The 57,036-nt window shown below is 68.3% G+C and carries 55 protein-coding genes, 3 pseudogenes and 1 riboswitch (2 of these 59 running past the window's edge); of the genes and pseudogenes, 27 read left to right on the top strand and 31 right to left on the bottom strand.

The genetic code is table 11. From position 1 onward, the window contains the following. A pseudogene (locus ON30_RS27175) lies at positions 1-777 on the top strand (cation:proton antiporter) (it extends 370 nt beyond the left edge of the window). On the opposite strand, the pseudogene ON30_RS27180 reads toward ON30_RS27175, so the two are convergent. The 3 genes and pseudogenes from ON30_RS27180 to ON30_RS27190 form a co-directional block, all read right to left on the bottom strand. After that, positions 774-1,177 (bottom strand): annotated as a pseudogene (locus tag ON30_RS27180) (RNA-binding S4 domain-containing protein). The pseudogenes ON30_RS27175 and ON30_RS27180 overlap by 4 nt on opposite strands. Positions 1,178-1,180: 3 nt before the next feature. Then, complete coding sequence (locus ON30_RS27185) at positions 1,181-1,843, bottom strand: C40 family peptidase (protein WP_245554241.1); 663 nt, start codon at positions 1,841-1,843, stop codon at positions 1,181-1,183. A 16-nt stretch (positions 1,844-1,859) separates the two neighbouring features. Beyond that, positions 1,860-2,029: riboswitch (cyclic di-AMP (ydaO/yuaA leader) on the bottom strand. A gap of 190 nt (positions 2,030-2,219) precedes the next feature. After that, positions 2,220-2,495, bottom strand: a complete 276-nt coding sequence (locus ON30_RS27190; RefSeq protein WP_040711551.1) for a hypothetical protein — start codon at positions 2,493-2,495, stop codon at positions 2,220-2,222. Positions 2,496-2,634: 139 nt separating this feature from the next. On the opposite strand from ON30_RS27190, the gene ON30_RS27195 reads away from it, so the two are divergent. Continuing rightward, the gene (locus ON30_RS27195; RefSeq protein ID WP_040711552.1) at positions 2,635-3,816 is read left to right on the top strand and encodes a DUF8462 domain-containing protein; all 1,182 of its coding nucleotides are present in this window, start codon (positions 2,635-2,637) and stop codon (positions 3,814-3,816) included. Positions 3,817-3,931: 115 nt separating this feature from the next. Here the strand turns inward: ON30_RS27195 and ON30_RS27200 are convergent, their stop codons facing one another. Continuing rightward, complete coding sequence (locus ON30_RS27200) at positions 3,932-4,351, bottom strand: hypothetical protein (RefSeq protein ID WP_040711554.1); 420 nt, start codon at positions 4,349-4,351, stop codon at positions 3,932-3,934. 352 nt (positions 4,352-4,703) lie between these two features. Between ON30_RS27200 and ON30_RS27205 the strand changes: the two genes are divergently transcribed. Beyond that, complete coding sequence (locus tag ON30_RS27205; RefSeq protein WP_040711556.1) at positions 4,704-5,654, top strand: alpha/beta fold hydrolase; 951 nt, start codon at positions 4,704-4,706, stop codon at positions 5,652-5,654. Positions 5,655-5,917: 263 nt separating this feature from the next. After that, positions 5,918-6,205 carry an Rv0250c family protein gene (locus tag ON30_RS27210; protein ID WP_040711559.1) on the top strand — a complete coding sequence of 96 codons (288 nt, stop codon included), beginning with the start codon at positions 5,918-5,920 and terminating at the stop codon, positions 6,203-6,205. Between the two features lie 37 nt (positions 6,206-6,242). Here ON30_RS27210 and ON30_RS27215 read toward each other — a convergent pair whose 3' ends face one another. Continuing rightward, positions 6,243-7,460, bottom strand: coding sequence for a thiolase family protein (locus ON30_RS27215; RefSeq protein ID WP_051030037.1), 1,218 nt, complete (start codon positions 7,458-7,460; stop codon positions 6,243-6,245). A 464-nt stretch (positions 7,461-7,924) separates the two neighbouring features. Here ON30_RS27215 and sdhC point away from each other — a divergent pair, with 464 nt between their 5' ends. The 3 genes from sdhC (at position 7,925) to ON30_RS27230 (ending at position 11,553) form a co-directional block, all read left to right on the top strand. Next, a complete protein-coding gene (gene sdhC, locus ON30_RS27220) occupies positions 7,925-8,755 on the top strand; it encodes a succinate dehydrogenase subunit SdhC (protein ID WP_040711561.1) in 831 nt (276 codons plus the stop codon). A gap of 108 nt (positions 8,756-8,863) precedes the next feature. Continuing rightward, positions 8,864-10,804 (top strand): fumarate reductase/succinate dehydrogenase flavoprotein subunit, encoded by a 1,941-nt coding sequence (locus ON30_RS27225; RefSeq protein ID WP_040711564.1) that lies wholly within the window; start codon positions 8,864-8,866, stop codon positions 10,802-10,804. Positions 10,805-10,806: 2 nt separating this feature from the next. Beyond that, positions 10,807-11,553, top strand: a complete 747-nt coding sequence (locus ON30_RS27230) for a succinate dehydrogenase/fumarate reductase iron-sulfur subunit (RefSeq protein WP_040711566.1) — start codon at positions 10,807-10,809, stop codon at positions 11,551-11,553. 54 nt (positions 11,554-11,607) lie between these two features. Here the strand turns inward: ON30_RS27230 and ON30_RS27235 are convergent, their stop codons facing one another. The 3 genes from ON30_RS27235 to ON30_RS27245 all read right to left on the bottom strand — a co-directional run bounded on the left by ON30_RS27235 (position 11,608) and on the right by ON30_RS27245 (position 13,102). Further along, positions 11,608-11,793, bottom strand: coding sequence for a hypothetical protein (locus ON30_RS27235; protein ID WP_245554242.1), 186 nt, complete (start codon positions 11,791-11,793; stop codon positions 11,608-11,610). A 77-nt stretch (positions 11,794-11,870) separates the two neighbouring features. After that, on the bottom strand, positions 11,871-12,098 hold the full coding sequence (locus ON30_RS27240) for a DUF397 domain-containing protein (protein ID WP_051030038.1): 228 nt from the start codon (positions 12,096-12,098) through the stop codon (positions 11,871-11,873). Between the two features lie 80 nt (positions 12,099-12,178). Further along, a complete protein-coding gene (locus ON30_RS27245) occupies positions 12,179-13,102 on the bottom strand; it encodes a helix-turn-helix domain-containing protein (protein ID WP_245554243.1) in 924 nt (307 codons plus the stop codon). Positions 13,103-13,573: 471 nt separating this feature from the next. Here ON30_RS27245 and ON30_RS27250 point away from each other — a divergent pair, with 471 nt between their 5' ends. Then, complete coding sequence (locus ON30_RS27250) at positions 13,574-13,885, top strand: hypothetical protein (RefSeq protein ID WP_306307397.1); 312 nt, start codon at positions 13,574-13,576, stop codon at positions 13,883-13,885. Beyond that, positions 13,885-14,091 (top strand): hypothetical protein, encoded by a 207-nt coding sequence (locus ON30_RS27255; protein WP_040711571.1) that lies wholly within the window; start codon positions 13,885-13,887, stop codon positions 14,089-14,091. Before ON30_RS27250 ends, ON30_RS27255 begins: the two co-directional genes overlap by 1 nt. A gap of 298 nt (positions 14,092-14,389) precedes the next feature. Here the strand turns inward: ON30_RS27255 and ON30_RS27260 are convergent, their stop codons facing one another. Together ON30_RS27260 and ON30_RS27265 are read right to left on the bottom strand one after the other, a co-directional pair. After that, positions 14,390-15,328 (bottom strand): DNA-3-methyladenine glycosylase family protein, encoded by a 939-nt coding sequence (locus ON30_RS27260; RefSeq protein WP_040711574.1) that lies wholly within the window; start codon positions 15,326-15,328, stop codon positions 14,390-14,392. Between the two features lie 361 nt (positions 15,329-15,689). Then, positions 15,690-18,446, bottom strand: a complete 2,757-nt coding sequence (locus tag ON30_RS27265) for an FAD-binding and (Fe-S)-binding domain-containing protein (protein ID WP_040711707.1) — start codon at positions 18,444-18,446, stop codon at positions 15,690-15,692. Positions 18,447-18,596: 150 nt separating this feature from the next. On the opposite strand from ON30_RS27265, the gene ON30_RS27270 reads away from it, so the two are divergent. Beyond that, positions 18,597-20,495, top strand: coding sequence for an ABC transporter ATP-binding protein (locus ON30_RS27270; RefSeq protein ID WP_040711577.1), 1,899 nt, complete (start codon positions 18,597-18,599; stop codon positions 20,493-20,495). On the opposite strand, the gene ON30_RS27275 is transcribed toward ON30_RS27270, so the two are convergent. The 4 genes from ON30_RS27275 to ON30_RS27290 form a co-directional block, all read right to left on the bottom strand. Further along, positions 20,483-20,752, bottom strand: a complete 270-nt coding sequence (locus tag ON30_RS27275; protein ID WP_040711579.1) for a Txe/YoeB family addiction module toxin — start codon at positions 20,750-20,752, stop codon at positions 20,483-20,485. The genes ON30_RS27270 and ON30_RS27275 overlap by 13 nt on opposite strands. A 3-nt stretch (positions 20,753-20,755) precedes the next feature. Then, positions 20,756-21,295: a type II toxin-antitoxin system Phd/YefM family antitoxin gene (locus ON30_RS36420; RefSeq protein WP_051030040.1), complete on the bottom strand. Its 540-nt coding sequence runs from the start codon at positions 21,293-21,295 to the stop codon at positions 20,756-20,758. An 84-nt stretch (positions 21,296-21,379) separates the two neighbouring features. Next, positions 21,380-22,375: an acrylyl-CoA reductase family protein gene (locus ON30_RS27285; protein ID WP_051030041.1), complete on the bottom strand. Its 996-nt coding sequence runs from the start codon at positions 22,373-22,375 to the stop codon at positions 21,380-21,382. Between the two features lie 87 nt (positions 22,376-22,462). After that, positions 22,463-23,560, bottom strand: a complete 1,098-nt coding sequence (locus ON30_RS27290) for a DNA polymerase IV (protein WP_040711583.1) — start codon at positions 23,558-23,560, stop codon at positions 22,463-22,465. A gap of 114 nt (positions 23,561-23,674) precedes the next feature. Between ON30_RS27290 and ON30_RS36425 the strand changes: the two genes are divergently transcribed. Genes ON30_RS36425 through ON30_RS27305 form a run of 3 tightly spaced genes read left to right on the top strand, consistent with a single transcriptional unit; the run spans position 23,675 to position 25,346 of the window. Then, on the top strand, positions 23,675-24,259 hold the full coding sequence (locus ON30_RS36425) for a DUF1707 SHOCT-like domain-containing protein (protein WP_051030042.1): 585 nt from the start codon (positions 23,675-23,677) through the stop codon (positions 24,257-24,259). 38 nt (positions 24,260-24,297) lie between these two features. After that, on the top strand, positions 24,298-24,918 hold the full coding sequence (locus tag ON30_RS27300; protein ID WP_083911703.1) for a TetR/AcrR family transcriptional regulator: 621 nt from the start codon (positions 24,298-24,300) through the stop codon (positions 24,916-24,918). Beyond that, positions 24,915-25,346 carry a PaaI family thioesterase gene (locus tag ON30_RS27305; RefSeq protein WP_040711585.1) on the top strand — a complete coding sequence of 144 codons (432 nt, stop codon included), beginning with the start codon at positions 24,915-24,917 and terminating at the stop codon, positions 25,344-25,346. The genes ON30_RS27300 and ON30_RS27305 overlap by 4 nt, the downstream gene beginning before the upstream one ends. Here ON30_RS27305 and ON30_RS27310 read toward each other — a convergent pair. Next, a complete protein-coding gene (locus tag ON30_RS27310) occupies positions 25,343-25,729 on the bottom strand; it encodes a winged helix-turn-helix transcriptional regulator (protein ID WP_063719952.1) in 387 nt (128 codons plus the stop codon). The genes ON30_RS27305 and ON30_RS27310 overlap by 4 nt on opposite strands. A 58-nt stretch (positions 25,730-25,787) precedes the next feature. On the opposite strand from ON30_RS27310, the gene ON30_RS27315 reads away from it, so the two are divergent. After that, positions 25,788-26,162, top strand: coding sequence for a VOC family protein (locus ON30_RS27315; RefSeq protein WP_040711587.1), 375 nt, complete (start codon positions 25,788-25,790; stop codon positions 26,160-26,162). Positions 26,163-26,204: 42 nt separating this feature from the next. Here ON30_RS27315 and lon read toward each other — a convergent pair whose 3' ends face one another. The 3 genes and pseudogenes from lon to ON30_RS37835 form a co-directional block, all read right to left on the bottom strand. Then, positions 26,205-28,514 carry an endopeptidase La gene (gene lon / locus ON30_RS27320; RefSeq protein ID WP_051030055.1) on the bottom strand — a complete coding sequence of 770 codons (2,310 nt, stop codon included), beginning with the start codon at positions 28,512-28,514 and terminating at the stop codon, positions 26,205-26,207. A 457-nt stretch (positions 28,515-28,971) separates the two neighbouring features. After that, the gene (locus tag ON30_RS27325; RefSeq protein ID WP_051030043.1) at positions 28,972-29,283 is read right to left on the bottom strand and encodes a helix-turn-helix domain-containing protein; all 312 of its coding nucleotides are present in this window, start codon (positions 29,281-29,283) and stop codon (positions 28,972-28,974) included. Next, positions 29,283-29,507, bottom strand: a pseudogene (locus ON30_RS37835) (type II toxin-antitoxin system RelE/ParE family toxin); the annotation flags it as partial. The pseudogene ON30_RS37835 and the gene ON30_RS27325, both read right to left, overlap by 1 nt. 118 nt (positions 29,508-29,625) lie before the next feature. On the opposite strand from ON30_RS37835, the gene ON30_RS40215 reads away from it, so the two are divergent. The 7 genes from ON30_RS40215 (at position 29,626) to ON30_RS27360 (ending at position 35,655) form a co-directional block, all read left to right on the top strand. Continuing rightward, positions 29,626-29,802, top strand: a complete 177-nt coding sequence (locus ON30_RS40215; protein WP_169334953.1) for a hypothetical protein — start codon at positions 29,626-29,628, stop codon at positions 29,800-29,802. Between the two features lie 164 nt (positions 29,803-29,966). Next, entirely contained in the window at positions 29,967-31,322 is a 1,356-nt protein-coding gene (locus ON30_RS27335) for a DUF445 domain-containing protein (protein ID WP_040711591.1), read from the top strand. 112 nt (positions 31,323-31,434) lie between these two features. Beyond that, a complete protein-coding gene (locus tag ON30_RS27340; protein ID WP_040711593.1) occupies positions 31,435-32,226 on the top strand; it encodes a TIGR03084 family metal-binding protein in 792 nt (263 codons plus the stop codon). Between the two features lie 317 nt (positions 32,227-32,543). Further along, positions 32,544-33,230, top strand: a complete 687-nt coding sequence (locus ON30_RS27345) for a hypothetical protein (RefSeq protein WP_157183849.1) — start codon at positions 32,544-32,546, stop codon at positions 33,228-33,230. 29 nt (positions 33,231-33,259) lie between these two features. Then, a complete protein-coding gene (gene lhgD / locus ON30_RS27350) occupies positions 33,260-34,438 on the top strand; it encodes an L-2-hydroxyglutarate dehydrogenase (protein WP_040711596.1) in 1,179 nt (392 codons plus the stop codon). A gap of 130 nt (positions 34,439-34,568) precedes the next feature. Next, positions 34,569-35,039: an SRPBCC family protein gene (locus tag ON30_RS27355; protein WP_040711600.1), complete on the top strand. Its 471-nt coding sequence runs from the start codon at positions 34,569-34,571 to the stop codon at positions 35,037-35,039. Between the two features lie 10 nt (positions 35,040-35,049). Next, on the top strand, positions 35,050-35,655 hold the full coding sequence (locus ON30_RS27360; protein ID WP_040711602.1) for a ribonuclease H family protein: 606 nt from the start codon (positions 35,050-35,052) through the stop codon (positions 35,653-35,655). 84 nt (positions 35,656-35,739) lie between these two features. On the opposite strand, the gene ON30_RS27365 is transcribed toward ON30_RS27360, so the two are convergent. The 9 genes from ON30_RS27365 to ON30_RS27405 all read right to left on the bottom strand — a co-directional run bounded on the left by ON30_RS27365 (position 35,740) and on the right by ON30_RS27405 (position 45,241). Further along, positions 35,740-36,510, bottom strand: coding sequence for a hypothetical protein (locus ON30_RS27365; protein WP_051030044.1), 771 nt, complete (start codon positions 36,508-36,510; stop codon positions 35,740-35,742). 129 nt (positions 36,511-36,639) lie between these two features. Further along, the gene (locus ON30_RS27370) at positions 36,640-37,818 is read right to left on the bottom strand and encodes an MlaD family protein (RefSeq protein ID WP_040711604.1); all 1,179 of its coding nucleotides are present in this window, start codon (positions 37,816-37,818) and stop codon (positions 36,640-36,642) included. Further along, the gene (locus ON30_RS27375; protein WP_051030045.1) at positions 37,815-38,915 is read right to left on the bottom strand and encodes an MCE family protein; all 1,101 of its coding nucleotides are present in this window, start codon (positions 38,913-38,915) and stop codon (positions 37,815-37,817) included. Before ON30_RS27375 ends, ON30_RS27370 begins: the two co-directional genes overlap by 4 nt. Next, positions 38,912-40,015 (bottom strand): MCE family protein, encoded by a 1,104-nt coding sequence (locus ON30_RS27380; protein WP_373282638.1) that lies wholly within the window; start codon positions 40,013-40,015, stop codon positions 38,912-38,914. Before ON30_RS27380 ends, ON30_RS27375 begins: the two co-directional genes overlap by 4 nt. Positions 40,016-40,017: 2 nt before the next feature. Continuing rightward, positions 40,018-41,013 carry an MCE family protein gene (locus tag ON30_RS27385; protein WP_040711730.1) on the bottom strand — a complete coding sequence of 332 codons (996 nt, stop codon included), beginning with the start codon at positions 41,011-41,013 and terminating at the stop codon, positions 40,018-40,020. Further along, the gene (locus ON30_RS27390) at positions 41,013-42,038 is read right to left on the bottom strand and encodes an MCE family protein (RefSeq protein WP_040711609.1); all 1,026 of its coding nucleotides are present in this window, start codon (positions 42,036-42,038) and stop codon (positions 41,013-41,015) included. The genes ON30_RS27385 and ON30_RS27390 overlap by 1 nt, the downstream gene beginning before the upstream one ends. Further along, entirely contained in the window at positions 42,035-43,516 is a 1,482-nt protein-coding gene (locus ON30_RS27395) for an MCE family protein (RefSeq protein WP_040711611.1), read from the bottom strand. Before ON30_RS27395 ends, ON30_RS27390 begins: the two co-directional genes overlap by 4 nt. 3 nt (positions 43,517-43,519) lie before the next feature. Continuing rightward, positions 43,520-44,383: an ABC transporter permease gene (locus ON30_RS27400; protein ID WP_040711613.1), complete on the bottom strand. Its 864-nt coding sequence runs from the start codon at positions 44,381-44,383 to the stop codon at positions 43,520-43,522. Positions 44,384-44,386: 3 nt separating this feature from the next. Further along, entirely contained in the window at positions 44,387-45,241 is an 855-nt protein-coding gene (locus tag ON30_RS27405; RefSeq protein WP_040711615.1) for an MlaE family ABC transporter permease, read from the bottom strand. Between the two features lie 512 nt (positions 45,242-45,753). Between ON30_RS27405 and ON30_RS27410 the strand changes: the two genes are divergently transcribed. Continuing rightward, entirely contained in the window at positions 45,754-46,419 is a 666-nt protein-coding gene (locus tag ON30_RS27410) for a chymotrypsin family serine protease (RefSeq protein WP_051030046.1), read from the top strand. 89 nt (positions 46,420-46,508) lie between these two features. Here the strand turns inward: ON30_RS27410 and ON30_RS27415 are convergent, their stop codons facing one another. Next, positions 46,509-47,996 (bottom strand): MFS transporter, encoded by a 1,488-nt coding sequence (locus tag ON30_RS27415; RefSeq protein ID WP_040711617.1) that lies wholly within the window; start codon positions 47,994-47,996, stop codon positions 46,509-46,511. Positions 47,997-48,139: 143 nt separating this feature from the next. Then, positions 48,140-48,769 (bottom strand): LppU family putative lipoprotein, encoded by a 630-nt coding sequence (lppU, locus tag ON30_RS27420; RefSeq protein WP_040711619.1) that lies wholly within the window; start codon positions 48,767-48,769, stop codon positions 48,140-48,142. Positions 48,770-49,311: 542 nt separating this feature from the next. On the opposite strand from lppU, the gene ON30_RS27425 reads away from it, so the two are divergent. From ON30_RS27425 to ON30_RS27445, 5 genes are all read left to right on the top strand, one after another. Further along, positions 49,312-50,232 (top strand): L,D-transpeptidase, encoded by a 921-nt coding sequence (locus ON30_RS27425; protein ID WP_040711622.1) that lies wholly within the window; start codon positions 49,312-49,314, stop codon positions 50,230-50,232. A 157-nt stretch (positions 50,233-50,389) separates the two neighbouring features. Next, positions 50,390-51,319, top strand: coding sequence for a carbohydrate ABC transporter permease (locus ON30_RS27430; RefSeq protein WP_040711625.1), 930 nt, complete (start codon positions 50,390-50,392; stop codon positions 51,317-51,319). Next, on the top strand, positions 51,316-52,179 hold the full coding sequence (locus ON30_RS27435) for a carbohydrate ABC transporter permease (protein WP_040711628.1): 864 nt from the start codon (positions 51,316-51,318) through the stop codon (positions 52,177-52,179). The genes ON30_RS27430 and ON30_RS27435 overlap by 4 nt, the downstream gene beginning before the upstream one ends. Positions 52,180-52,198: 19 nt before the next feature. After that, positions 52,199-53,536 carry an ABC transporter substrate-binding protein gene (locus tag ON30_RS27440; RefSeq protein WP_245554244.1) on the top strand — a complete coding sequence of 446 codons (1,338 nt, stop codon included), beginning with the start codon at positions 52,199-52,201 and terminating at the stop codon, positions 53,534-53,536. A 1-nt stretch (position 53,537) separates the two neighbouring features. After that, on the top strand, positions 53,538-54,716 hold the full coding sequence (locus ON30_RS27445; RefSeq protein ID WP_040711630.1) for an ABC transporter ATP-binding protein: 1,179 nt from the start codon (positions 53,538-53,540) through the stop codon (positions 54,714-54,716). 25 nt (positions 54,717-54,741) lie between these two features. Here ON30_RS27445 and ON30_RS27450 read toward each other — a convergent pair whose 3' ends face one another. Together ON30_RS27450 and ON30_RS27455 are read right to left on the bottom strand one after the other, a co-directional pair. Continuing rightward, positions 54,742-56,769 carry a M13 family metallopeptidase gene (locus ON30_RS27450; protein ID WP_373282639.1) on the bottom strand — a complete coding sequence of 676 codons (2,028 nt, stop codon included), beginning with the start codon at positions 56,767-56,769 and terminating at the stop codon, positions 54,742-54,744. 82 nt (positions 56,770-56,851) lie between these two features. Next, a protein-coding gene (locus ON30_RS27455; RefSeq protein WP_040711635.1) for a DUF397 domain-containing protein crosses the window boundary here: on the bottom strand, positions 56,852-57,036 show its 3' portion. Its footprint extends 193 nt past the window's final position; only the last 185 of its 378 coding nucleotides appear in the window; its start codon lies off the right edge, out of view — the gene reads right to left on this strand; the stop codon is at positions 56,852-56,854.

Consider the following 57,036-nt stretch of genomic DNA (forward strand, 5'->3'; position numbering starts at 1 on the left):
CGTCTTCGGCGGCGCTGGTGTTGCCGATCATCGATTCGGCGGATCTGTCCGGTCGCCGGGTGCTCGCGCTGACCGCGCAGGTGGCGATCGCGGACACGGCGTGCGTCGTGGCTCTGCCGCTGGTCATCGATCCCGGCAACGCGGCGCGGGCGGCATTCGGCGCGGCGGCGGTGGCGGCGTGCGCGGGCGTGATGTTCCTGGTGCTGCGGTACCTGGAGAATTCGGGGTTGCGCCGCCGGGTGCACCGTCTCTCGGAGCGGCGCGGGTTCGCGCTGGAACTGCGGGTGAGCCTGGCGCTGCTGTTCGTGCTGTGCGCGGTCGCCACCCCGCACGCATGTCTCGATCATGTTGGCGGGCTTCGCCTGCGGACTGGCGGTCGCGGGCATCGGGGAACCTCGTCGGGTGGCCAAGCAACTGTTCGCCATCAACGACGGATTCCTCGCGCCGCTGTTCTTCGTCTGGCTGGGCGCACGACTCAACCTGCGGGAATTCGGCGAGCATCCGCGGTTGATCGCGCTCGGCGTCGCACTGGGGGTGGGGGCGGTCGCGGCGCATCTGGTCACGCGGGTCGCGGGACAGCCACTCGCCTACGGCGCCTTGGCCGCGGCACAGATCGGGGTGCCGGTGGCGGCGGTGACGGTGGGCACGCAACTGCACGTGCTGGTTCCGGGGGAATCCTCGGCGATCATGCTCGGCGCGTTGATCACCATCGGGACGGCCGCGCTCGCGTCGAGCCGGATCGCCGCTCGGCAGCGCGATCCGGTCCGACGGAGTTAGGGCAGGTCGTCCGGCGACCCGTCGCGCCCGAGGAGACGGTCGGTTTCGCGACGTTCGCGTTTGGTGGGACGCCCGGTGCCGCGATCACGTCGCGGCATGGAAGCCAGCAGTTCCCGCGACGGCGGCGGCGGACTGCGGTCGATCAGACATTGCGCCGCGAGCGGCGCGCTGACCCGCTTGGTGACGATCCGTTCCACGACGACGATGCGTTCGACGCCCGCGGCGCGGATGCGCACCTCGTCACCGATCTTGACCTGCTGGGCCGGTTTGGCCGCGACGCCGTTGACGCGGACGTGGCCGCCCGGCAGGCTTCGGCGGCAGCGGATCTCGTCTTGAACAGGCGTACCGACCACGTCCACGAATCGACGCGGGCCTGGGACGCCTGTTCCGGCGAGGGCACCGATCAGATGACGCGACGCGCGGTGACAACGTCATCGGCGTCGAGGTTGGTGTAGGAGACCGGGGTGCCGGACTGGACCGCGTTGAGCAGCTTGCCGTCGCCGGCGTAGATGCCGACGTGGCCGCCGCCGTTGGTGATGACGATGTCACCCGGCTGGAGGTTGTGGAAGGCCACCGGAGCGCCCACGTGGGACTGCTCGAAGCTGGTGCGCGGCAGTTCGACACCGGCCTGACGGTAGGCCCACTGCACGAGACCGGAGCAGTCGAAGCTGACCGGACCCGCCGCGCCCCAGGAGTACTGGGCGCCGACCTTGGTCTTGGCGGCGTCGAGCGCGATCGAGGCGGGCGACTGCATCTGCTGCGGCTGCATCATGTCGCCGAACAGACCGCCCTCGGGGATCTGGGGCAGCGTGCCCAGCGTCATCGGCGGGATGGCGGGCTGGGCGGCGAGGGCCTGCTCCAGCTGCTTGTTCAGTTCCTGGACCGGGGCGTCGAATTCCTGCGGAACCGGAACGTCGAAATCGCCTAGGCCGGGGATGTTGATGGTGGCAGCCATCGCGGGGATGGCGGGCATCGCGCCGGTCGTCGCGGCCACCGCACCCATCACGATCGCGCCTTTGACGGAATTCGGCAAGCGAGATTCCCGCTGCAAGCTGTGTTTACCCACCGAGCTGAGTCTCCGATCTTCCTGCTCGTCCCGCCGACCGAGTTAGCTGACGGGTTCGGGCCGGGAAGATCGGCCCTACCGCGCCGGCGACTATACCGTTGCGGATTCACCCCAGACGAACCTGTGGGTCCCCGGTACGACCATCGAAGCGTGCTGCTTCGAAGGCCGTTTAGGCGGTGACTCGGTGGCGCCGTTCTCTGACGAAGCGACAGACTCCACTAAGTCACGAGAAGATTACGATGCCGTCGCACTGTTGTCCAGCGCACAGACCAGCCTTTTCGTGAACTCTGTGAAAAGTCACCCTCCGCGCGGGAATACGGGTCGCGCCGCCGAAGGTCACGATCGGGTCTCGAAATCGTTCGACGGTCTCGGACGCTCAGCGCTCGAGCGCGGATAACCGCTGCTCGAGGTGGGTGATGTACCGCCGCGCCTCGGCCAGTTGGACCTCGAGTTGGCCGAGTGCGATCACCAGCGGACCCACCGCGAGATCGGCGACCAGTTCGGGATCGTCCAACCCGCCTTCGATGGCGCCCAGGATGTTGGTGCGGATCATCTCCGCCTGGCGCGCGCCGCGCGGGACGGGCCACGAGGCGACGGCCTCGGAGACCGTCGGCAGATCGTCGGGCACCTCGAACTCGAACTCCCCGGACATGACACCCCTTTCCCGCCTCGCGCTGACCTGTTCAGGCTAGAGACTCCGGCACCGATCACCAAGGCGGAAATAGCCGTGTCTACAACATGCCGTAGATTGCCCGAGAAACCTGTGTCGGAAGCGGCTACGGTGTTCGAGCATGGACCCCGTGCGGAATCCGTATGCTCCCGGAGCCGGACAGCGCCCACCCGAACTGGCCGGGCGCGGAAAGCAACTCACCGCTTTCGACATCGTGCTGGAACGGATCTCGCGCGGCAGGCCCGAACGCAGCGTCATGCTCACCGGTCTGCGCGGCGTGGGGAAGACCGTGCTGCTCAACCAACTCCGCTCGGCCGCGGTCTCGCGCGGGTGGGGCACCGGCAAGATCGAGGCGCGGCCCGACCAGGAATTGCGCCGACCGTTGTCCTCGGCGCTGCACATGGCCGCCCGCGCGATCGCGATGTCGCATCGCAATCCGGAGCGGGTCGACGATTTCCTCGGCATCCTCAAGGCATTCGCGCTGCGCGCCACCGCCGACAAGGGCATGCGGGAACGCTGGCAGCCCGGTATCGACGTACCCGCCGTCGCGGGTCGCGCCGATTCGGGCGACATCGAGATCGATCTGGTGGAACTGCTCAAGGAGGCCGCGGCCCTCGCGGGCGATATCGGCGTCGGGATCGCGATCTTCATCGACGAGATGCAGGATCTCGGTCCGGCCGACATCTCCGCGATCTGCGGGGCCTGCCACGAACTGAGTCAGGACGCCGCCCCACTGATCGTGGTCGGCGCGGGCCTGCCGCACCTGCCCGCGGTGCTGTCGGCCTCCAAGAGCTATTCCGAGCGCTTGTTCAGCTATCACCGCATCGATCGGCTCGACCGCGAGTCGGCCAATCAGGCGCTCATCGCGCCCGCCGAACGCGAGGACGTGGCCTTCACCACCGAGGCCCTCGACGCCCTCTACGAAAAGGCCGACGGCTACCCCTATTTCGTGCAGGCGTACGGCAAGGCCGCCTGGGATCAGGCTCCGGAGAGCCCCATCACGGCCCAGGACGTCGAGGTCGCCGCTCCCACCGCCGAGGAGGAACTCGCGGTCGGCTTCTTCGGATCCCGTTACGACAGGGCAACTCCCGCCGAGCGCGAGTACATGCGGGCCATGGCGGACCTGTCCGGCGACGACGGACCGGTCGCCACCTCCGCCGTGGCGACGGAACTCAACCGCAAGCCCGCCTCCCTCTCCCCCGCGCGCGACGGGTTGATCAAGAAGGGCCTGATCTATTCGGCCGAGCGCGGCACCATCGGGTTCACGGTCCCGCACTTCGGCCGCTACCTGCGCAGCGTCTGAGGCGAGTATTCAGTACTCTTGGATATTTTTTAGAAACCTATAGATGTTCACGAAAGCTCGAGCGAACCGGGCGTTGCCGGTCCGCCGCCAGGCGATCGACCGCGATTACGGCGACTCAGGGCGTGTTCGGGAGTCGACGGTTCCCCGCGACGAGTTCGTCGGCGAGATCCTCGTACTCGGCGGCCGCCTCGGCGAGGCGACCCCACACGCCGTCCAGACCGTCGGCGGGACCGACCAAGGCCGCGTAGGCGGTGGCGGTGTGGCGGGCGATCCGGTCCACGACCGCGCCGACGGTCTCGGGATGCACCGCGGCGGTGTCGGGCGCTTCGGGCAGTTGGGCGCGGACCCACCGGTCGATCTCGCGGACCAAGCCCGCCGCGCGCGCGTCGAGGTGGTCGCCGATGTGCTGCTCCACCGACCGCCGCTCGTGCAGCGAGGTGAGCGCGTGTGCGGCGCGCAGCATCGGATGCCCGGCATGGTCGACGCCGCGACATGCCTGGAGAACTTCCCCACGACTGGGAAATCGCTCGTTCAACCCCGATCCCTCCCATTCCGAAGGCTCCCCGACGGGAATGTCGGCGCACCCGCACCCGGCGCACGACATCCCGGAGATCGAATACTCCCACGCCGACCGGACCCTCTCGAAGTCCGGTGAATCTAGCGCTCTCTAGCACTTCGCGTAGATGGGCGTAGAGACGCACGCGATCGGGTTGTCTACTTTTATCTAGCTCATTCGCTACACGGTCGAATATCCCGCTGATCGACCACCGGACTCGGTTGCACAACGTGTCCGTAACGCCCGGTATGAGCGGCTAACGCGCTGGAAATCCCCAGCGACAAGCGGACAAGAACGCTCCGTCCTCGGGTTCTGTGCGACAGGAGGGATCATGTCCACCACCACTGCCCGCGACGCCGCCGACGGCAGGCGTCTGACGGTGACCACCGACGACGGGGTGCCGATCGCCGTCCACCGGTACGGCGGCGCGGACGCCCGACTGACCGTGGTCTTCGTACACGGCCACTGCCTGCGCACCGATTCGTGGTCCTACCTGCGCGAACATCTCGCGCGCCGCTGGGGAGCCGACATCGGGATGGTGTTCTACGACCACCGCGGACACGGCGAATCCGGCAGTGCCGCGCCCGCGACCTACACGATCGACCAACTCGGCCGCGACCTGGACGCGGTGCTGCGCGTGATCGTCCCGACCGGGCCGATCGTCTTGGTCGGCCATTCGATGGGCGCGATGGTGACCTTGGCCTACGCGCGACTGTTCCCGCACACGATCGGCACGCGGGTGGTGGGCGTCGGGTTGATCGCGGGCGCGGCGGGCGGCGTCACCCGGATCGGGCTCGGCCGGTTCCTGCACCGGTACGCGGTGGCCTCGCTCCAGGTGGCGGTGGTGCGCGCGCCGCGAATGATGCAGGCGTCCAAGCAGATGACCCGGCGGATCTTCGAGCCGATCGTGCGCGAGGCCCAGTTCGGCACGCGCGCGGTCAATCCGCGGATGGCGGCGATCGCGACGGCGATGCTCAACGACACCCCACTGCTGACCATGTCGAGTTTCCTGGCTTCGTTCATCGCCTTCGACGAGACCGCGACGTTGCACCGACTCGGCGCCATACCCGCCCTGGTGCTGGCGGGCACGGCGGACATCGTCGTCCCGTACGCGCATTCGGTCGTGCTGGCCTCGCAGTTGGCGTGCGCGGAACTGGTGGCCGTCGACGGCGCGGGGCACAGCGTGATCCTGGAGCGCGCGGAGGAGGTGGCGCTGTCGCTGGTGGCGCTGGTGGACCGGGTGCTCGCCGCTGGTGCGGCGCCCTACGCGACCGCGGGCTGACCCGATTCCGCTGTCGACCCCGGTTGCGGGATCCGGCCGACGCGCGCAGGCTGGGAGAAGTCGCGACGAGGACAGGCAATCATTGGGCAACTGCACAATGTTTCCCATCCCACGAGCCTGATCCCGATTTGTTCTGTACTGTGTTGTAGATCACGTTGTGTGGTGGATCACACGACTCGGCCCCGCGCGTCCCGAGCAATGGCGCACGACCAAGGGCGGGCAGGCCGAGATTCCCGATCCGCTCACCATCACAGGAGGTAACGATGACACGCAGCGACATCGCGGAACTACGCTACGCGGTCGGCCAACTCCGGCAATCCATCGGCGCACTGCGGACGCACTACGGTGACGCGAAGACCGTCCGCAGGCTGGAAAACGACTTGGAGCGGCTCGTCATCGATGCCGAGGAGTTCGAACAGGCACCGCCGCCGGAGGTGCCGCTCCGGCCACAGGACACCATCTACGTCCCCGACAGCAAATCCGACGAAGCCGCCTGGATGGGCGCGCAGGACGAAGGTCTGGGCTTCCACTCCCGGCCCCGCACCAAGTAGGTCGACGGGTGGGCGGACCGCACCGCCCACCTTCCGGTCAGGCCCGGTGCCGACCGGGTCGACGCGCGGGCCGCACCCCGTGGAAGCGCGCCCCGCGCGGGGCCTCCACCTCGGGTGCGGTGTCGGCCGACTCGAACAGTGCCGCGATCCCGTGATCGTGACCCAGCGCGATGGCCTCGAGTCCGTAGCGCCCCTGCGTGCGTGAGAGTTCGTGCAGCATCGTGGTCATGATGCGCAGTCCGGTCGCTCCCACCGGATGACCGAGCGCGATCGATGACCCGTTGACGTTGAGTCGGTCGCGCGGATCGAGATCCCATTCACGCGCCAGTGCCAGGACCTCCACCGCGAAACCCTCGTTGACCTCGATGAGATCGATCTCGTCGAGCGCGAACCCGGTGCGCCCGAGCAGTTTCGCGACGGCGGGCGCGGCCCCGAGGGTGGCCGAATCCTCCGAGCAGCCCGCCGCGGCCCAGCCCACCAGGAAGGCCATCGGGGTCAGCCCCAGTTCCTCGAGCCGGTCCTCGGCGACCACCAGGCACCCGGACGCGCCGTGCCGGTGCGAACTCATGTTGCCCGCGGTGACGATGCCGTCGGACATCAGCGGGCGCAGCGCCGCCAGGGTGCGGGTCGACACGTCGTCGCGCACGCCCTCGTCGCGCAGGATGCGATGGCCCGCGAGGTCGAAGCCCGGTTCGACCCACCCCGGTGGCGCGGCGGTGACGCTGAGCGGGATGACCTCGGCGGCGAATGTGCCCTGCCGCCAGGCGCGCGCGGCCTTGCGGTGACTCGCGACCGCGAATTCGTCGGCCTCGACGCGACCGATGCCGTAGTAGCGCGCGACCTGTTCGGCGTTGGCGAGTTCGACCGATCGGGTGCGTTCGTCGGTGAAGGGGTCGGCGGCGCTTTCGACGCCGCCCGCCACGACCACGTCGGCGGCGCCGGTCTGCACCATCATCGCGGCGGTGATCACGGCTTGCAGTCCGCTGCCGCTGCGGCGGTCGGTGAGGAATCCGGGGACGGCGAAGGGTAGTCCGGCGCCGCGCGCGGCGGCCCGGCCGAGTTCGGGTGCGCCGTAGGCGCCGCCGTCGACGCAGGCCATCGCCACGTCTTCGATGCGCCACGGATCGATGCCGGAACGTTCCATGACGGCGGAGAGCACCGTGGTGGCCAGCCAGTCCGGCGGCATTCCGGTCAGTGCCCCGCCTTCCACGCCGCCGGGTGTGCGGACCGGTGCGACGATCGCGGCTCGTCTCATGATGGTGACTCCTTCCCCGACAACGGCCAGGGCCCCAACCGCGGTGCGACACGAGAGGTACCGGGGACGTCGGTGTCGGCCGGACCGCCCGTTCCCACCACGGGCGTGACGAACGCATACGCGCACGTCGACAGGTATATCTCCAGGAAATGTGACCACGGGATTGTTGCCTGCGTGTGACGGTTCGTGACCGATATTTCCGACTCCGCGAACGGCTTCCCCACGCGTCTCGCGAATCACGTTCTGCCCTTGTCGCGTTCGTCGGAGGGGCCCTGTTCCGCGGGCGCGCGCCGCCCACCTGCGGCCCAGTTCGATGTGGCGCAAATCATATGCCACCCGGTCGGTCGGGATTGCCGGGACCCGATCCAATCGATAGCGGCCGGGGCGTATGGTGCTGTGCATCACATTCGATTTGCGGAGGTAATGATGACCACCCGCACAGCACCCCAGCGAGGCATCCACCCGTGAGTGCCGCACCGACCGCCGCCCCCGAGCCGGGCACCGGCGTATTCAGCAAGTCGAGAGCCCGCATCGCCGAACGCACCCTGCGCACCGACCGCTGGTGGGTCCCACCGCTGATCACCGCGCTGGGACTGACCGCCTTCGTCGTCTACGCGACCATCAGATCCTTTGTGCGCGAAGCATACTGGGTCGAGCAGTACCACTACCTGACCCCCTTCTACTCCCCCTGCCTGAGCACCTCGTGCGTACCAGGCTCCTCGCACTTCGGCACCCCGTTCGGCGACCTGCCGATGTTCGTGCCGCTGGGCTTCGTCGTCCTGCCGTTCCTACTCGGCTTCCGACTGACCTGCTACTACTACCGCAAGGCCTACTACCGCGCCTTCTGGTTCTCCCCGCCCGCCTGCGCGGTCGCCGAACCGCACGCGCGCTACTCCGGGGAGACGAAACTCCCGCTCATCATCCAGAACGCGCACCGCTACTTCTTCTATGTCGCGCTGGTGGTTTCGCTGATCAACACCTACGACGCCGTCACCGCCTTCCACGGAAAGACCGGTGGGTTCGGTTTCGGACTCGGCAACATCGTGCTGCTCGCGAACGTCATCCTGCTGTGGGCCTACACCCTGTCCTGCCACTCGTGCAGGCACATCATGGGCGGCAAGCTCAAACACTTCTCCGCCCATCCGGTGCGGTACTGGTTCTGGACCCAGGTCTCCAAGCTCAACACCCGCCACATGGCGCTGGCCTGGACGACGCTCGGCACCCTCGTGCTCACCGACTTCTACGTGATGTTGGTTGCGAGCGACACGATCTCGGACCTCCGGTTCATCAACTGACCCCGCGGGCCCGCACCTGAACCACAGGTTCATCGACTGACAGCCCAGCGGTTCGTCGACCGGCAGCCCTCCGGTTCCGCACCGCACAGACCCAGGAGATTCGCGGCAATGCCAGAAGTGGAACGGCACAAATACGACGTCGTCGTGATCGGTGCCGGCGGCGCCGGACTGCGCGCGGTGATCGAAGCGAGAGAACACGGCCTGTCCGTGGCGGTGGTGTGCAAGTCGCTGTTCGGCAAGGCGCACACCGTCATGGCCGAGGGCGGCTGCGCCGCCTCGATGGGCAACGCCAACGACAAGGACAGTTGGCAGACCCATTTCAAGGACACCATGCGCGGTGGCAAATTCCTCAACAACTGGCGCATGGCCGAACTGCACGCCCAAGAGGCCCCGGACCGGGTCTGGGAACTCGAGACCTACGGCGCGCTGTTCGACCGGACCGCCGACGGCCGGATCAGCCAGCGCAACTTCGGCGGCCACACCTATCCGCGCCTGGCCCACGTCGGCGACCGCACCGGACTCGAGATCATCCGCACCATGCAGCAGAAGATCGTGTCGCTGCAACAGGAGGATCACGCCGAGACCGGCGACTACGAGGCGCGCATCAAGGTCTTCGCCGAATGCACCGTCACCGAACTGCTCAAGGACGGCGACCGGATCGCGGGCGCGTTCGGCTACTGGCGCGAATCGGGCAAGTTCGTCCTGTTCGAGGCGCCCGCCGTGGTGCTGGCCACCGGCGGCGTCGGCAAGTCCTACAAGGTCACCTCGAACTCGTGGGAGTACACCGGCGACGGGCACGCGCTGGCCCTGCGCGCCGGGGCGACCCTGATCAACATGGAGTTCCTGCAATTCCACCCGACCGGGATGGTCTGGCCGCCCAGCGTGAAGGGCATCCTGGTGACCGAGGGCGTGCGCGGCGACGGGGGCGTGCTCAAGAACACCGAAGACAAGCGGTTCATGTTCGAGTACATCCCCGCGGTGTTCAAAGGCCAGTACGCCGAGACCGAGGCCGAGGCCGACCAGTGGTTGAAGGACAACGACTCGGCGCGGCGCACCCCCGACCTGCTCCCCCGCGACGAGGTCGCGCGGGCGATCAACGAAGAGGTCAAGGCGGGACGCGGCACCAAGAACGGCGGCGTCTACCTCGACATCGCCTCGCGGTTGCCCGCCGAGGAGATCCGCAGGCGACTGCCCTCGATGTACCACCAGTTCAAGGAACTGGCCGACGTCGACATCACCAAGGAGCCCATGGAGGTCGGCCCGACCTGCCACTACGTCATGGGCGGCATCGAGGTCGCCCCCGATACCGGCGCGGCGACGGTGCCCGGCCTGTTCGCGGCGGGCGAATGCTCCGGCGGTATGCACGGGTCCAACCGCCTGGGCGGCAACTCGCTGTCGGACCTGCTGGTCTTCGGCAGGCGGGCCGGACTCGGCGCGGCCACCTACGTCGAACAACTCGCGCAGCGCCCGGCGGTCGCCGACGACGACGTCTCCCGGGCCGCGGCCGAGGCCGTCGCCCCGTTCGATCCGCCGTCCGACGGCGCGGGCGAGAACCCCTACACCCTGCACACCGATCTCCAGCAGGCGATGAACGACCTGGTCGGCATCATCCGCAAGGAGCACGAACTGCGCGAGGCGATCGAACGACTCGCCGCCCTGCGGGCCCGGTTCTCGGGCGTGCTGGTCGAGGGGCACCGCCAGTTCAACCCGGGCTGGCACCTGGCCCTGGACCTGCGCAACATGCTGCTGGTCAGCGAATGCGTCGCCCGAGCGGCGCTGCTGCGCACCGAGAGTCGCGGCGGACACACCCGCGACGATCATCCGGCGATGGACCCGGACTGGCGCAACAAACTGCTGGTCTGCTCGATCGATCCGGCCGAGGCGGACCTCGCGGTGCCCGCGGTGCGGGTCGTCTCCGAGGACCAGATCCCGATGCGCGCGGATCTGCTCGCGCTGTTCGACCTGTCCGAACTCGAGAAGTACTACAACCCCGCCGAACTCGCGGACCATCCGTCCGGTTCGGCCTCTGCCACGGAAGGTGAGGCGTGACGATGGGTTACGACGCCAATTTCCGCGTGTGGCGCGGTGACCAGGACGGCGGCGATCTCGCGGATTTCACGGTCGAGGTGAACGAGGGCGAAGTGGTCCTCGACATCATCCACCGCCTCCAGGCCACCCAGGCGCCCGATCTCGCGGTGCGCTGGAATTGCAAAGCGGGCAAATGCGGTTCGTGCTCGGCCGAGGTCAACGGTCGCCCGCGACTGCTGTGCATGACGCGCATGTCGACCTTCGAGCCCGACGAGTTGATCACCGTGACCCCGATGCGGACCTTCCCGGTCATCCGCGATCTGGTCACCGACGTGTCGTTCAACTACCAGAAGGCCAGGGAGATACCGTCTTTCACCCCGCCGGACGATCTCAAGCCGGGTGACTACCGGATGAAGCAGGTCGATGTGGAACGCTCCCAGGAGTTCCGCAAGTGCATCGAATGCTTCCTGTGCCAGAACACCTGTCACGTGGTGCGTGACCACGAGGAGAACAAGCAGTCCTTCGCCGGGCCGCGATTCCTCATGCGCATCGCGGAATTGGAGATGCATCCGCTGGATGTCGCCGACCGCCGCGACCTCGCCCAGGACGAGCAGGGCCTGGGCATGTGCAACATCACCAAGTGCTGTACCGAGGTCTGCCCGGAGCACATCGGGATCACCGACAACGCGCTGATCCCGATGAAGGAACGGGTGGCCGATCGCAAATATGATCCGCTGGTGTGGTTGGGCAACAAGCTCTTCCGTCGCTGAACGCCCGAAGGGCCGGTCGGATTCCGGGAATCCGACCGGCCCTCCGCACCCGAATCACAACATCGCCACGACTCCGATGGCGACCGCCCACACCAGAACCCCGACGAACAACGCCGGCAGCAACGAGCTGGTGAGCACGTAGACGCCGATCGTCGACACCGCGAACAGCAACGCGACGATCAGCCATTCCACCCAATCGCCGGGCCGCAGCTTCTTGTACCGGGGTGGGGCATTCTTCAACCCTCGGTCCACGTGATATCGGTTACCCCGTCTGGCCTGCGCTAAACCCGCGAACGGGCCGTCCGGGACACGGTGATTCAGCCCCGCGGACGGTCGAATTCGCCGTCGTTGACGCCCGCCGTGAACGCCGCCCACTCGCCCGGGGTGAACACCAGTACGTGCCCCTCGGGGTCCTTGCCGTCGCGCAGACCCACGTGACCGTCGGCGAGCAGCGCGACCTCCACGCTGTCGCGGCCGCCCGCGCTGCCCGCCTTCCGCCACACCGCCGCGCTGAGATCGATCTCGCCGCCGCCGTCGACACTCATGAGCCGATTCCTTTCCCCTACCGATTTGTCGCATGCGCGCTCCACGCGCCGGATACGCCCCGCACTCGGACGCTCCCCCGTCACGCCGCGTACTCCTTGGCCGCCCGCCGCAGCAACTGACGACTGCTCTGGGCGTCGAGCGCGTGGCCGAGCAGGCACTCGTGGGCACGATCGTACCGCCGCACGTCGGATCCCTTCTCCAGATACAGATCTCCGGTCAGTCCCGGCGCGTAGACCACCGTCGGCTCCACGGGTCGCCCTTTCGCGTCGACGCCGAAGTCCAGCACGGTGAACGATCCGACGGACGCGCCCAGCGGCGTTCCCGCCCCGAAAGCCAGTACCCGCAGCGAGATGTTGGCGCGGGTGCTCAGATCGGCCAGGTGCCGCAGTTGCCCCGCCATCACCCGCGCGCCGCCGACGACCCGCCGCAGCACCGATTCGTGCAGGATCACCTGGAGCGTGGCCGGGGCGGCGCGGCGGGTGATCAGCGCCTGGCGGTGTATCCGCGTCTGCACCCGGCGTTCGGTCCGCGCCTCCGAATCCTCGGGGTGTCGCGACTGATCGAGGGCTCGCGCGTACTCGGCGGTCTGCAACAGGCCGGGGACCACGTCGCCCTGGTAGGCCGTCAACGTCCGCGCGAACGCCTCGAGTCCCAGGTAGACGTCGAAGTCGGCGGGGACGAGCTCGCCGTGTTCGTGCCACCAACTCGCGGTGACCGGTTGGCGGGCCAGCCCTTTCAAGCCTTCGGCGAGGTCGTCGGGGATGCCGTAGATGCGGCACAGTTCGCCGATGTCGAGGGTGCGGATGCGGTCGGCTTGGCCCTTCTCCAGTCGTTGCAGGGTGCTCGCGCCCCACTCCATCAGGCGCGCGGACTCGGCGATGGTCAGTCCGGCCCGGGTGCGCCAGTCGCGCAGGTATCTGCCCAGTTGTCTGCGCGGCAACGTCGAGACGATCGTCTCGGCTCGCTGCGGACCCACCGGGATCTCGACCGGACTCGCTGACACGGCACGCTCCGTTCTGTTGCGCGAGCCGGCCCCGGGTGCTCACACGCACTCGGCACGGGGGCCGCACTCACGATGGACATTCCACGAAAGCTGTTCACGAACTGCACGGTCGGTTCATACTGGTGACGTCGCCGAAAACGGTCGGGCAGCACACATCCGACGACCTCGGCGCCCGTGGGCACACCGGGCCCCCTCATCCACTATGGAGAATCCTCCCCCTCGCAGCGGATCTCGTCCTGGGAATTCCTTCGAAATCCCGGCCAGATTTGCCAACAGCATGGCCGTGGGTTGTCTACGGTGGTGTGCTGGAAGTGTGCCCGGAGCCGAGCAGGGCGGTCCCCTCCCCGCTGCGAAACCTCCGGGCACACACAGTATTCGATGGCGACACCCCGCGGGGCCTGTCATGCGGCCCTCGGGAATCGCACGCAGGAACGAGGAGTCATGGCTGTAAGTGTCATAGCGTCGTCGTTGATGACCAGCGATCTGACCCCGCACCGGGCCCGCAGCGTCGGGCACGAGAGCTGGGTGGTCTCCTTCCTACCAGGGCGCACGCTCACGTGCGCGCAGGCGGTCGCGGCCCTGAAGGTTGCTGAAGTTGTGCCGGGGCTCCTCGACTCGGTCGGCGAACTCGCCGGAACGGTCGGGCTGACGGCACGCGAAGCAGTCGGACTGGCCATCCACCAGGCGCCCTGGGACGACAATCGGCGACACACCGGAGGGCGACGCCGAGGACGCGTCGGCGGGGACCATCGCGCGAGCGCCGACCGGGCGGGGGTGGCCTGATGCAACTCCCCTATCCGGGCTCCCGGGCCGCCACTCTGCTGAACTGCGCGGGCGACCCCGGCGTCCTCACCGACGAACAGGCGCACACCGCCATGCAACTGCACCTGGACTGCACCGTCGACCGCTGCCTGGTCCGCCGCCGGGCCCGCACCACCCTGGTCGAGGCGGGCAAATGCGTGCTCGACGGACGAGCACTGCAACCCTGATCCGCTCGCGAGGGGCCGCGATGTCGCGCGGCCCCGAGCCGGTCACCCGAGCCGGTCACCCGAGCCGGTCACCCGAGCCGGACGGTCGAGCCGGACGGTCGAGCCGGACGGTCGAGCCGGACGGTCGAGCCGGACGGTCGAGCCGGTCACTTGAGCCGGGCGGTCGAGCCGGTCACCCGAGCCGGATGCACGATGCCGGCTGCTCGCGGCCGAGTGCCCCGCCGGTTGCGCAAGACCCTCGACACCCGCTCGCCACGGGGACGCCGGTCGCTCGGAGCCGCCACCCGAGACCGGATCGTCAGTGCCAGGTGTGATCGGTGAGCGGTGTGCGCGGACCGAATTTCGGTCGGCGGGCGTGCCCGCTGATCTCCAACAACCGCACCACGCGGTAGCGGTGCGGGCGCAGCGGTTCGAGGTAGTCGACCATTTCCGCGTCGTCCAGCGGCCGACCGAGCAGCGTCCAGCCGATGACGGCCGCCAAATGGTAGTCGCCGACCGAGAGCGCGTCGGCGTCACCGTAGGCGCGCTGCGCGATCTCCGCGGCGGTCCAGACGCCGATGCCGGGCACCGTGCACAACAGGCGGGCGGCCTCGACCGGGTCGGCGGCCGCGGTGCGCTCCAGGGAATCGGCGAGCGCGGCGGCCCGCACGATGGTCCGCGACCGGTCCGGCCCGACGTTCGCGCGATGCCACCGCCAGGACGGAATCCGCCGCCATGTCTGCGCGTCCGGCGCGATCAGCAGCCCTTCGGGGGCGGGCCCCGGCGCGGGTGACCCGAACTCGCGCACCAGCGCGCGCCACGACGCGCGTGCCGAGACGGTGTGCACCTTCTGTTCCAGGACCGCGGGCACCAGCGCCTCGAAGACCAAGCCGGTGCGCAACATGCGCAGACCGGGGAAGCGGCGGTGCGCGTCGACCACCTTGGGATGGTCGGGCACGAAGCCGGACAGGTCTTCGTCCAGGCACAGCAGGCGCTCGAGTCCGTCCAGGAATTCGGCCGCGCCGGGACCCCAGGCGTGCGCGCGCACGGTGCGCGCGTCGACCTGATCCATGCGGTAGGTGACCGGACCGCTGCCCAGGCGCGAACCCCGCCAGTAGGCCCCGTCGGGGGTGCGGCGGCAGGTCGGGTCGGCGCTGCCGCGGCGCAGCGGGGCCAGTGTCGCGGCGAGATCGATCGGACGTGCGGCGCTCACCGTCCTGCTCGTGCCGCGTTCGATCGCGGCGGTGGATTCGCGCACCGGACCATTGTGCGCGACGCTACCGACGAGTCCGCGCCGACCTGGCCTTTTCCGCGTCGGCGCTGCGGCTGACCGGTCTCGATACGAATTCGACATGAGCGCGATTCGTGTCACGGTGTAACGGCCTCGAATAATCAGGCGATATTCGGTCGACGATTCTGTTGAATCAGCGAACTATTGGCAATCGCCACGACGGAGGAACCGCATGATCACCAATCTGCTCAACTGGTTACTGAACGCCTGGGGTGGGGTTTCCGCGGGCAGCTCGGGTTACCAGATTCCTCCCGGCACCCTCCCGTTCGGTAGCTGATCCGCGAACGCGCACCCGCGACCCCGACCGCGGGTGCGCGAACGCCTCCGGTCACCGCGTCGAATCATTGTCAGCGGTGAGGAATTCGACCAGATGGCGACCGCGCCGACCGCCCAACTGCTCGGCCTGGGTACGGCAGGAAAAGCCGTCCGCGAGCAGCACGGCATCCGAATCGGCATCCCGCAGCGCGGGCAGCAAGCCGTTCTCCGCGACCGCGACCGAAATGTCGTAGTGGCCGCGCTGCATTCCGAAGTTACCGGCCAATCCGCAACAGCCGGTGATTTCCCGCACTGTGACACCCATTGTGGTTAACAACTGGCGATCGGCTCTCACGCCCAGAACGGCGTGCTGATGGCAGTGCGGTTGCACCAGGACCGACACCCCGGGACGCGCCGGGGGAGACCACTCCGGTTCCGCGACCAGAAACTCCGCGAGCGTGCGCACCGCCGCCGCCGTGGCCGCCGCCCGCGGATCGTCCGGCAGCAGTTCCGGCAGATCGGCGCGCAACGCCGCCGTGCAGGACGGTTCCAGTCCGATCACCGGCGCTCCCGCGGCGACGTGGTCGGACAAAGCATCCACCGTCGCCCGCAACCGGGCGCGCGCGCCGTCGAGTTGGCCGGTGCTGATCCAGGTCAGCCCGCAGCACACCCGCCGCTTCGGCACCACCACCCGATAGCCCAGCGATTCCAGCAGTTCCACCGCCGCGACGCCGATCCCGGGATCGAAGGCGTCGGTGAAGGTGTCGATCCACAGCACCACCTCGCGCCCGCCCGACCGCGCCTCGCGCCCGCGCCACCACCGGCGGAAACTCCGGTCGGCCAACACCGGGATCGGGCGGCGCGCGTCCAGACCCGCCGCCCGCAGACCGAATCCACGCAACCGCGGCCTGCGCGCCACCGCGTTCACCAGGCGCGGCATCCGGGTGGCCGCCGCCAACCAGCGCGGCAACCACCCGAGGGTGTAGTGGTCCACGGGACGCGGACGACGCCGGTAGCGGCGGTACAGGGCCTCGGATTTGTAGGTGGCCATGTCCACGCCCGCCGGACAGTCCGAGCGGCACGCCTTGCACGACAGGCACAGATCCAGGGATTCCTCGACGGCGGGGGCCGACCAGTCCAGGTCACCGCGCACCACTTCCTGCAGGACTCGGGCGCGGCCGCGGGTGCTGTCCTTCTCGTCGGCGGTCGCCAGATACGACGGGCACATGAAACCACCTGCCGCCCGGCACTTCCCGACGCCGACGCAGCGATGCACCGCGGTGCCGAGGTCGCCGTCGTCCTCGGGAAAGGCATAGCCCAGCAGCGGAATTCGCGGTAGCCCCGCCACCCGGAGATCGGCGTCGACCGGACGCGGCCGGACCAGCACGCCCGGATTCAGGACGTCATCGGGATCGAACAGCGCCTTGAAACCCGCGAAGACCGCCAAGGCGGCGGGGGAATACATCACCGAGAGCAGTTCGGAGCGGGCGCGTCCGTCGCCGTGCTCGCCGGACAGCGAACCCCCGTGCCGCACCACCAGCTCCGCCGCGTCGAACAGGAAGGCACGGAACCGGTTCGGCGCGTCCGCGAGCGGCAAATCCAGTCGGACGTGGATGCAGCCGTCGCCGATATGGCCGTAGAGCAGCCCCTGAACGCCGTGCTCGGCGGTCAGGTCGGCGAAATCGCGCAGGTAGTCGCCGAGGTTCTCCGGCGGCACCGCGGCGTCCTCCCACCCGGGCCAGGCCGGACGGCCGTCGGCGGTGCGTCCCGCGAGTCCCGCGCCGTCGGCGCGGATCCGCCACAGCGCGGCCGTGGCGGCGGGATCGGTGACGATGCGGTGATCCAACGCGCCCGCCGCCCGGCTCAACGCCCTTGCCACCGAGAGGGCTTCGGCCTCGGTCGCGCCCGCGGTCTCCACGAACAGCCATCCGCCGCCGCGCGGCAACTCGGGCACCCTGCCACGCCGCGCGCGCACGGTGTCCACCAGACCCGCGTCGATTCCCTCGACGGCGGTCGGGGCGCAGGCCATCACCGCCGCGACGTCGTCGGCGGCGTCGGCCATCGACGGATAGCCCAGCACGGTGAGTACCGTCGCGCCCGGCAGGTCGACCAGGTCGACGGTGGCTTCCAGGAGCAACCCGCACGTTCCCTCGGTGCCCACGAAGGCCCGCGCGGCCGAGGAACCGCGTTCGGGCAGCAGGTGTTCCAGTCCGTAGCCGCTGGCCTGTCGGTCGAAGCGGCCCGGATCGGTGCGCAGCACGGCGAGATTCGCCGCCGTGAACTCGGCGAGTCCGGGAACGACGGTGAGATCGTCCGCGAGCGTGCGTGATTCGCCACGACCGTCCAGTACCCGCAGCGCGACGGTGTTGTCGGAGGTCCGCCCCCACGCGACGGCGTGCGGCCCGCAGGCGTTGTTGCCGATCATGCCGCCCATCGTGCAGCGATCCTGGGTGGACGGGTCCGGCCCGAAACGCAGGCCGTGCGGGCGCAGGATGCCTTGCAGCGAGGACAGCACCACCCCCGGCTGCACCCGGGCGACACGACGTTCGGGATCGACCGCGCGGACTCGGTTCATGTACCTGCTGAAATCCAGGACGACGCCCGGGCCGATCGCGTTGCCCGCGACGGAGGTGCCCGCGCCGCGCGCGGTGACGCTCAACCCGTTCTCCCGGGCGAAGGACAGCGTCGCGGCGACGTCCTGGTCCGCGCGCGGGAAGACCACCGCCGCGGGCGGAACGCGGTAGTTCGACGCGTCCGAGGAGTATTCGGCACGCCTGCGGGCCGAGGCGTCCACCTCGCCGTCGACGCGGTCGCGCAAGGCCCGCACCATGTCCTCGTTCACGGTGCCAGCCTAAACGCGCTGGTCGGGCCGGGCCGATTTCGCCGAGAGCGGACGGCGGAAGGACTTGCCCTCAACTTATGTTGAGGTCTTACTGTCGGTGGCCTGGGGTTGGATCGCGGGGGAGCGGAAGGACCGGACGTGAGTATCGAATCAGTCGCCTGGAATCAGATGTACCGCCAGGCCAACGCGCCGCGCGAGCGGCGGCCCTTCAGCGCCGCCACCGCGCGGCGCATCCTCGGCTTCGCGCGCCCGCACCGGCGCCGGATCGCCGCGTTCCTCGGGTTCAGCGTGATCTCCGCGCTGCTGGCCGTGGCCACCCCGGTGCTGGCGGGACGGGTCGTCGACGCCATCGTCGGCGGATCGGCGCCTTCGCTGGTGGTCACGCTGGCCGTGCTCATCGCCGCCCTCGCCGTACTCGACGCCGGATTCGGCCTGGTCATCCGGTGGATGTCGGCCCGCATCGGCGAAGGGCTCATCCTCGACCTGCGCACCGCCGTGTTCGACCACGTGCAGAAGATGCCGATCGCCTTCTTCTCGCGCACCCGCACCGGCGCGCTCGTCAGCAGGTTGAACAACGACGTCATCGGCGCGCAACGAGCCTTCAGCGACACCTTGTCCGGTGTCGTCGCCAACCTCGTCACCCTCGTGCTCACCGTCGTGGTGATGATGACCATCTCCTGGCAGATCACCCTGCTGGCCCTGCTCCTGCTGCCCGCCTTCGTGATTCCCGCCCGCCGGATGGGCCGCCGCCTCGCCGACATCCAGCGCGAGGCCGCCGAACTGAACGCCTCGATGAGCACCCAGATGACCGAGCGTTTCTCCGCGCCCGGCGCCACCCTGGTCAAACTGTTCGGCAGGCCCGCCGTCGAATCCGAGGAATTCGCGGTGCGGGCGCGGCGGGTCCGCGACATCGGCGTGCGCACCGCCATGTTGCAGACCTGGTTCGTCACCGCGCTCACCCTGGTCTCCGCGCTCGCCGTCGCCCTGGTCTACGGTCTCGGCGGCTGGTACGCGCTGCGCGGCCAACTCGACGCGGGCGCGGTCGTGGCCCTGTCACTGCTGCTGACCAGGCTCTACGCCCCGCTCACCGCGCTGGCCTCGGCGCGCATGGAGATCATGTCCGCGCTGGTCAGCTTCGAGCGGGTCTTCGAGGTGCTCGACCTGACACCGCTGATCCGCGAGGTGCCCGACGCCGTCGACGTGCCCGCCGGGCCGGTCTCGGTCGAACTGGAACAGGTGAGCTTCGGCTATCCCGCCGCCGACAAGGTGTCGCTGGCCTCGCTCGAGGAGGTCGCCACGCTCGACACCCGCGGCGGCGAGGAAGTCCTGCACCGCGTGTCGCTGCGCGCCGAACCGGGGCAGCTCATCGCGCTCGTCGGCTCCTCCGGCGCGGGCAAATCGACCGTGGCCCAACTGGTCTCACGACTCTACGACGTCGACTCCGGCGCGATCCTGCTCAACGGGACCGACGTGCGGCACCTGCGCACCGATTCGCTGCGCGCCACCGTCGGCCTGGTCACCCAGGACGGTCACCTGTTCCACGACACCATCCGCGCCAACCTGCTGCTCGCCCGCCCCGAAGCCACCGAGGACGACCTGTGGGCGGCGCTGCGCCGCGCCCGCCTCGGCGATCTGGTGGCGGCGCTGCCCGACGGTCTGGAGACGGTCGTCGGCGAACGCGGCTACCGGCTCTCCGGCGGTGAACGTCAACGGCTGACGATCGCGCGCCTGCTGCTCGAACAGCCGAGGGTGGTCATCCTGGACGAGGCGACGGCTTCCCTGGACTCCACCTCGGAGGCGGCCGTCCAGGAAGCCCTCACCGAAGCCCTCGAAGGCCGCACCGCCCTGGTGATCGCCCACCGCCTGTCCACCATCCGCGCCGCCGACCAGATCCTGGTCATGGAGCACGGCCACATCGTCGAACGCGGCACCCACCCCGAACTCCTCGCCGCCGACGGCCGCTACGCCGAGCTCTACCGCACCCAATTCGCTGACACCCCGCAACCCGCGGTCGCCGGGACGGTTCATCCGTCGTAGTGACCGCCCACCTGCACGATCACCAACTCGGTGTCGATGACGTAGTAGATCAGCCGATGCTCCTGGGAGATCCGGCGCGACCAGTGACCGGCGAGTTGGTGACGCAGCGGTTCGGGTTTGCCGACCCCGGCGAAGGGGTCGGCAACGGCCGCTTCGATGAGTTTGTTCACGGCCTTGAGCACCGTGCGGTCACGGGCGAGCCACTCCGAGTAGCTCCGCCACCCGCGCGCGGTGAACGTCAACTTCCGATCGGGCACGGGTCAGCGCCCGGCGTGGTCGGCGGGTGCGTCCGGTTCCCAGTGCACGAAAACACCTTCGAGCCAGCGCACATCGGGACGACCGGCACGTTTGGACAGCACCAGGGCGGCGGTGTCGGACTCGCCCGACGCCCCGGCAGGCGGGGCGACGGTGTGCACCTGCCACCCCGAGCTGTCGGTGTCGGCGGCGATCAGCGCACGCAGATGGTCGGCGGCCTCCGCCACGATCGAGTCGCTGCGCCTCCGGTCGGTCGAAGTCGCGACCGGCACTTCGCCCGGAGCCACGTCCTCGTCCGGGTCGAGCAGGGTGTGCGCCTCGGTGCGCCCCTCCCGCGCGTCCTCCGCCGAGGCGAGCAGCGCGGCTCCGCCGTGCGTCTGGAGGACGTACATCGTCTCCATCAGCGAGTTCCAGTCGGATTCGGCCACCAGCACGGCGTTCTCGCCGGACTTCGTCACCACCGTCACCGGATCGTGGTCCTCGTTGACCCTTCTCACCAGCCCGAACAGGTCTTGGCGGACGTTCGAGATCGGCAGAGACGTCACGGCGCGCTCCTCGGGTTGTCGTACGACATATCGTACAGGTCACCCGTACGAGATGTCGTACGACTTCCGCGCGCGAATCCGCGGTCAGAATTCGCCGGCTACGCCGAAGACGGTGCGGCCGGAGTGGGAGCCGGAGTGCAGGGAGCGCAGGACGTGTTCGGCTTCGGTGACGGGGGCGAGGTTCTCCAAGGCGGTGAGGTGGGTGGGGCGCAGTTCGTGGGCGAGGCGTGTCCACAGGGCGCGGCGCTTGTCGATGGGCAGGGCGACGGAGTCGATGCCGATCAGGGAGACGCCGCGCAGGATGAACGGGAGCACGGTGGTGGGCAGGCCGGGACCGCCGGTCAGGCCGCTCGCGGCGACGGTGCCGCCGTAGCTGATCGCGCTCAGGATGTGCGCGAGCGAGGCGCCGCCGACACTGTCCACCGCGCCCGCCCAGCGGGCCTTGGACAGTGGCCGCGGTTTGGCGTCCGGGTCCTCGGGGAGTCGGCCGATCACTTCGTTCGCGCCGATCTCGGCGAGCCGGTCGGCCGCGTCGGATTTGCCGGTGGAGGCGATGACCTCGAAGCCGAGCCCGGACAGGATGTCGATCGCGACGCCGCCGACGCCGCCGGTCGCGCCGGTGACCAGGATCGGCCCGGTCTCGGGCGTGAGTTCCCGGTCCAGCAGGGCTTGCACGCTCAGCGCGGCGGTGAACCCGGCGGTGCCGATGATCGCGGCGTCCCTGGTGCTCAACCCGTCCAGCTTGACGACCCAGTCGGCGGGCACGCGCGCGTATTCGGCGAACCCGCCGTGGTGGGCGACGCCGATGTCGTAGCCGTGCGCGACGACCAGGTCACCGGGCGCGAAATCGTCGTCCTCGGAGGTGACGACCTCGCCGGTGAGATCGATGCCGGGCACGATCGGATAGCCGCGGACCACCCCGCCCCCGGGAGTGATGGCCAGCGCGTCCTTGTAGTTCGCGCTCGAGTAGTGCACTTTGATCGTCACCGTGCCGGGGCCGAGGAAATCCTCGGAGACCCGCTGCTTGGTCAGAACGATCCCGCTGTCCGATTCGTGTGCCACCATCGCCCAGAAATCCATGGGGTCGAGCATACGAGCGCCGGGGCGGGAGGACGGCGATCCTCGTGCGGACGCACAACGGTCGCACCGTCCGGTCGCGCCCGGGTCTCATTCGGGAGCGAGTTCGAGTCGCACACCGAGCAGTCGCACCGGACGGTCCAGCTCGAACCGGTCGACCACGCTCAGCGCCGTCTCCACGATCGTCGCGACGTCGGCGGTCGGTTCCGGCAGTTTCCGCTGTTTGCTGCGGGTGTAGAAGGTGTTGGTGCGCACCGTGACCGCGACCCGCACGCTGATCCGACCGGCGGCCGCCATCTCTTCCGCGACCTCGCGGGCCAGCCGCGCCACCTGGGCGTCGATGTCGGCGCGTTCGGTGAGATCGCGCGGGAAGGTCTCCGATCGGCTGCGCCCCACCGGCGTGCGCGGTTCGGTGGTGACCTCGGTATCGCCTTTGCCGTGGCCGAGCACCCACAGGTAAGGGCCGGTGTTCGGCCCGAATTCGGCCGCCAGGACCGCCCGGTCGGCCGCCATCAGATCACCGACGGTTTCGATGCCGAGCCCGGCCATCCGCGCCGCGATCCGGCCGCCCACACCCCACAGCGCGCTGGTCGGCCGGTGCGCCATCACTTCCGTCCAGTTCGCCGCCGTCAATCGGAACATGCCCGCGCGGGCCGCGTCGGCGTCGGCGGGCGCGGCGGAGGTCTTGCTCGCGGTCTTGGCGAAACCCGTGGCGAGTTTGGCGGTGAGTTTGTTGTCGCCGATGCCGATCGCGCAGGTCAGTTCCAGTTCCGCGACGGCGGCGCGGATCTGGGCGGCCAACCGCTCGGGGTCGTCGGTGTCGGCGACGAGGAACGCCTCGTCCCAGCCCCACACCTCGACCCGGCCGGGGAAGGTGCGCAACAGCGCCATCACCTCCTCGGAGGCTTCCTCGTAGGCGGCCATGTCCAGCGGCAGGAACACCCCTTCCGGACAGCGACGCAGGGCCGAACGCAACGCCATTCCCGCCCGCACCCCGAACGCCCGCGCCGGATAGGACGCGCAGGTCACGACCTTGCGGGGTTCGGCGGGATCACCGTTGCCGCCGACGATCACCGGCAGGCCGCGCAACTCCGGATGACGCCGGAATTCGACCGCGGCCTGGAACTGGTCGAGGTCGACATGCAGCAGCCACCGGGCCGGTGAGCCGGTCTGGTCATCGGTCGACATCGAAAGCCACCTCCGCAACCACGTGTCGTGCTGCGCGAACGGTCGCGACCATCGTAAGGATGGACGGTGACAGACGACCCCGAGTGCCACGCGGAGGAGTTGAGGACTGTGACGATGATCGAATCTCCCGGGAACCCGCGCATCGGCGACGCCGATCGCGACCTCGCGGCGCGACACCTGCGCGCGGCCGTCGCGCACGGCGAGCTGGATCTGGTCGAACTCGACCGGCGGTTGGTGTCGGTGTACGCGGCGCGCACGTCGGGGGAGTTGATCGCCGCGACCGGCGACCTGGCGGTGACGGCGGCGCGTATCGAACCGCTGCGCGTCCGCGTCGAGGACGGCACGCGGACGCAGACGGGCGAGTGGGTGGTGCCCGCGCGGATCACGGCGGAATGCGCCTCGGGCAGTGTCGTGTTCGACTTCACCCGGGCGCTGTGCCCGCACCGGGAAGTGGAGGTGGCGGTGTCCGTGGGTTCGGGCGATCTCACGCTGATCGTGCCGCGCGGTTGGCACGTCGACCTGGACCGGGTGGAGATCAGCAGCGGCTCGGTGCGCAGTCGCGTGGTGGAACCGAGGTTGACGGGGATGCCTTCGCTGCGGGTGCGCGGTCAGGTCGGTTCGGGCGTGGTGACGGCGCGGTATCCGGACCCGCCGCGGCGGCGTTCGCTGTTCGGGTGGCTTTCGCGCAAGTCCCGCTAGCCCTTGCGTCCCGCGCAGAACAGAATAATATTCTGGTTGTGAAGATTCGAGATCGGTTGCTGCTGGCCGCGGAGCGGCAGTTCGCCGAACGGGGAGCCCTCGACGCCACCCTCACCCAGATCCGGGACGCGGCGGGCGCGAGCGTCGGCGCGCTCTACCATCACTTTCCCGATAAAGCCGACCTCTACCGCCAGGTGTGGTGCCACGCGCTGGCCGACTACCAGGCGCACTTCTGGGTGATGGTCGGCCAGAGCACCGACGCGCGCGAAGGGATCACCGCCGGGGTGCGCGAACACCTGCGCTGGGTCGGGGAGAACCAGCATCGCGCCACGATCCTGCTGTCCGCCCGGCCGCCGGGCGTACGCGAGAGCGACAGCAACCGCGAATTCATCACCGACGTCTGGAACTGGTGGCGCACCCACGCCGCCTACGGCGCGGTCCGCGACCTGCCCTTCGACCTCGTCTACGCGCTGTGGCTGGGCCCCGCGCAGGAATTCAGCAGGCAGTGGCTCGCCGGTGACATGCGTACCGCTCCCACCGCGATCGCCCGTGAACTCGCCGACGCCGCCTGGCTCACCCTGCGCGCGTCCGAGGGCCCCGCCGCGCGCGTCGACAGCACCCGTCCCCGCAAGGCCAGCTTGACCGGAGGCGTCCGATGACCACCGCGCTCGACATCGAATCCGCCCGCCAAGTCCTGGCCGCCCAACCTTTCGCGAACCTGGTCGGCACCGAGATCACCGCGTTCGGCAACGGCCGCGCCACGCTGGTCATCCCGATCCGCGACGAACTCGGCCAGCAGTTCGGGTTCGTGCACGGCGGCGTGCTGTCCTACGCCGCCGACAACGCGCTCACCTTCGCCGCGGGCACCATCCTCGGCCCCACCGTGCTGACCGGCGGATTCACCGTCACCTACCTGCGGCCCGCCGCCGGAGAACGGTTGGTCGCCGAAGCGGTGGTCACCGGGTGGACGCGCAGTCAGGCCGTGGTCAATTGCGAGATCTACGCCGACAACGGCGACGGTGACCCGGTGCTGTGCGCGGTCGCGCAAGGGACGGCGCGCATCGCGGTGCACGCGCACGCGTCCTAGCCTCGGCCCTCGTCCGCCGCCCGGTGCGCGGGCGCGTCGAGCAGGGTGTCCAGATAGCCGCGCGACCAGTCGCACATGCCGTGCACCGTGGTGAGCAGGTGCGCACCGGCCTCGGTCACCGTGTAGTCGACCCGCGGATTCGCGGTCCGGTGATCGTGCCGCGCGATCAACCCGTGCCGTTCCAGATCCCGCAGCGTGTGGGTGAGGATGCGGTGGCTGATCGGCGCGAGCGCGCGGTGCAGAGCGCGGAAACGGCCGGTGCCCGCGGCGATCTCCTCCAACAGGCGCAGCCCCCACTTGGACGACACCACCGCGAAGACCCGCACCGCGATCTCCCGGGCGTGCCGTTCGCGCAGCGCCGCCCGCGCATCGGTCACGTCCACCCGCTCACCTTCTTGTGCGTACTGCCGAGGTCGGTCACTCCACCGTAGCGTCGCCGCCATGACGATCCTGAAGACCTACGCCCGACTGTTCGTCACCGACCTCGCCGCCGCGCTGCCCACCTACGAGCGCCTGGTCGACGCGCCGGCTGACCTGCGTTTCGGCTTCGAACGCGCCGAACTGGCGGCGGTCGGGGACTTCCTGCTCATCGCCTGCCCGCCCGAGGACGTCGACAGGTACCGCGGGACGGTCGGTCCGGTCATCGTGGACGACCTGGACGGACTCGTCGACGGGCTCACCGCTGAGGGAGCGACCGTCGTCGGCGAGCCGCTGACCAGCGCCACCGGCCGCGTCGTCTACCTGCGCCATCCGGACGACGCGGTGATCGAATACGTCGAATGGTCGCCGGAGGTGCGGACACGCGTCCTCGGCTGACGAAACGGGCCGGGCACGGAAACCCGTGCCCGGCCCGGACGATCACGCCGACGCCGCCAACGTCCGACGATCCATCGACGCCTCCGCCACCGGTTCGATGGCGTAGGCCAGGATCTCGGCCACATCGGCCACCGGACGCACATCCAGCGCCGCCAACACCTCGGCGGGCACCTCGTCCAGATCCGGCTCGTTGCGGGCCGGGATGAACACCGTCTTCAACCCGGCGCGCTGCGCGGCCAACAACTTCTGCTTGACCCCGCCGATCGGCAGCACCCGACCGTTCAGCGTGACCTCACCGGTCATGCCGACATCGGCGCGCACCTGCCGGTCCAGCGCCAACGACACCAGCGCCGTCACCATCGTGACGCCCGCCGACGGTCCGTCCTTGGGCACCGCGCCCGCCGGGAAGTGGATGTGGATGTCACGGTCCAGCACCGACGGTTCGATGCCGATCTCCTCCAGATGCGACCGCACGTAGGTCAACGCGATCTGCGCCGACTCCTTCATGACGTCACCCAACTGCCCGGTCAACGTCAAGGACCGCTTGCCCTCCGCGGCGTTGGCCTCGATGTAGAGGACGTCGCCGCCCGCGCCGGTGACCGCCAGACCGGTCGCCACGCCGGGCACCGAGGTCCGCTCCACCGAATCGGGGGTGAAACGCGGTCTGCCCAGGTATTCGGTGAGATCACCCAGACCGATCGTCAACGACGGTTCGTAGCCGAGATCGCCCTCGTGACCGAGGTCGGTCGCGGACAGTTTCGTCGCCGCCTTGCGCAGCGCCTTCGCGATCAACCGTTCCATCTGCCGCACACCCGCCTCCCGGGTGTAGTTCGCGGCGACCTCGCGCAGCGCCTCCTCGGTGATCGACACCTCCTCGGCGGTCAGCGCGTTGCGCTCCAACTGCCGCGGCACCAGGAAGTCACGGGCGATCGCGACCTTGTCCGCCTCGGTGTAGCCGTCGACGGTGATCAACTCCATCCGGTCCAACAGCGGACCGGGGATGGTCTCCATGACGTTCGCCGTCGCGATGAACAACACATCCGACAGGTCCAGATCCAGGTCCAGGTAGTGGTCGCGGAACGTGTGGTTCTGCGCGGGATCCAACACCTCGAGCAGCGCCGCCGCCGGATCACCGCGGAAATCGGAACCGACCTTGTCGATCTCGTCGAGCAGGACCACCGGGTTCATCGACCCGGCCTCCTTCATCGCCCGCACGATCCGACCCGGCAGCGCACCCACGTAGGTCCGGCGGTGACCGCGGATCTCCGCCTCGTCACGCACGCCGCCCAACGCGACCCGCACGAACTTGCGCCCGAGCGCCCGCGCCACCGACTCACCCAGCGAGGTCTTGCCGACACCGGGCGGACCGACCAGCACCAGCACCGCGCCCGAACCGCGGCCACCCACGACCTCGAGTCCGCGCCGCGCGCGCCGCGCCCGCACCGCCAGGTACTCGACCATGCGGTCCTTCACCTCGTCCAGACCGTGGTGATCGGCGTCCAACACCGACCGCGCGGCCGACACGTCGGTGCTGTCGGTGGTGCGCACCGTCCACGGCAATTCCAGGACGGTGTCCAGCCACGTGCGGATCCAGCCCGTCTCCGGGCTCTGATCGCTGGCCCGCTCCAACCGGCCCACCTCGCGCAACGCCGCCGCGCGGATGTCCTCGGGCAGGTCGGCGTTCTCCACGCGGGCGCGGTAGTCGTCGGCGCCGTCGGGCTCGTCCTCACCCAACTCCTTGCGGATCGCGTTGAGCTGCTGGCGCAGCAGGAACTCGCGCTGACCGCGCTCCAACCCCTCGCGCACGTCGTCGCTGATCTTCTCGGTGACCTCCGCCTCGGCGATGTGCGCCTTGGTCCACTCGATCAGCGTGGTCAACCGGCGCGTCGTATCCGGCGTCTCCAGCAGTTCCCGCTTCTGCTCGGGGGTCAGGTAGGAGGCGTAGCCCGCGGTGTCGGCGATCGCCGACGGATCCGTCAGCTGATTGACCGCGTCGATGACCTGCCAGGCTTCCCGCCGTTGCAGCACCGACACGACCAGTTTCTTGTACTCGGCGGCGAGTTCCCTGGTCCGGCCGTCGGCCTCCGGGGCGTCGACCGGTTCGGCCTCCACCCACAGCGCCGCACCCGGCCCGGTGACCCCGTGCCCGATCCGTGCCCGCCGTTCCGCCTTCAACACGGCCGCGGGCGCGCCGCCGCGCATTCGACCGACCTGTTCGATGGTGGCGACGACGCCATAACTCGCATACCCCTCCGACAACCGGGGCGCGAGCAGAACCGCTTCGGTTCCCGCGGCCCGCGCGGCGTCGATGGCGGCCTGTGCGGATTCGTCCAGTTCGATGGGCACGACCATGCCCGGCAGCACGATCGGATCGGTCAGGAACAGCACCGGCAGATTCTGAGCTGTACTCACGTGTTCGACCCTTCCAAAAGTTGAGCAACACCCACTCAACCCCCACCCCACCCCCTTTGTTCCCCCCACCCCCCGACTTCGCTCACAGCGAAGGAGACATCCGAAAAATTGGCCACGCCCTGTAAGACAAATGTAAGATGCGCAAGTGGTATACGACATACCCGAATGGGCGCTGGAGGCTGCGGCGCGATGGGGAATGCAGGTAGACACACCATGACTGATCAGCATCGATACCCGGAGAACGCCGACGAGGCCGAAGAATTCCTCGGAGGACTGCGATTCGATGACTCGGAGCCCGCGCCGGAGATTCCGGGCGCCGACGCCGTCGTGACCGTCTCTCGGACGGTCATATCGCCGGTTTCCCGGAACGCTGTCGACTAGGCAGCGGGGTGATTTATCAGGCGATGGTGAACGATTCGTCACCGAAGCGAGCGACGACCTCTAGTTTGCCGCCGAGACCTTCGATGTATTTGCGGATCGTCTCGAGTTTGGAGTGCTCGACGTCGCCGTGTTCGATCTTGGATACGGTCCGCTGACCGATACCGATCCGCTCGCCGAGTTCAGTCTGATTCAACTGCGACTGTTCGCGGAGTTCGGCCAGTCGGTAGGCCCTCTCGACGGCGCGCATGGTCTGGCGCACCGCCTCGACGCGAGACTGGTCGTAACCGCCACGCGGATGCCGGGTCTGGTCACTGGTGTAGAACTCCATCAGTCCAACCCTCGTAGATGCTCGTCGTAGACTCGGTCGGCCTCCGGGATGTTATCCCGATACCACTTCTTCCACTGACCGGTCTTGTCTCCGGCGATGAGAAAGATCGCCTTCCGCCTGGGATCGAAGGCGAAGATGACCCTCGCGTTCGACCCGGGGACGCGGAGTTCTTTCATGTTGCTGTGCCGTGAGGCCTTCAGGATGTCGACGAAGGCGCGAGGTCTCGGTGGGGTTTCGGGGTGTTGGCGGAGGTGTGTGAATCGTGTCCTGGTTCGGGGCGGGTGGGGGGTGGGGGTGTGGCAGGCTGCTAGGTCCGGTTACCTCGGACGAAGGATCGGGCCTATGTTCAGCGATTACATCGAACCCCTTCGGGACCTGGCCGAACAGAATCGGGATCTGCTCGGATTCGTGGTCATCAATCTCGGGAACGCGACGTTGGGGATCACGAAGTGGGGGCTGGATCTGGCGACGCCGATCCTGCAGCAGTTCTTCTCGGAGTATCCGCCGGGGCACCAGTAGGCGTGGTGGGGATGTGGGCGCGTTGCCGGTCGGTGACGCGCGGGGGAGGGGTGTGGGGAGTGAGGCCGCGGAGGCGCGTGGGACTCGCGTTGACACTTATATCGACCTGATGAGACGGTTGGGGCCCTGCTATCTCGGACGGCCGCATGAGGGGGGATCCCGCGATGTCGACACTCGCCTCGGGCGTGTTCATCGATTGGGAGGAGTTGACGGGGCAGTCGAAGTTCGTGGTCGATCTGATCACGTTCCCGATCTTCAGCGCGCTGGCGGGATGGCTGACGAACTGGACCGGCGTGCTGATGCTGTTCTGGCCGGTGCGGTTCCGTGGCGTGACCGTTCCGGGGTTGGCGGTGCTGTATCCGTATTACCCGCGCCGGGTGCAGGTGCTGCCGACGTTCTCGGGTGACGGCAGGCAACTCGGCTTTCAGGGTTTCATTCCGGCGCGCGCGGAGAAGATGGCCAGTATCTGTGTCGACAAGGCGTTGATGCGGATCGGCAGTCCTCGCGATTTCATCCACGAACTCGATCTGGACGGTGTCGCCGACTACATCGCGGCGTTGGCGCGCAAAGAGCTCGAGTCGATCGTCGACGAGATCATGTACCGCGAGAATCCGGAATTGTGGCGGCCGGTGCCGAAACAGGTGAAGCAGGTCGTCTACCAGCGGGTGGAGCGGGAATTGCCCGCGTTGACGCGGCGCGCGTTCGCGACGTTGGGCGACAATATCGATCAGCTGATCGATATCAAGAGTTTCGTGATCCGGTATCTGCGCGAGAATCCCTACATTCTCAAGGATCTGACGACGACGATCGCGGCGCCGGAATTGAAGTTCATGGTCAGGATCGGGTTGCTGGGCGCGCCGTTCGGTCTGGTGATGGCGTTGTATCTGCATGTGCATCACAGCATTCCGGTCATCGGGTGGCTGCCGTCGTGGGTGATCGTGTTGGCGAGCGCGGCGGCGATCGGCGTGATCGTGAACATGATCGCGGTGAAGATGGTGTTCGAGCCGGGTGATCCGCAGCCGCGCTACAGATACGTGTGGAAGCAGGCGTTGCTGGCCAAGCGGCAACCGCAGGCGGCGCTCGATCTGGCCCATATCCTCGCCTACCAGGTGTTGACGTTGCCGAATCTGTCGGCGGAGTTGCTGGAGGGTCCGAACGGCGACAAGACCCGGCAGTTGATCGAGCGACTGGTCTCCGACGAGATCCACCGGCAGCTCGGGCGGACCACGCCGGTGGTGCGGGCGGCGTTCGGCAAGCGGCAGTTCGACAATCTGAAGGTGGGCGCGGCGGGTGCGGCGGTGGGTCTGGCGCCGACGATGATCCAGGATGAGGAGTTCGCCCGCGAGCAGGCGACGAAGATCGATGATTTCGCGGCGCGCAAACTCCAGCAGTTGAGTCCGGGGGAGTTCATGGAGATGTTCTACGCCTCGGTGGAGCAGGACGCGTGGCTGTTGTATCTGCACGGCGCGGCGTTGGGCTTGGTGGTGGGCGCGGCGCATCTGCTGATCTTCGGTTGGTGATCGGAACCACCGCAGCCAAAACAAGCGGGCGTGCTTGCATTTTTCTGGCGGTCGGTGCGATGCTGGGTCCGCGCGCACTAGACGGCGCGTCCCGCGACGATAAGGGAACCCGATGGCCGACCTCGAGGCGCTGCTGGACGATTTCGCCGGTGAATGCGCCGCCCTGGAGACGATTGTCGCCCCGCTGGACGACCGAGGCTGGCATACCCCGACGCCCGCGCCGGGCTGGGACGTCGCCCACCAGATCGGGCATCTGACCTGGACCGACGAGATCGCGACGCTGGCCGCCACCGACGCCGAACACTTCCACGCCCTGCTCGCCGAGGCGGGCCCGCGCGCGCTGACCTTCGTCGACGAAGCCGCCGCGACCGCCGCCGCGCTGCCCGCCGACGAACTGCTGGCCCGCTGGCGCGTCGGCCGCACCGCGTTGGCCGACGCCCTGCGCGCCGTTCCGGCGGGCGTCAAACTGCCGTGGTTCGGTCCGCCGATGAATCCGGCGTCGATGGTCACCGCGCGCATCATGGAGACCTGGGCGCACGGGCAGGATGTCGCCGACGCCCTCGGCGCGGATCGCGAACCCACGGCCCGCCTGCGCAATATCGCCCACATCGGGGTGCGCACACGCGATTTCGCGTACGCGGTGCGCGGTCTGACCGCGCCCGCCGAGCAGTTCCGGGTGGAGTTGACCGCTCCGGACGGCACTCTCTGGACCTGGGGTCCGGAGGACGCCGAGCAGCGAGTGACCGGTCCGGCTCTGGATTTCTGCCTGCTGGTGACCCAGCGCAGGCATCCGGAGGATCTGGCGGTGCGGGCGACGGGCGCGGACGCGCAGCGCTGGCTGACCATCGCGCAGGCGTTCGCGGGGCCGTCCGGAGCGGGACGGACCGCGGGTCAGTTCGCCTGAGCGACCGGGCTTCAGCGCGGGGTCAGGGCTGGTTTCGGAGCCGGCGAGCGCCACACTTGGGTGCGCCGTACGTGTCGACGGCCGGACGCCGTTGGCCGGGTGTCTGGTGAATGGCAGTCGAGAGTGCCGCTCGCCGACTACCCGGGATTTACCCGATCGTCAGCCGCGGGAAACATCTCGGTACTCCACCGCCTGTGATTCTGCTCAAACGGTGGGGCACGTTCCGGACTACGCACGTAGTCTGGACACCTGTATGGCTTTCAATGGTGCGGGCCGCCGAATGTCCGGAGACAACGGCGACGGGGAAGGAACGCATCGTGACCGCACACCGCTCTGTTCAGTACGCGCGCCACGCGACGATCGTGGTGGCCGGCGCCGCCAGCCTCAGCCTGACGGTCGCGGCGGGGGCCTACATCGTTCACGAAATGGCGGATACCCAGCGCGGCGTGCCCGCAATCGGTGAACCTGTGCGGCAGCCCGCGGCGGTCGAGGAGGGTCCGCGCGTCACACCGCGCGCCCCCGCCGCTCCGGTCTTCCCGCAGGCGGCTTTTCGCGGCGCCCGACTGGGCGCGGTGACGGCCCCGAACGCGCCCGAGTTGGCCGAGGCCCCGGAACTTCGCCCCGACGCCGCCGAGCGGCCGCCGAGCGTCGAGGTCGTGTCGCCCGATCCCGCGGACCCGACGGGGCCCGCCACCCGATTCGGTCTCGGTGACGCCTACGTCGACGCCACGGTCACCCCGTCCGAACGCGACGCGGTGACGGTCACCCTCGACACCAACCTGTTCGCCGGGTTGACGGCGGAATCGACGACCGGCGTGACGCGGGTGGTCACCGAGGTCGACACCCGTCGCGGCGCGGTGACGGTCGCGGTGACCGATCCGGTGCACGGCGATCACGATCTGCGGATCGACCGCACGCCCGCGCCCGCGCCGAGCGACGGGCCGCGCGCGGGTCGGGCCGAGATCGAGCAGGCCGGGGTGGTCCGGTCCGCCCGCCTCGGGTGAGCCTCGCGCGTCCCCACTAGGGTTGCCGCGTGTACGACTTCTGCGTGATCGGCGGCGGCATCGTCGGTGTGGCGACTGCTCGGACGCTGCTGCGTCGTCATCCCGGCGCGCAGGTCGTGCTGGTGGAGAAGGCGAGCGCGTTGGCCGCCCATCAGACCGGCCACAACAGCGGGGTCATCCATTCCGGGATCTATTACGCGCCCGGCAGTCTCAAGGCGCGGCTGTGCGCGGCGGGCGCCCGCTGGACCAAGGAATTCGCGGCGGCGCAGGGGATTCCGTTCGAGGTGTGCGGAAAGCTGCTGGTAGCCACCGATTCCGTCGAGCACCGTCGGATGCTGGACCTCTACGATCGGTCGATCACCAACGGCGTGGAGGTGGAACTGCTCGACGCGGCCGAACTGCGGCGACGCGAACCGCGAGTGGCGGGGGTCGGCGCGCTGTTCGTGCCGGGGACCGGGATCATCGACTACACCGCCGTCACCGCCGCGTTGGCGGCGCAGGTCGTCGCCGAGGGCGGCCGGATCGTGCTGGACGCGGAGATCACGGAGTTGACCGAGACCGCGGATTCGGTGACGGCGTCAGGCCCGTCGGGTTCCTGGACAGCGCGCACGCTGGTGGTGTGCGCGGGGTTGCAGGCCGATCGACTCGCGGCGCTGGCGGGGATCGACACCGATTTCCGGATCGTGCCGTTCCGCGGCGAGTACTACCAATTGCCGCCGGAGCGCGCGGGTCTGGTGCGCACGCTGATCTATCCGGTGCCCGATCCGACGCTGCCGTTCCTGGGTGTCCATCTGAGTCCGACCATCGACGGCGCGCTGACCGTGGGGCCGAATGCCGTGCTGGGGCTGTCGCGGGAGGGCTACCGCAAGGGCAGCCTCGACCTGCGCGACGCCCGCGACGCGCTCGGTTTCCCGGGTCTGCACCGGGTGGCGCGCGCCCATCTGCGCACGGGCGCACGGGAATTGCGCAATTCCCTGTTCAAGCGGGGCTATCTGGCGGAGTGCCGTCGCTACTGCCCGGAACTGACGATGGCCGATCTGCTGCCGCGCGAGGCGGGCATCCGCGCGCAGGCGGTGTTGCGTGACGGCACCCTCGTCCACGATTTCCTCATCGAGCGGACCCCACGGTCGGTGCACGTGCTCAACGCGCCCTCGCCCGCGGCGACTTCGGCGGTGCCGATCGCGGAATACCTGGTCGATTCGCTGTAATCCGTATACCAAGCAACCGCCCGGTCGCAATCTGAAACTCCGTCGCACCGAATTCGGCGCAGACCCCTCGAATAAAGAGGAGCGCTGTAGTACTTTTGATTTCGGCCGTGGAACACGCGACGGAGGGCCGATGAGTCACATCAGATACGCCAGTGATGTCGGCGCACCGGTCGAAGTGGCCTTCGGCTACACCGACAATCACCTGCTCGTCCCCGACTGGATGTTCGGCGTCGCCGCATTCGAACCCGCGGGCGAACTCGACCAGGGACTCGGCGCGGTCTACGCGACCACCGCCCACGTCGCGCTGTGGCATCCCACCACGGTCTGCGAGATCACCGAGTACCGGCGCAACGTGGTCATCGGCTACACACTGCGCGGGCGGCTCTCGGGCACGCTGACCCTGCGCTTCGACCCGCTCGGCTACGGTCGTTCGGTCCTCACCTCCGAGGCCGAATACACCGCGCCGCACGGGTTACTCGGCAGGCTGTGCAACGGTCTGCTCGATTCGGCGGTCAGACAGGCACTGAGGCGAACGGAGTCGCAATTGCGCAGGGAGATCGAGCAATTCCACGGGACCGATCTTGTCGGACGGATTGCGTAGGGTGCCTTCCATGATCATCGTGAGCACCGACGGATCCTGCCTCCGCAACCCCGGGGGAGCCATCGGCTGGGCGTGGGTCAACCATGAGGGCGGCTCCGGCCACGGCGGCGCGCCCACCGGCACCAATCAGGTCGCCGAACTACGCGCGATCCTCGAGGCGATCCTGGCCCACCCCGGTCCGGAGCCGCTGCTGATCGAGAGCGATTCGCTGTACGCGATCAAATGCTCCTCCGAATGGGTCTCGGGCTGGCGGATGAACGGCTGGCGCACCTCCACCGGAGCGCCGGTCAAGAACGTCGACCTCGTCCGACAGATCGACCGCGCCATCTCGGGTCGTCCCGGCCCGGTCCGGTTCCGCTGGGTGCGCGGGCACGTCGGCAACTACTTCAACGAGCAGGCCGACGCGCTCGCCGGGCAGGCCGCCCGCGAGATCGCGGCCGCCGTGGCGGTCGGCGAGGTGCCCACCGTCGAACTCCCGGCCGTCACCCTCCCGGCCGTCATCGTGGACGAGCCGATCATCGCTCCGCAGCAGATCACGCCGTCGCAGACCACCGGGCCGCGGGCCTCGGGGAAGGCGGTCGCGCCCGCGACTCCTCAGACGTTGACGTTGTTCTGAGGGTCGACGCGACCGCGAGGCGCTCCGCCCGAAGACCTCCGGCGGTGGTGAACCACATCCCACCGCCGGAGGCGCTCGGGGAACTCAGTTGCCCGGCGCGGGCGCGGGCGCGGGCGCGGGCGCGGAGGCGGGCGGCTGGGTCTGGCCCTGTCCGCCCGGCGCGGCCGCACCGCCCGGCAGCCCGGTCCCGGCGCCCTTGAGCATCGGGGAGTCGAGCTTGGCCACCTTCCAGCGGCCGTCCTCGTTGCGCATGTCCGCGACCACCACGACGTACTGGCGCTCGGGATTGCCCTGGGTGAAGTTGGTGCGGTACTGCGTCAACGTCACCAGGACCTTGGCCTGCTCGGTGTCGCCGGACTGGAAACCGCACTGCGCGTCGTCGACCCAGGACTTCACCTGGGCCTTGACCATGGCGTCGCTGAGCGCGCCCTGGGCGTCGCCGAACTCCTTGAGGAAATCGCCGGTCGCCCCCGTCTTCACGGTGTCGAAGTAGCCCTGGAGGTTGTTGTTGAAGTCGTAGGTGGACACGTTGCGCCCGAAGACGCAGGCCGCGTGCGTGGCCTCGTCCACCGCGGACAACTCCTCGCCGCGCTTGTCGGCCTGCAAGTAGAACACCACCACGGCGGTGACGGCCGCGACCAGCAGGATGCCCGCGACGAACGCGGCGACGATCGGCACGGTGGCCGACTTCGGCCCCGCGGGTGCGGTGGGTTGCTCGTTCGCCGGTTCTTTGCTCAGGCTCGGCGTCGGTTGCGTCTTCGCGGCTTCGGCGGCCGAGTCCCCCGGCTTCGCGGCATCGTCAACGGCCTCGGTCTTCTCGGCGTCCTTCGCGGTACCGGAGTCATCGGTGGACATCTATAAATCCTGCACTTTCCCGGCGCGCGGACGCACCGATCGGTCTGACCAGCCGAAACGAGCCGGTCGTATCGGTCTGTCTGCGAGTATGCCCCGGCCCGCGGGCATGCCCTCGGGCCGGGGTGATCCTCATCGCACCGGGGGGAGGGTCCGTTCGTTCGGATCGACACCCGGCGGCATCTGCGCGCCGTTGTTCGGCACGTCGGGTCGCGGCGCGTTCGCGGCGCCGCGGATCTGCTGACCCGGCGGCGGGTTCACACAGTAATTCCACTTGGGCAGCGTGCCGTCCTGGACGACTTCGTTGCGGATCTCGGGGCTCTGGTACTGGCAGGTGGGCCGGGGCCAGATGTCGACGATCGTGTGGAATTCGTTGTCGTGCGCGGGCACGCCCACCGCGTCCAGGCCGACCTCGAGGGCCGGGAACAGCGCGCGCAGCGCGGGCAGACGCAACTGCGCGGCCTTGGTGATCGCGGCGAAGTTCTGGATCAGGCTGGTCATCGGATCGGAGGTCTCCTCGAGCACCGCGCCCAGGCGGGCGAACTGCTCGGGCGACTGGTCCAGCAACTGGCGCAGTTCGGCGTCGGCGTTGTTGAACTGCTCGAACAGCACACCGGAGTTGCGGGTCAGGATGCCCAGGTCCGGTTGCGCGTTGGAGGTGGTCTCCGCGATGGTGCGCAGGTTCGAGATCAGGTTCGTGGTCTGCGGCAGCAACGAGTCCAGGCCGGCCGCCGCGAGGCTGACGCCGTTGACGATGCCGCGCAACTGATCCGGTCCGCCGCTGAGCGCGATGTCGAGTTCGGACAGGATGACGCTGAACTTGTCCGGATCGACCTGGGCCAACAGGGCGCTGGAGTTGTCGAGCACCGACCAGATCGGGACCGGGGTCTTGGTCTTGTCCGGGTCGAAGCGGATGACCGCCCCGTCACGCAGGTACGGTCCGGCGTCGGTGGCGGGCCGGAAGTCGATGTACTGCTCACCAGCCCCCGAGAGCGCCTGCACCGAGATGCTGGAGTCGACGGGAATCGAGTACTTGTCCTCGATCTCGGCGGAGGCGGAGATGGACTGGCCGCGGTCGGTCAACTCGATGGAGGTGACCTTGCCGATGCGGAAGCCGCGCAGGGTGACGTCGTTGCCCGGTTGCAGGCCGCCGGAACGGTCGAGGTCGACCTTCACGGTGTAGCTGCCCTGCAACGGATTCACGCGCATGACATTGACCAGCAGGTAGGTCGCGCCGACCGCGAGTACCAGGACCAGTCCGACGTTGGACCAGAAGATCTTGCTGCGGAACAGTTTCGCCGTGCGGCTCATCGCTGGCCTCCCTGCACGCGGCCCTGGACGACCTGCAGCACCTGGATGAAGCTGCCGACGAAGTCGTTGAGGTCGACCAGGTCCGGGAACTTGCTGTTGGCCGGGTCGGTGATGAGGCCGACGTCGAAGCTGGTCAGTGTGCCGCCGACCGCGAGGCTGCGGCCGCGGAAGCTGGCGTCGACCTTGGGCCGCAGTTCGTGCAGTTTGTCCAGGGCGTAGCCGAATCGGTCGCCGGTGGCGGCGAGCGCGTCCATCAGGCTGCTCAGGTTGGTGAGCAGACTGGAGAGCTGATCGGAGGACGTGTTCGCGTAGTCGCCGAGCGCCGCGCTGGTGACCGACACCTTCTCGAGCAGTTCGCCCAGCGCCTTGTTGTTCTCGGCCACGGCGCCGATCATCTGCGGCAGCGTGTCGGCGACTTCGCCGAGTTCGTTGCGCCGCGACTCGATCGTGGTGGACAGCGCGCCGAAGTTGGCGAGCACGCTGTCGATCTGGGCGGAGTTCTGGTTGAGACTGCCGACCACGCCGGTCATCTCGGTGATCAGATGGGCGAGTTGGTCACCGCGCCCGCCGATGATGGAGTCCAGTTCGGAGGTCAGCCGGGTGAGGCTGGCGATACCGCCGCCGTTGAACAGCATCGACACCGAGACGAGCAGTTCCTCGACCGACGCGCCCGCGGAGGTCTGGTCCAGGGTGAAGGTGTCGCCGTCGGCCATCAGGTCGGCGCCGCCTTCGACCTTGGGCCGGGAGATCGCGATGAAGACGTCGCCGAGCGGGGTGGCCTGGCGCAGTTCGGCCGTACTGCCCTCGGGCAGTTCGATCTCGGCGCTGATCGACATGTCGACCACGGCCTGGAAGTTCTTGGTCTTGATGCCGGTGACGACACCGACATCGGAACCGCCGATCTTCACCTTCGCCTGATCGGGCAGGTTCAGCGCGTTCTCGAACACCGCGTGCAGCGTGTAGGTCTCCCCGGATTGGCCCGGTTTGGGCAGCGGCAGCGATTCCACGCTCAACCCGCAACCCGAGCTGACGCCGACGGCGGCGACCGCGGCCAGGGCGACGACCATTCGGCGCGCCCGCATCATTCGTCCGGTCATTTCGTCAGTCCCAGCAGTGCGGCGGTCAGACCGTAGTCCGGACCGAAGTCCTGGATGTTGCCGGTGCGGCAGCCGTCGGCGCGCATCTGGATCCGCTCGCAGAACAGGCTGACGAGTTCGCCGTCCAGGGCCGTGCCGATGATGCCGTGCAGTCGGACGAAGCCCTGTTCGCGGTTCATCGAGCCGTCGATGCTCTGCAACAGCATCGGCGCGACGTCGACGATCTCGGTGAGCCCGTAGGCGTTCTGCCGCAACTGGTTGGTCACGTTGGTCAGACCGGTCAGGGTGCCCTGCAACTGTTCCTGGTTCTCGGAGAAGACCGAACTGGTGTTGGCCAGGAAGTCCGACATCTGTTGCAGGGTGGCCTGCAAGCCGGGGGCCTGTTCGGCGAGCAGTCCGGTCATCTGGGTGATGCCGCTGCTGAAATCGCGGACGGACTGGTCGTTCTCGGCCAGCATCGTGGTCAGCTCGTTGAGCTTGATGATGATGTTGGAGATCGCGTCCTTGTTGTCGACGCCGACCTTCAACGCGCCGGACAGCGCGGTGAGCGTGTCGCGCATCTTCTCGCCCTGCCCGTCGAGCATCGGGTAGAGCACCCGGCCCGAGAGCGGGCCGAGCCCTTCCTGACCGGGCTGCGGTTTCAGCGCCGCGGCGAACTGGTCGATGGTCTTGATCATCGTGTCCAGTTCGACGGGAGTCCTGGTCCGCGCCAACGGCAGGTGCTCACCGTCGGACAGCGTCTCGCCCTGGCTGTAGACCGGGGTGAGTTCGATGTGGCGGTCGGTGACGATCGACGGGGACACGATCGCGGCGACGGCGTCTTTCGGGATCTTCACATCGCCGTCGATCGACATGTGGACCTCGATGAAAGTGCCCTTGGGCACGATCTTGTCGACCTTGCCCACCTCGAGGCCCAGGACGGTGATCGGGTTGCCCTCGAACATGCCCGCGATGTTCTCGAAGTCGGCGGTGACGCGCATCGTGTTGCCGAGCGCGTCGTTGACCGAACTCGGCAGCAGTGAGCAACTGCCGACCGCCAGCGCGGTCGCGCCGATGAACAACGATCGCCGCAGGGCCTTGTAGTTCACGCGATTCCACATACTCATCCCTGGCACCCCTCGATGACATCGGCGAAGCACAACCAGTTGTCGGGGAACAACCACGGCAGACCGACCTCGGCGTAGTTGCCGTTGCCCCAGGCGTTGGCCAGGTAGCGCACCGACACCGGGGCGATCGACAGCAGTCGGTCGAGGTTCTCCTTGTTCTTCTGCAAGCCCTCGGCCATCGTGTTGAGCTGGTCGAGCGTCGGGCCGAGTTTGGCGTCGTTCTGCGCGCCGATCTCCTGCAACTGCCTGGTCAGCGTCGAGACGCCGTCGAGCAGTTGGCGCAGCAGTTCCTGCCGTTCCATGACCCGGTTGGCGATGGCGTCGCCCTGGGTGATGATCAGCAGCACGCTGTTGCGGTTGTCGGCCAGCAGTTGGGTGACCTTGTCCAGATCCTTGAGCAGCTGGTCGACCTCGGTCTTGCGGGCGTCCATCACCTTGGCCAGCGCGCCGACGCTGTCGAGCGCCTGCGCGACCAACTGCGGGGAATCCCCGAGCTGGGTGTTGACCAGGTTCAGCGATTCGGCCAGCTTGTCGGTGTCGAGCGCCTCGAACTTCGGGGTGCCGATCTGCACCACGTCGGCCAGGTTGTAGGGGACCGTGGTGTTGGACACCGGGATCCGCTTGTCCTTCAGCCCGGACCCGTCGCCGGGTTCCAGATCGACGTAGCGCGCGCCGAGCAGCGTCGCCATCTTGATCGAGGCCTTCGCGTCCGGACCGAGGTTGACGCCGCGGTCGACGTTGAGCGTCAACAGCACGTGCGTGCCCTCGAGTTCGGCGCCGGAGACCGTGCCGACCGAGACGCCCGCCACGTTCACCTTGTCACCGACCTTGATGCCCGCGGCCTGCACGAATTCGGCCTTCACCGACTGGTCACCGACGCCGATCAACCGGAACACGCTGGAGACGACCAGCATGACCACGATCAGGACGGTGCCGAGCACACCGAGCCAGAAGTACTTGTTCGACTCGAACCTCTGCTTGAGCGTCGTCATCAGCGGCACACCGCCGAATGCGAGTTGCCGCCGATCTGGGACACCAGACCGCGCGGGAACAGGACCCCGTACAGCGAGATGTCCAGACTGCACAGGTAGGCGTTGGCGTAGCTGCCCTCGGAGGTGAACCGGCCCGCGTTGGCCAGCACACCCGGCAGGTCGACCGCGGCCTGATCCAGTTGCGCGCCTGTCGCGATGAGCAGCGTCAGCGCCGCGCTCGTCGAGTTCTGGGCGGTCTGCAACTTCGGCTGGATCTTGCCGATCATGTCGACCATCGACGTGGTCGCCGAGGCGATCTGCACCGTCGACTGCTGCAAGGACTGGCCCTGCTCGTACAGTCCGCCGATCAAGGACCTGGTCTGGGTGATCAGCGTCTCCAACTCGTCACCTCGTTTCGCCAACCCCGCCATGACGCCGGACAGGTTGGTGATCACATCGGTCAGGATCGCGTCGCGGCGCTGGAAGTCCGAGGCCAGCGTCGCGGCCTGGGTGATGAACGCGCTCAGCGACACTCCGTCACCCTGCAACGCCTGGATGAAGGTCTCCGACAGGCGGTTGACCTGTTCGGGCTGCAACACCTGGAACAGCGGCTGGAAGCCGTTGAGCAGGGCCGAGACGTCGAAGGACGGTTCGGTGCGCTCCAGCGGGATGCTGGCGTTGTCGCGCAGCGCGGCCGGACTGGCCGCCTGACCCGGGGCCAGCGCGATGTAGCGCTGGCCGATCAGGTTCTGGTAGCGGACCAGCGCTTTGGTGTCGTCGTAGAGCGTCTGGTCGCGCTGCACGATGAAGGTCACCTTGGCGTCGTTGCGGCCGTCGAGCTCGATCTTCTCGACCTTGCCGACACGCACGCCCGCCATCCGGACGTCGTCGCCCTCGCGCAGGCCCAGCACGTCGCTGAAGGTGGCCGAGTAGGTGTTGGTGTCCCCGGCGACGATGCGCGCCAGGGTGTTCCACACGACCACGGTCACCAGGACCGAGATCAGCGCGAAGATGGTGAAGCCGATGAGTGGTTTGCGGATACTCATCGGCCGCCTCCGGAGTCGCTCACTTGCACGGTTCCGTTCCTCAGGATCGCGCCCAACAGCAGATATTCGGTGGCCGTCGGCTTACGTCCGAGCACCTGCGCGATGGCGTCGTCGCCACTGTAGGAGATCGGCGCGGCCGCGGGCCGGGTCTGCGGTTCGGCGGGCGCGGGGTTCGCGGCGGGCGCCGGGGTGATGCCCGGGATGCCGAAGATCGGCGGCAGCTGCGGGAACAGTCCCTCCAGCGGGGTGCCGGCGAACGGCTTCGGCGTGTCGCCCTCGGGCAGCGGCACCGCGGTGGTCGTCAGACCGGGCAGCACCGGCAGACCCGGGATCGGGATCAGCGGGGGCAGGCCGTCGGAGGCGGCCAGGCGTGTCGGCCGCAGGTTCGCGGGCAGCGGCGGCACCTCCACCTCCGTCGGCGCGGTGAAGCAGCTCGGCCCGGCGAGTTCGCCGTAGCGCGGGCAGTCCGCGGCGGTGTTCGGCTGGTACGGAGTGAACGTGATGCCCAGGTTCCACACCATCTGCTTCTGCGGACCCCAGGTGAAGACCGTGTTCAGCTTCGTCACCGAATTGCCCAGGTTGACGATCGCCTGGGTGACGGCGTTCGGGTCGGCCGCCAGCGCGCCGAAGGTGTCGCTGGTGCCCGCGGTGACCTGCTTGCCCAGATCGGGGTTGCGGGCGAACAGGTTGTTGACCGTGTCCACGGTGTCGCTCGCGCCGGTGATCAGCTGCACCAGTTGCGCGCGCCGGTCGGCGATGGTCCGCGCGGTCTGCACGGAGGAGCCGAGCACGTCGAGCAGTTCCGGCGCGGACTGTTCCAGCGCGCCCACCGAGGCGGACATGTCGCCAAGGAACACGCCCAGATCCGGGATGGACTGGTCGACGGCCAGCAGCCAGCGATCCAGACGTTCGACGGTCGAACCGGGCATCCGGCCGCTGCCGTCCAATGCCTGCGACAGGGTGCCCAGCACCCGGCCGAGCTGGATCGGGTCGATCTTGTCGAAGACGTTGCGCACCGCGGTCAGCGTGTCCTGCAACGCGATGGTGCCCTGACTGCGGTCCTCCTCGATGATCGCGCCCTCGGAGAGGAACTGATCGGAGGGACCGTTGAACACCAACTCGACCGAGGTGACGGCGAACAGGTTGCTCGGCACCACCCTGGCGGTCACGTTCGACGGGATGCCGCCGGCGAACTCGGGCTTCAGCTCGATGTTCACCTTCTGGAGTTCGCCGCGCTCGGCGACCTGCACGTCGTCGACCGCGCCGACCAGCACACCGCGGAACTTCACGTCCGCGTCGGAGGGCAGGCCGTCACCGGTGGTGGACAGCTCGGCCGTCACCCGGACCTTGGGAACGAAATAGCCCTGGTAGCGCGCATAGAGGAAGCCGAAGATCAGCGTGAGCACCACGAGTCCGCTCACGCCCGCTATCAGCAACTGCCGCATGGTGGGCCCGCGCCCACTCGGATCGAGAATCATGCTTTACCCCGAGATCCGGATGCCTGGGTCGACTCCCCAGATCGCCAACGTCATGAACAGATCGGCGAAGACGACCAGGATGATGCACATCTTGATCGCCCGCCCGGCCGCGACACCGACGCCCTCGGGACCGCCCGAGGCGAAGAAGCCGTAGTAGCACTGGATGAACGTCGTGATCGCGACGAAGAGAATGGCCTTGAGCAGCGAGTAGATCACGTCGGTCGGGATCAGGAATTGGTAGAAGTAGTGCTGGTAGGTGCCGCTGGCGGTGCCGCCGATCAACTGGACGGTGACCGAGCAGGAGATGTAGGCCAGCGCCAGACCGACGCAGTAGAGCGGGATGATCGCGATGATCGCCGCGAAGATCCGGGTGCTGACCAGGTAGGGCAGCGGTCGGATGGCGATCGACTCGAGCGCGTCGATCTCCTCGGAGATGCGCATCGCGCCGAGTTGAGCGGTGAATCGACAACCGGCCTGGGCCGCGAAGGCGAGTGCCGCGAGCAGCGGACCGAGTTCGCGGGTGGTGGCGAAGGCCGAGATCGCGCCCGTGATCGGGCTCAGACCGAGCAGGTTGAGCGAGGTGTGGCCCTGGATGCCGACGGTCATGCCGCCGAAGGCGCTCAGGATGATGACGACGCCGATGGTGCCGCCGCCGACGATCAGATTGCCGTTGCCCCAGGTGACGTCGGAGAGCAGACGCCACACTTCCTTCGGGTAGTGCTTGAGCGCGATCGGGATCGAGCCGAGCGAGCGCAGGAAGAAGAAGACCTGGTGGCCGAGGCGGGCCAGCATGTCCACGGGAGCGTTCGCGCCGCGCCGGAGAGCCTTGAGAGGCCGAAGCAGCGGCGGTACATAGGTTGACGACACCGGTCAGACCACCTGTGGGGGGAAGAGTGCGTTGTAGACCTGGGTGATGATCAGGTTCACGCCGAACAGCATCACCACCGAGGCCACCACGGCCGAGTTCACCGAGTTGGCGACGCCGCCGGGACCGCCACGGGTGTTGAGGCCCGTATCGCAGGCGATGATGGCGGCCAGCAGACCGAAGATCACCGATTTCACCAGAGCCACGAACAGGTCGCGGGTGACCGCGAAGGACGAGAACGTGCCGATGTAGGAGCCCGGGGTACCGCCCTGGGCGAAGATGTTGAACACGTAGCCGGTCAGGAAGCCGACGAAGACGACGAAGCCGCAGAGCAGAACGCTGACCAACATAGCGGCGCCGAGTCGAGGGGCGACCAGGCGGCGCAGCGGGTCGACGCCCATGACCTTCATGGCGTCGATCTCTTCGCGGATGGTGCGCGAACCGAGGTCGGCGCAGATGGCCGATCCGACCGCGCCCGCGATCATGAGCGAGGTGACCAGGGGTGCGCCCTGTTGGATGATGCCGAGGCCGTTGGCCGCGCCGATGAACGAGGTGGCGCCGACCTGACCGGCGACCGCGCCGACCTGGATCGAGACGATCACACCGATCGGAATGGCCACGAGCAGGGTGGGAGCCGCGGCGACGTTGGCCATGAACGCGCACTGCCGGATGAACTCGGCGAAGGGGAACCGCTTGCGGAAGATCGAGACGAACAACTCGGCCACCGCGGCGATCCCCATGGTGATCTGCCTGCCGAAGGTCTCCAGCGAGCGTTTGGGGTGGTCCTCCCAATACGCCCTCGTCCAATCGACCGCATCACCTATCCGTGACCCTGTGGGTGGACTCTTGGTCGACTGCACTGGCTAACCCCTCTCGACGCCGGTTGGCTGCCCCGACGACTTGTTTGCTTGACGCACCTTACTACGTAGTAAGCCAGAACACAGCATCCCTGTGTGATTGCAGTCATAGACAAGTGTCACTACGTCGTAATGGTCGCGACATACGGTACCCATTTTGGTGCGAACACCAAATTCCCGGTCGGTTTCTCTGGAACAAGTTACAGCTCACAGCCCTGACGAGGGGGTCGGAGAGGCATTCTCGAGTCAATAACTCGGAATTCATTCATCTAAATATCTTCTGTTTTCCGGTCACAATCGGATCAAGCTCCGTTGTCCCTCAAACACAAACTCGAGCGTTTCGGGTGAGGTCTGTAATAGGAGTTCGCTATCTCCGAAAATTGAGACACGCTATATCAGTTGTCCGAAACCTGGAGCGGGTGCGGGTCGAGGACCCGAGACGCGCCCGAGACCGAATACTGACACGATGGGTGCGACAGATTGATATCGTGCGGATTTCCGACACCTGGAGGGACATGTTCAGCACAATCGCCAAGACGGTGCACGCCGTCTTCGCCGTAGCCCTCGGCGCGGCACTGCTCGGTGCCGGCACCGCGGACGCCGCGGGTCCGCCGGTGATCGGCGGTGGTTCCGGCATCATCATCGACAACCAGTACGAATGCACGGTCACAACCGTCGGCTACGACGGCGCGGGCAGACTGGTCGGACTCACCGCGGGACACTGCGGCGACGCGGGCGCGCAGGTCTGGGCCGAGTCCGATCGCGACGCCGGGCAGATCGGGCGATTCGTCTACTCCAACTCCGACCTCGACTACGCGATCATCCAGTTCGACCAGGGTGCGATCACGCCGGTCAACCGGGTCGGCAACGTCACCATCACCGGCGTCGGCGGCCCGGCCGCCTTCCCGATGATCGTCTGCAAGGAAGGCCGCACCACCGGCAACACCTGCGGCATCTCCTGGGGCGACGTCTTCGGCACCAACATCGAGACCTGGAGCCAGATGTGCGTCGTCGAAGGTGACTCCGGCGCGCCGGTCGTCGTCGGCAACACGCTGGTCGGCATGGTCAACGCCTACCTGGCGGTCGCCTGCTTCGGACCCGAGGTCGGCACCAACATGAGTACCATCGTCGGCGACATCAACGCGCGCGGCGGAATCGGGGCGGGCTTCCGGCCCATCTAGTTCCACCGCACACGTCGGGGTCCTCGACGGCACGAACCCCCACCGGGCGGGCGCACCACGCGCCCGCCCGGTGTCGTTTCGGTCGGACTTCAGCCCGCTCGGGTCCGCTCGGTCCGGGGAGCGAGGGCGGGCGCGGCGACGCCGCATTGGGGCAGGCAGTCCACTTCGTCCAGGCGCGGTGCGCGCTTCGGCGGGCGGAGCAAGGTCACCGCCACCGCCGATCCGACGAGCAGCAGGCCCACGCAGATCAGCATCGCCGTTCCGAATCCGGCGTCGAAAGCGTCGGGATCATCGAGCGCGCCGGAGAGTCCGGCCAACCCCGGCAGCGCCGCGACGGCGAGCAACTGCGCCGTCCGGGCGACGGCGTTGTTGACACCCGAGGCGATGCCCGCCTCCGTCGCCGGGACCGCGCCCAGCACCGCACCCGTCAGCGGGGCGACCAGCACGGCCAGGCCGAGGCCGAAGACCAGCACGCCCGGGAGGACGTCGACGAGGTAGCCGCTGTCGGGGCCGATCCGCAGCAGGAGCAGCAGACCCGCCGCGGCCAGCAGCGGACCAAAAGTCAGCGGTAGCCGCGGACCGTGCCGCTGCGCCCATCGTCCCGCGGGCGCGGACAGCGCCAGCATGATCAGGGTGATCGGCACGGTCGCCGCGCCCGAGAGCAGCGGCGAATAGCCGGCGACCAGTTGCAGTTCCAGCACGAGCAGGAAGAACACCCCGCCCAGGGCCGCGTAGACGGCGAGGGTGACCAGGTTCGCCACCGTGAACACCCGGCCGCCGGTGCCGGGTGCGCCCGAGAGCGTGCCCGCGAACAGCGACGGCGGCACCAACGGGTGGTCACTGCGCATCTCGATCGCGACGAAGACCGCCAGCAGCGCGGCGCCGAGGCCGAGCAGCGGCCAGGACACCTCGATCGCACCGAAGGTCAGCGCGCCGAGGGCGAGCGCGACCACCAGCGCGCCGGGGATGTCGAGGCGGGTGGGGGCGTCGGGGTCGCGGCTGTCTGGCACGTGCCGCATCGCGACCACGACGACGATCACGATGAGCGGGACGTTGACGAAGAAGACCGCCTGCCAGCCCGCGACCTCGATCAGCCACCCGCCCAGGAAGGGCCCCAGCGCTCCCGCCACACCGCCGAAACCGGACCACAGACCGATGGCCGCCCCCCGGTCGCGCTCATCGAGGGACGAGGAGATCAGCGCCAGACTGCCCGGGGTGAGCAGCGCGCCCGCGATGCCCTGGAGGATGCGCGCGGCCACCAACATCTCGATGTTGACCGCGAACCCGCACAGCACCGAGGCGATACCGAAGCCGACCGCGCCCCAGACGAAGACCTTGCGCCGTCCGAGTTTGTCGCCCAGCGAGCCGCCGAGCAGGATGAACGAGGCCAGCGTCAGGGTGTAGCCGTTGAGGGTCCACTGGAGACCGGCGACGTCGGTGTCGAGCGATTCGCCGATCCGGGGCAGCGCGATATTGACGACGGTCGCGTCCAGCGAGGCCACCGACGATCCGAGGATCGTGGCCAGCAGGATCCAGCGACCGGCCGCCGAACCTAGCCGAGGCGACTCCGGGGGCACCGCTCCAAACTAGCGGTGCCCCCGGAGTCCGGTCGGGTGAACGGACGAGTCCGGCCGTTCACGGTTGCGCGAGGCTCGGGCTCCCGGGCGTTCAGGGTTCCCGGGCGTTCAGGGCTCCCGCGACGCTCGGAGTTGCCGGAGACTCAGAGTTCCTCGACGCAGACGACGAACTGGCGCTCTTCGTAGGTGAACCCGGTGCCGCTGCCGCACGAGCCGGGATCGGAGGTGCCCTGCGCGATGTTGGTCACCCGGATCGTCTGGACGCCGCGCTCGGAGCAGTCGATGCGCTTGGGGTCGTCGCCGCCGACGTCCATGCAGCCGCCGACCACCCAGTCGATGTCCAGGCACAGCGCGCCCTGTTCGACGCCGTTGAGGGTTTCGGCGTAGTAGTTGTCGCGGTCGCCGACACACCCGGTGCTGGTGGTGGCCTTGCCGATGACCTTGTAGTTGGAGGCGCGCGAGCCGCAGGACGCCTTGGTGATGGTGGCGTCGTTGGTGGTGCCGCCGAGGGTGACGCAGTCGCCCACGCTGGCCTGGAAGTCGGTGTTGCCCCCGCGCGTGGTCGTGGTCGGGCGGGTGGTGGTGGGCCTGCCCGAGGACGGACGCGGCGGCGTCTTCGGAGTGCTGGTGGTCACCGCGTCGATGGTCCCGTTCTCCAGGGCCGGTTGCGCGGTGCCGTCGATGGTCGCGCTACAGCCGACCACGAGTGCGAGTGTGGCGGCCGCCGCACCCACGACGAGGGCGACACGACCGAAGAGTTGGTGACGAGACACGAAACAGTCCTCCCGAGCTGCAACGCTCCGAACTCAAACACCCCCGTGAGAATCCGAAGTTGACCTATACCTTGCTTGCGATATCACGCAATGCATACACCATCGTTAACACGGCCGTCGACTCGGCGGGCGGAACCGGGGAGCAGGGGTGCGCGCCGGCGCGGGCGGCATCCGCCGGACCCCGCGGCCGGACCCGCCGCCGCGCGGTCCGGTGATTTGTGTCACGAAAGTGTTTGGTCATCCCCGAAACCGGACGGACCGCAGGTTTGCTCGCCGGACACTGGCACACCCGCGCCACCGGCCCATATGACCAAAGTCGGCCCCCACCAACGGGTTATGTGTGACAGACCACATCTGATAGTCGCACCGAATCAATCCTCCGGGGCACTGGCTTCGGTTCGGAACGGACGGTAGTAAAGACGGGGTCGGGGCCGATGTACCCCGTAGGGCCCGCCTTCCCGCGCGGTGACCCACGAGCGCTTTCGCAGGCTCTACGCCAATGAGATATCCCGTGCGCGCTCCGGCGTGCCCGGGTGCAGGAAATGGACGAGAAACCTATGCATGCCGCTTTCCGCACCAGAACGTCGCCCCGCTCCTCGGGAGGCAGGCCCTCGGGCCTGATCGGGCGCGGCGTTCTAGCGGCCGCGGCGATCGCGGCGGCGAGCGCCCTGATCGTCGTGCCCGCGCAGGCCGACCCGGCGATTCCGGGGATCGGCTCCGGCTCGGCCAACGGCACGGCCACCGAGCCCACTCCGCCGCCGGTCACCTTCGCCCCGCCGAACCTCAACATCGCCGACGGCGAGACCGTGGGCGTCGCGCAGCCGATCGTGATCACCTTCAAGGAACCCGTGGCCGACCGGGCCGCCGCCGAGAACGCGATCAAGGTCACCGCCTCCAAGCCCAACGCCGGCCACTTCACCTGGCGTAACGACCGGCAGGTGCGCTGGCGGCCGAACGACTTCTGGACCGACAACACCGACGTCCGGGTCGAGGCGGCGGGCACGACCAGTTCGTTCCGCATCGGCGACGCGATGGTCAGCACCGCCGACGACTCGACCCACACCATCACCGTCACCCGCAACGGCGAGGTCGTGAAGACCATGCCGACCTCGATGGGCAAGACCGGCCACGAGACCCCCAACGGCATCTATTACGTCAGCGAGCAGTTGGCGAAGATGACGATGGACTCCTCGACCTACGGCGTGCCGGTCACCGATCCGGAGGGCTACAAGATCGACGTCGAGTACGCCTCGCGCATGTCCAGCAGCGGCATCTTCGTGCACGCCGCTCCGTGGTCGGTGGCCCAGCAGGGCGTGTCCAACGCCAGCCACGGCTGCCTCAACGTGAGCACCGAGAACGCCAAGTGGTTCATGGAGAACACCGGCAAGGGCGACCCGGTCATCGTGGTCAACACCTCGGGCGGCACGCTGAGCACCGCCGACGGTCAAGGCGACTGGAACTGATTCACCCGTTCTCGGAAACCCGCACCCCCTTGTGGCGTGCGGGTTTTCGGCTTTTCGGGCCGTTGCGTCCCGCGCGACCACTCCGGGGAGGAAGATGTTCAGCGTGTCGTCGGCGCATGTTAACCGATGATTTGCTACGCGCCGTAGCCTTTTCGCGGTGCGAACCAGTCCGGAGCGAGTACTGCCCCGGCCCCGCGGCACGGGGCCGCGGAATCGTCCGTGGCGGGATCACGCGCTGTTCCTGGTCCTGGTCGGACCGAACCTCGCCCTGCTGACGCTGTTCGTCTACCGCCCGCTGATCGACAACATCCGGCTCTCGTTCACCGACTGGAACATCTCCGACCGCTACGTCACCTACATCGGATTCGCCAACTACCGCGAGTGGTTCGGCCGCTCCGACACCTGGCAGATCGTGTCGAACACGGTGATCTTCACCGTGGCCGCCGTCGTGGGCAGCATGGTGATCGGACTCGCGCTCGCGCTGCTGCTGGACCGGAAGCTGTTCGGCCGCAACGTCGTGCGCTCGGCTATCTTCGCGCCGTTCGTCCTCTCCGGCGCGGCGATCGGCGTCGCCTTCCAGTTCATCTTCGACCCGAGCTTCGGCCTGGTCCAGGATGTGTTGCGGCGCATCGGCGTCGACTCGGTGCCCGACTTCTACCAGAACCCGCGCTGGGCGCTGTTCATGGTGACCCTCACCTACATCTGGAAGAACCTCGGCTACACCTTCGTCATCTATCTCGCCGCGCTGCAAGGGGTTCGGGCCGAATTGATGGAGGCCGCCGAGATCGACGGCGCGAGCCGCTGGACCACCTTCACCAGAGTGCTGCTCCCGCAACTGCGCCCGACCACGTTCTTCCTGTCGATCACCGTGCTGCTCAACTCGTTGCAGGTCTTCGACATCATCAATGTGATGACCCGCGGCGGACCGTTGGGCACCGGCACCACCACCATGGTCTACCAGGTCTACGAGGAGTCCTTCCGCAACTTCCGGGCGGGCTACGGCGCGACGGTCGCGACGATCATGTTCCTGGTCCTGCTGGTGGTCACGCTGCTCCAGGTGCGCGTCATGGATCGGGGCGACCGATGAGATCGACCGCCGAGACCCGCGCCTACCGCCGTCGCCGCACCGCCGTGACGGTGCTCGGCTACGCGGCCATGGTGTGCGTGCTGATCCTGGTCGGCATCCCGCTGTTCTGGATACTCATCACCTCGTTCAAGGACCGGCCCGACATCTACACCCAACCGGCGGTCTACTGGCCGCGCAGTTGGCATCCGGAGAACTACACCCACGCCACCACCACGCTGCCGTTCTGGACCTTCCTGCGCAATTCGCTGATCGTCACCGGCGTCGTCGCCGCGGTCAAATTCGTGCTCGGGGTGTTCAGCGCCTACGGACTGGTGTTCCTGCGCTTCCCCGGCAAGACGCTGCTGTTCCTGATCATCATCGCCGCGCTCATGGTGCCCAACCAGATCACCGTGATCTCCAACTACGCGCTCGTCGCGCAGTGGGGCTGGCGCAACACCTTCCAGGGCATCATCGTGCCGCTATGCGGGGTCGCCTTCGGCACCTTCCTGATGCGCAACCACTTCCTGTCGCTGCCCGCCGAGATCATCGAGGCGGCGCGCATGGACGGCGCGGGCTGGTGGCGGCTGCTGACCCGGGTGGTCCTGCCCATGTCCGGGCCGACGATGGTCGCCTTCGCGGTGGTCACGCTGGTCAACGAGTGGAACGAATACCTGTGGCCGTTCCTGATGGCCGACGACACCGGCGTGGCCACCCTGCCGGTCGGCCTGACCCTGTTGCAGAACACCGAGAATCCCAGCGTCACCAACTGGGGGCCGGTCATGGCGGGGACGCTGCTGACCATGCTGCCGATTCTCGTGGTGTTCCTGCTCCTGCAACGCCACATGATCAAGGGCCTCACCTCCGGTGCGGTCAAAGGTTGATCCGAACAGGAGAGACGAAGTGTCCCGATCACTTTCCACCGCAAGTCAGGCCCTGTCCCGACGCGGCTTCCTCGGCCTGACCGGCGCCGTCACCGCGGGCGCGGCGCTGACCGCCTGCGCGGGCAGCGGCGGCGACTCCGGCGAGGGCGGCGACGCGAACACCCTCACCTTCTGGTCCAACCACCCCGGCACCTCCAAGGATTTCGAGCTCGAACTGATCAACCGGTTCCAGGCGAAATACCCGGAACTGAAGGTCACGCTGGTCGACGCGGGCAAGAACTACGAGGAGGTGTCGCAGAAGTTCAACGCGGCACTGTCCGGCGGCGAACTACCCGATGTGGTCGTGCTCTCGGATGTCTGGTGGTTCAACTACGCGCTCAACGGCACCATCGAACCGCTGGACGGCCACTTCGCCGACGCCGGCGTGAAACTCGACGACTACGTCGACTCGCTCGCTGCGGACTACCTGTTCGACGGCAAGCACTACGCGCTGCCCTACGCCCGCTCGACCCCGCTGTTCTACTACAACAAGGACGTGTGGTCCAAGGCCGGTCTGCCCGACCGCGGCCCGCAGAGCTGGCAGGAATTCGACGAGTGGGGTCCGCGCATCCAGGCGGTCGTCGGCGACGGCAAACTCGCCCACGGCTGGGGTGACGCCAAGAACTACCTGGCCTGGACCTTCCAGGGCCCCAACTGGACCTTCGGCGGCGCGTACTCCGACAAGTGGACGTTGAAGTTCACCGATCCCGGCACCGTCGCTGCGGGCCAGTTCCTGCGCGAGATGATCCACACCAAGAAGTACGCGGGCATCAAGCCGCAGATCGCGGTCGATTTCGGCACCGGCGTGATCGCCTCGACCATCGCCTCCACCGGCGACCTGCGCGGCATCGCCAAGAACGCCGAAGGCAAACTGCAATTCGGCACCGCGTTCCTGCCGCACCCGAACGGGCCCGGCGTGACGACCGGCGGCGCGGGCCTGGCGATCCCGGCGCGGATCTCCGATCAGCGCAAGGTCAACGCGCTCAGATTCATCGAATTCGTCACCAACGCGCAGAACACCGCGTACTTCTCGCAGAACACCGGGTACATGCCGGTGCGCAAGTCGGCGGTGTCCGACCCCAGCGAGCAGGAGTTCCTGACCAAGAACCCCAACGCCCGCGTCGCCATCGACCAACTGCCCCTGACGAAATCGCAGGACTACGCGCGCGTCTTCGTGCCCGGCGGCGACCAGATCATCGGCACCGGACTCGAGCGCATCGGCTTGCAGAACGCCGACCCGGCCACCGTGTTCGCCGACGTGACCACCCAGTTGCAGACCATCATCGACCGACAGATCACCCCGAAGCTGCCGAAGTAACATGGCCACAGTGCATTTCGACGGGGTGACGCACCGCTACCCGGGTGCGCCCGCACCCGCGGTCGACCACCTCGACATCGAGATCGCCGACGGGGAGTTCCTGGTCCTCGTCGGCCCCTCGGGCTGCGGCAAGTCGACCAGCCTGCGGATGCTCGCCGGCCTGGAATCGGTGGAGCAGGGGCGCATCCTGATCGGCGACACCGATGTCACGGGCCTGCCGCCGCGGGCCCGTGACGTGGCGATGGTGTTCCAGAGCTACGCGCTCTACCCGAATATGACCGTCGCGCAGAACATGGGATTCGCCCTGCGCAACGCCGGAATGAGCAAGGCCGACACGCTGACCCGGGTGACCGAGGCGGCGAAGATGCTCGAACTGGAAACGCTGCTGGACCGCAAACCCGCCAAACTGTCCGGCGGGCAACGTCAACGGGTCGCCATGGGCCGTGCGATCGTGCGCAGGCCGCGGGTGTTCTGCATGGACGAACCGCTGTCGAATCTGGACGCGCAACTGCGGGTCAGCACCCGCGCCCAGATCGCCGCGCTGCAACAGCGACTCGGCACCACCACCGTCTACGTCACCCACGATCAAGTGGAGGCCATGACGATGGGGCACCGGGTCGCGGTCCTGCGCGAAGGCCGTCTCCAGCAGGTCGCCGCGCCGCGGCAACTCTACGACGATCCGGTCAACACCTTCGTGGCCGGCTTCATCGGGTCGCCGGGCATGAACCTCATCGACGTCCCGGTCGAAGGCGGTGACGCGTTGCTCGGCGAATTGCGTATTCCCCTGCCGCGCAGTGGCACTACGGATCAGCCACGCGGCGACACCACGGACCAGGCGGGCGAGAGTACCGAGAAACTCTCGGGCAGCGGCACCGAGGATCAGTCACGCGCTCTCACCGCGAAACGGGTGACGCTCGGTATCCGGCCGGAATCGTGGCGGACGCACAGCGGTCCCGAGGACAGCGTCACCGTCGACGCCGAATTGCTCGAGGAACTCGGCGCGGAATCGTTCGTCTACGCACACGGCGACGAAACCGTCACGTGGCGCAGTCGATCCGGGCGCATCGTCGCCCGGGTCGACCGGAAACTGCGCGTCGTGCCGGGCGATCGGCTGTATCTGCGGCCGACCGTCGAGGAGATCTACTTCTTCGACGCGGAATCCGGCCTGCGACTGCGCTGAACCGCAGCCGGATTCCGCACGGCGGCTACCAGATCCGTACGCGCTCGGCGGGTTCCAGGTACAGCGAGTCACCGGGACGCACGTCGAACGCCTCGTGGAAACTGTCGATGTTGCGCACGACGGCGTTGCAGCGGAACTCCGGCGGCGAATGCGGATCGATCGCGAGGCGGCGGATGGCCTCCTCGTCGCGCGCCTTGGTGCGCCAGACCTGGGCCCACCCGTAGAACACCCGTTGCAGACCGGTGAGCCCGTCGATGACCGGCGGTTCCGTCTCGCCCTGCGCGATCCGGTAGGCGGCCAACGCGATCGACAAGCCGCCGAGATCGCCGATGTTCTCGCCGATGGTGAAGCCGCCGTTGACGGTGTGCTCATCGGGCAGGGCGGCGGGGGACAGCACGTCGTACTGGGCGATCAGCGCGGCCGTGCGCTTGCCGAATTCGGCGCGATCGTCGTCGGTCCACCAGTCGACCATGTTGCCGTCGCCGTCGTACTTGGCGCCCTGATCGTCGAAGCCGTGGCCGATCTCGTGACCGATGACCGCGCCGATGCCGCCGTAGTTCGCGGCGTCGTCGGCGTTCATGTCGAAGAACGGCGGTTGCAGGATCGCGGCCGGGAAGACGATCTCGTTCATGCCCGGGTTGTAGTAGGCGTTGACCGTCTGCGGGGTCATGAACCACTCGTCGCGGTCGACCGGCGCGCCGATCTTGGCCATCTCGCGGTCGTGTTCGGCGGCGTGGCCCATGCGGTAGTTGCCGACCAGGTCGGCCGGGTCCACCGTCACCGCCGAGTAGTCGCGCCACCGGTTCGGGTAGCCGATCTTCGGGGTGAACTTCTCCAGCTTCGCCAGCGCGGCCTTCCTGGTCTCGGGGCCCATCCAGTCCAGCGCGCCGATATTGCGCCGGTAGGCCTCCTGGAGGTTCTCGACCAGTTCCACCATCCTGGCCTTGGCCTCGGGCGGGAAGTGCTCGGCCACGTACAGTTTGCCGACGGCCTCGCCGAGCAGGTCCTCGACCAGCGCGACGCCGCGCTTCCAGCGCTCCCGGTTCTGCTGCGCGCCGGTCAGGGTACGGCCGTTGAAGTCGAAGGCTTCCTCCACCAGCGCGTCGGTGAGGAACGCCGCGCGCGAACGCAGCACCCGCCAGGCCGCCCACGCCTTCCAGTTCTCGAACGACGCCTCGGTCCACAGCCGCGTGAACGCGGTCAGGTAGTCGGGCTGCCGCACGATCACCTCGTCCAGCAGGCCCGCGCCGGTGTTCGGCACGCCCTCGGCGAGCGCGTCGGCCCAGGCCGACCAGGCGAAATCGGGGTGCCGTTCGGCCAACTGCGCGCCGGTGACCAGGTTGTAGCCCAGTTCGGCGTCGCGGCGACGCACCACATCCCAGTGGCCCGCGGCCAGGCCGCGCTCGATCTCGAAGACGCGCTCGGCCACGGTGTCGAGGTCGGCGGGCAGCAGACCGGACAGGCGTTCGTCGGCGGCGGCCAGCGCGAACATCCGGCCGATGTGGGCGATGTAGCGCTCGCGGATCTCGGCGAATTCGTCCTGGCGGTAGTAGGACTCGTCGGGCAGGCCGATCCCCGACTGCGCCAGGTGCACCAAGTACCGCTCGGAGTTCTTGGCGTCGGTGTCGACGTAGAAGCCGATCGCGCCGCCGATGCCGGTGCGCTGCATCCGGCCCAGCAACTCGGCCAGCCCGGCCCGGTCGGGGGCCGCGCGCACGGCTTCCAGTTCGGGGGCGATCGGCCCGAGGCCCACCGCGGCGACGGCGTCGGTGTCCATGAAACTGGTGTAGAGATCGCCGATCTTGCGGGCGTCGCTGCCCGGCTCGGGGTCACCGGCGGCCGCGTCGAGGATGATCTTCTGGACATCCAGTTCGGCCTGGTCGCGCAGGGCCAGGAAGGCGCCGTCGACGGCGCGGTCGGCCGGAATGGCGTGCTCGGTCAGCCACTTGCCGTTGACGTGCGCGAACAAGTCGTCCTGCACCCGGACGGCGTCGTCGAGGAAGGTCAGATCGATACCGGAGGGAGTGATCGGAGCGGAAGTCACGATCTCCAGTATTACCGCAACTCCGGATCACGCGGCGGCGCGTGATCGGCCCCGACCCGCTGCGGCGCGGCCGGGGTCGGGGGAGCGGTGGTCAGACGGACAGGGCGACCCGGTCGAACTCCCCGTCGCGGACGCCCGCGACGAAGGCGAGCCATTCCGCCGGGGTGTAGGTGAGGGCGATGTCGCCGTGCCGCAGGACGGTTCCGCCGTCGACCCCGGGGCGGGCGGTCGGACGATCGGTCGGGGCATCCGCCGCGAGCGCGGTCAGGAACGCCG

It is taken from the genome of Nocardia takedensis NBRC 100417 (assembly GCF_000308695.1).
Lineage (GTDB): Bacteria > Actinomycetota > Actinomycetes > Mycobacteriales > Mycobacteriaceae > Nocardia > Nocardia takedensis.

Coding starts and splice junctions, on each gene's coding strand:
- ON30_RS27190 (WP_040711551.1), bottom strand. CDS start 2,495: ATGTCCGGGGAGTTCGAGTTCGAGGTGCCCGACGATCTGCCGACGGTC.
- ON30_RS27195 (WP_040711552.1), top strand. CDS start 2,635: ATGGACCCCGTGCGGAATCCGTATGCTCCCGGAGCCGGACAGCGCCCA.
- ON30_RS27205 (WP_040711556.1), top strand. CDS start 4,704: ATGTCCACCACCACTGCCCGCGACGCCGCCGACGGCAGGCGTCTGACG.
- ON30_RS27210 (WP_040711559.1), top strand. CDS start 5,918: ATGACACGCAGCGACATCGCGGAACTACGCTACGCGGTCGGCCAACTC.
- ON30_RS27215 (WP_051030037.1), bottom strand. CDS start 7,460: ATGAGACGAGCCGCGATCGTCGCACCGGTCCGCACACCCGGCGGCGTG.
- ON30_RS27225 (WP_040711564.1), top strand. CDS start 8,864: ATGCCAGAAGTGGAACGGCACAAATACGACGTCGTCGTGATCGGTGCC.
- ON30_RS27230 (WP_040711566.1), top strand. CDS start 10,807: ATGGGTTACGACGCCAATTTCCGCGTGTGGCGCGGTGACCAGGACGGC.
- ON30_RS27240 (WP_051030038.1), bottom strand. CDS start 12,098: ATGAGTGTCGACGGCGGCGGCGAGATCGATCTCAGCGCGGCGGTGTGG.
- ON30_RS27250 (WP_306307397.1), top strand. CDS start 13,574: ATGACCAGCGATCTGACCCCGCACCGGGCCCGCAGCGTCGGGCACGAG.
- ON30_RS27255 (WP_040711571.1), top strand. CDS start 13,885: ATGCAACTCCCCTATCCGGGCTCCCGGGCCGCCACTCTGCTGAACTGC.
- ON30_RS27265 (WP_040711707.1), bottom strand. CDS start 18,446: ATGGTGCGGGCCTTGCGCGACCGCGTCGACGGCGAGGTGGACGCCTCG.
- ON30_RS27285 (WP_051030041.1), bottom strand. CDS start 22,375: ATGGATTTCTGGGCGATGGTGGCACACGAATCGGACAGCGGGATCGTT.
- ON30_RS27290 (WP_040711583.1), bottom strand. CDS start 23,560: ATGTCGACCGATGACCAGACCGGCTCACCGGCCCGGTGGCTGCTGCAT.
- ON30_RS36425 (WP_051030042.1), top strand. CDS start 23,675: ATGATCGAATCTCCCGGGAACCCGCGCATCGGCGACGCCGATCGCGAC.
- ON30_RS27305 (WP_040711585.1), top strand. CDS start 24,915: ATGACCACCGCGCTCGACATCGAATCCGCCCGCCAAGTCCTGGCCGCC.
- ON30_RS27315 (WP_040711587.1), top strand. CDS start 25,788: ATGACGATCCTGAAGACCTACGCCCGACTGTTCGTCACCGACCTCGCC.
- lon (WP_051030055.1), bottom strand. CDS start 28,514: ATGGTCGTGCCCATCGAACTGGACGAATCCGCACAGGCCGCCATCGAC.
- ON30_RS27325 (WP_051030043.1), bottom strand. CDS start 29,283: ATGGAGTTCTACACCAGTGACCAGACCCGGCATCCGCGTGGCGGTTAC.
- ON30_RS40215 (WP_169334953.1), top strand. CDS start 29,626: ATGTTCAGCGATTACATCGAACCCCTTCGGGACCTGGCCGAACAGAAT.
- ON30_RS27335 (WP_040711591.1), top strand. CDS start 29,967: ATGTCGACACTCGCCTCGGGCGTGTTCATCGATTGGGAGGAGTTGACG.
- ON30_RS27340 (WP_040711593.1), top strand. CDS start 31,435: ATGGCCGACCTCGAGGCGCTGCTGGACGATTTCGCCGGTGAATGCGCC.
- ON30_RS27355 (WP_040711600.1), top strand. CDS start 34,569: ATGAGTCACATCAGATACGCCAGTGATGTCGGCGCACCGGTCGAAGTG.
- ON30_RS27360 (WP_040711602.1), top strand. CDS start 35,050: ATGATCATCGTGAGCACCGACGGATCCTGCCTCCGCAACCCCGGGGGA.
- ON30_RS27365 (WP_051030044.1), bottom strand. CDS start 36,510: ATGTCCACCGATGACTCCGGTACCGCGAAGGACGCCGAGAAGACCGAG.
- ON30_RS27370 (WP_040711604.1), bottom strand. CDS start 37,818: ATGAGCCGCACGGCGAAACTGTTCCGCAGCAAGATCTTCTGGTCCAAC.
- ON30_RS27375 (WP_051030045.1), bottom strand. CDS start 38,915: ATGACCGGACGAATGATGCGGGCGCGCCGAATGGTCGTCGCCCTGGCC.
- ON30_RS27380 (WP_373282638.1), bottom strand. CDS start 40,015: ATGTGGAATCGCGTGAACTACAAGGCCCTGCGGCGATCGTTGTTCATC.
- ON30_RS27385 (WP_040711730.1), bottom strand. CDS start 41,013: ATGACGACGCTCAAGCAGAGGTTCGAGTCGAACAAGTACTTCTGGCTC.
- ON30_RS27390 (WP_040711609.1), bottom strand. CDS start 42,038: ATGAGTATCCGCAAACCACTCATCGGCTTCACCATCTTCGCGCTGATC.
- ON30_RS27395 (WP_040711611.1), bottom strand. CDS start 43,516: ATGATTCTCGATCCGAGTGGGCGCGGGCCCACCATGCGGCAGTTGCTG.
- ON30_RS27410 (WP_051030046.1), top strand. CDS start 45,754: ATGTTCAGCACAATCGCCAAGACGGTGCACGCCGTCTTCGCCGTAGCC.
- ON30_RS27425 (WP_040711622.1), top strand. CDS start 49,312: ATGGACGAGAAACCTATGCATGCCGCTTTCCGCACCAGAACGTCGCCC.
- ON30_RS27435 (WP_040711628.1), top strand. CDS start 51,316: ATGAGATCGACCGCCGAGACCCGCGCCTACCGCCGTCGCCGCACCGCC.
- ON30_RS27445 (WP_040711630.1), top strand. CDS start 53,538: ATGGCCACAGTGCATTTCGACGGGGTGACGCACCGCTACCCGGGTGCG.